The sequence below is a fragment of the Dyadobacter sp. CY327 genome (assembly GCF_021390415.1).
Classification (GTDB): domain Bacteria; phylum Bacteroidota; class Bacteroidia; order Cytophagales; family Spirosomataceae; genus Dyadobacter; species Dyadobacter chenhuakuii.
Genome location: NZ_JAJUXJ010000006.1, coordinates 115,344 through 173,014 on the forward strand (window position 1 = coordinate 115,344; position 57,671 = coordinate 173,014).

The following is a 57,671-nucleotide window of genomic DNA, read 5'->3' on the forward strand; positions in this document are numbered from 1 at the left end:
AGGGAATAAAGCAAAATGACGACAGGGCTGCTCAGAAACTGAATTCTTGCAAAATCTGTCCCGAGTTCGATCACCTTTGCATCTGCACCCATGATCCGCAGAATATCGCCCGCAAACCATGTCCCGACCGTTGCAGTAACTGCCGAAATAGCCAAAGAGATCACAATAACCTGCCCCACCGCATGCCTGGCGCCATTCGTATTGCCTTCGCCAACGCGACGTGCAATGGTGGCCGTTGCAGCCGTACTCAAACCAATGGCCACAGAATAAACCAGCGTAATCACAGATTCAGTAAGCCCGACAACCGCCACAGCTTCTGTACTCACTTTTGAAACGAAAAAAATGTCAACAACGGCGAAAAGCGACTCCATGACCATTTCAAGGATCATTGGGACGGATAGTAGAAATATAGCACGGTTGATGCTTCCTTCGGTAAAACTTTCTTCGGAGCCACGAATAGCCTGACGAAGCAGTTGAAACCACTTTTTCATGGATGAAATAAGATTGAAATAAAATAAGAATTGAAAGTGACTAGCAAAAGTCACAGAGAACAGTCCGGTGGCCGGCAGTCCGGTGGGAGAATCTCCGCAGACGGACCAGGAAAAGGCTTGTGGTTATTGTAAACCGGGGATGATCACCAACATATTTCGCAGAATTTGGGCAAATATACAAAAGTGCTTTTCTATTATTCAAACAAAATAATGGATTAATTCAGATGTAAGTGTAATTTCACGGCTTGGGCGGGGTGAACTTTTGCTTTCGCCAAACCGTTGCCATTCTACTCTTTCCTGCAAATTTTGGTATAAAAATTGAAGCATCGGGCAGGAAAGGAAATACCATTAAACAACTCTTCATGATTGATAAAAAGAAATTATACTCAACAGCCGAAAAACCGGAAACTGCTGTGCTTGTGGCTGTTAGTACACAAAAACAACCGGCTGAAAAGACAAAGGAATACCTGGATGAGCTTGCTTTTCTGGCGACAACATTGGGCGTGGAAACGGTTAAGACATTTACACAAAATCTGGAACGAGCTGATATCCGCACCTACACCGGAAAAGGAAAATTGGAAGAAATTCTGATTTATGTGACTGCGAACCCTGTGGACATGATCCTTTATGATGATGACCTTACGCCGTCACAGGTGCGAAATCTGGAAGCTGTTTTCAAAGACATTAAAGTGATTGACAGGAGTTTACTGATCCTGGATATTTTTGCGATGCGGGCACAAACTGCGCAATCAAAGTTACAGGTTGAGCTGGCCCAGTATCAATATATGTATCCGCGATTGACACGCCTGTGGACTCACTTAAGCCGCCAGTCTGGGGTTGGTGTGGGTATGCGCGGGCCTGGTGAAACGGAATTGGAAACGGATAGACGTCTGGTAAAAGACCGGATCGCGTTCCTGAAAGAAAAACTAGAAAAGGTTGATCGTCAAAGCACTACGCGCCGCAAGGAACGAGACCGGCTGGTGCGTGTTGCCATTGTGGGTTATACCAATGTCGGAAAATCAACATTGATGCGCGGACTTTCGAAAGCAGATGTCTTTGCAGAAAATAAGCTGTTTGCAACCGTTGATTCCACAGTGAGAAAGGTGAATATGGAAAACATTCCATTTTTGCTGACTGACACCGTTGGTTTCATACGCAAATTACCTACTCTGCTCATTGAATCTTTTAAATCGACTTTGGACGAGGTTAGGGAAGCGGATATTTTGCTGCACGTGGTAGATATTTCGCACGCTTCATTTGAGGAACATTTGGATGTGGTAAACAAGACATTGGAAGATATTGGCGCTGCCAACAAGCCCACTATTCTTGTTTTCAATAAAATTGACCTTTATAACCCGACATTCAACGCGGATAATGATGAGGGCCAGGAAATTGAGCAGACAGAAAGTGTTCTGGACCAATTGAAAAAGAGCTATATAGCCGATAAGGCGGATCATGTTGTGTTTATTTCGGCTGAAAAAAAGGAAAATATTGACGAGTTGAGAAACACATTATTTTCCATGGTGAAGGAAAAACACTTCTCAATTTATCCGAACTGGCTCGATTTGGGATACACAGCAGTAGAAGCGGAGGAATAATCATTTGTAATTCAAATGATTTTTTGCCAGTTTTGCACCCCAATTCGACTGCGTAGTTCAACGGATAGAATAGGAGTTTCCTAAACTCTAGATATGGGTTCGATTCCCGTCGCGGTCACGAAAGCCAGGCTTATGTCTGGCTTTTTTGTTGAATAGGAGTTGTCGATTGCGACCCCAGCCTAAACTCTAGATATGGCCGGGCGGCCGGTGCCGTTCGATTCCCGTCGCGGTCACGAAAGCCAGGCATAAGCCTGGCTTTTTTGTTGTCACACCTTGGCTGATCTTACGCCCGATAAGTCACCGCTTGTTGTTACTAAAATTCCCCAGGGTTCGAGTCCGCAATGTTGTCCTGCGTAGAAAAACATAACTTAAATCTTCAAATCGTAGGACTTTTTAAAGTTCATGGCGATGTGAATTCTTAGCATGGCAATTGCATAGAAGCCTTTAACTAAATTACAACACAATGCAAATGCTCTCTGGCTTGGGCCGCACCCGTTATATCCCTCTATTGATTTTATTTACGCTTGCCATCCTGCAATCTTGCAAGAAGAACCCCAAGGAAATGTCCCGGGAGCAGCTGGAAAAGGAATTGAGCGACAAAAAACATTACGAAAAACTGCTGGAATTCGGCAAAAGTGCCGGGATCAATGTTGAAAAATTCGCTGCAACCGGTGAACAAGCGCCCGTTTTTGCCTTGCTGGAAGAAGCCGGATTTGGGCATAAACCCAACCTGCGCTATACAGAAAAGAAAGTTAAGGCAGACACATTACTCCTTCGCGAAGCTGCGGAAGCGCTTGTGAAGGGCGAGTCGGTGGACAAAGTGATGAAAGGATTGGAACCGGTGTATCCTGTTTATAACAATCTTAAAATACACTATGCCAGGCTATTAAAAGAAAACAAGCAAGACAGCGCGGCCATCGTTGCTGAGACGTTGAATGCTTATCGCTGGATAAAGCGGCAGTCCCAAGGCGCTCCACGGTTCGTTATGGTGAATATTCGCGGTGCATATCTTGCCGCCATGGATTCAGCCGGACAGAATGTGCTGCGTATGCGTACGGTGGTAGGTAAAAGCGACACGCCGACACCTACGATGGACACATATGCAACGAGCATCGTGACACACCCATACTGGAATGTGCCGAAAAGCATTGCTATCAAGGAAATGTTCCCGAAAGCGGCAAGTGATCCGGAATACTTGTCCCGAAATCGAATTGAAATAATTGACAATAAAGGCCAGGCGGTAAATCCGGAAGAGATTGATTGGGAAGAACTAACAGCCGAAAAATTCCCCTATCGCTTTCGTCAGGAGACCGGTGAAGACAATTCACTTGGTTTGCTGAAAGTGGAGATTAAAAATCCACTGGCGATTTATCTGCACGACACCAATGCAAGATATCTGTTTAAAAGTAATTCGAGATGGAGAAGCCATGGCTGTGTACGCGTGCAGCAACCCACCGATCTGGCCAACTATATGGCTGGCACCAAGCTGCTTGACAACGATTTCATGACCGAGCCTGACACGGTGTCGACCCCGCCGAAATGGCACAAATTAAAAGCAAGAATTCCAGTATTCCTGCTTTATCTGGGTGCGGATTGCAATGAAAAAGGGGATTTGCTTTACTTTGAGGATGTATATAAAAGAGGATTGCCAAAGGTGTGATCCAGCTTATCCAATTTCAGGCCTGATAATAGAGGTGAAGCCTTAACATATTGCTGATCAGCAGAATAGATAAACAATCCTGCGCCATTGCAAAGCATGCTGATTAGTTTTTTAGAATCCAGAATAGATACAGCAGGACATCCAAGGCTTCGGCCCAGGCGACCTGTGTTTTTGATAAAAGACTCACTTACATAATCCGCCCCATGCATAACGATCGCCCTTTCCAGTGCGCGGTCGTTAATGCCTTTTTCAACCCCTTCCAGCCTAAGCGAAAGCCCATGCTTACCCGTGTAAGTCCCTAATGTTTTATAAAAACCCAGGCTGGATTGATATGATGAATTATCATTCGAAAAACGCTTTGCAAACTCATCACCGGAATTTCTGCCGTGCGCAACGTATGTGTTAAGCAACACCTTTCTCTTTATCAAATCAATTACGTAAAGCCTCTTGTTACGCGAAGACTGGCTAAAATCGGCAATCGCAAGGATCGGATTAGCCAGATTCATTTTCTGAAAACCATACCATGCGTAGTAAAATGCAGCCTCTGAAAGGCCCTGTTTTTTCAAGCCCAACGAATCGTAAAGACTTGCCCATTGCGGCTTGGCAAGGGAATCTGGCTTAATTTTTATGGAATCGGAAGTTGTGGAATCGTTAAGTGTATCAAATTTTTGGAACCCGAAGGAAACACCAAGCGCAATCATTACTGCTACTAATACTGCCTGAGCTTTTGTCATTTCTAATCGTTTTATTGAAAAATCTAATTATTATCGATTGAGAGAGGAGGTAAAGATACCCTTTGAAAGGTGCATGTTTAACAGCCCGGCGCGTATTAATGGTTCCTAAAATACAAAAAACAGCTCATAAGAAGCTGTTTTTCAATAAGTTAAAAATATGATATTTTTATTTTTTCTCAATTCCGGCTAAAACGCGTCTGATGTCATTTGCCTTACTCATGAAGTCCAGACTTGTTTCCAGATCGTGCTGATCAATAGCATCCTTGAATTTTTTCAGCAGCTCAATGTAGTCTCCCAATGCTTTTGACACATTGGTTTTGTTCTGATCAAAAATAGGCGCCCACATTTGCGGTGAGCTCTTAGCAAGCCTGACCGTGGATGAAAAACCGGTGCTTGCCATGGCAAAAATCGCTTTTTCGTCCTTTTCTTTATCCAACACCGTCAATCCGAGCGCAAAAGAACTGATATGGCTCAGATGTGACACGTAAGCCAAGTGCAAATCATGTTCAGTCGGCTGCATATAATAGATCTTCATGCCGACGTCGCGCAGGAAAGTTTCAACCAGGCCAAGTGATTCAGCATTGCTTTTTTCCTTATCACAAATAATGACGTATTTATCTGTGAGCAACTCTTTAAATGCAGCACCAGGTCCGGAATTCTCTGTTCCTGCCATTGGATGTACGGCAACGAATTGCGCACGTTTCGCATGCGCGTCTGCAATTTGACAGATCGCCTCTTTTGTCGAGCCAAGATCCATGATAGTCCGTCCTTCCGGCAGATGATCCAGCATATAAGGCAAAAGCTTATTAATGGCGTCAACAGGGGTTGCCAGCACGTTCAGCTCAGAAATTTGCAGCGCAACATCGAGTGTAACGATTTCATCTACAATGCCTTTGGCCAAAGCAATTTTTTGATTTACCAAAGAATTATCAACGCCTACAAACTTAACATTCGGATATTTTTCGCGCAGGCTCAAAGCGAAAGAACCGCCCAGTAAGCCCACTCCTATTATACTAAGTATCATTTCGATTCAAAATAAATAAACACCAATAAATTGAGGATTAAGCCTTTATGCGATCCACTGCTTGCCAGATACGCTCTTTCGGCATGCAAAGCGATAAGCGGATGTAACGCTGTCCTTTCGGCCCGAAGATAAAGCCAGGCGCAATGAACACATGTTTTTCAACCAAAAGAGCATTCACCAGCGACTCCGCCGATTCAACAGAATCCGGCAATTTGCCCCATAGGAACATGCCTTCCTGCTTACGATCCCAGGTGCAGCCAATCGTTTCCAAAATGGCCTCAGCGGCTTCTAACCGGCCCTGATATACCGCATTGCGTTCCTGATGCCACTCGTCCGAATTATGCAAGGCCGCAACAGCCGCTTCCTGCATCGCCCAAAACATACCTGAATCCACATTACTTTTAATGGTAAGCACAGCATTAATGTAAGGCTTAGCCGCTGATAACCAGCCCATTCGCCATCCCGCCATATTGTGCGACTTGCTCATGGAGTTAAGCTCAATCGCAACCTCTTTCGCTCCTGCAACGGATAACAAGCTGATCGGTGTCTTTTTATTTAAAACCAAACTGTAAGGATTATCATGGCAAAGCAGAATCTTATGCTTTGTCGCAAATGCCACAGCCTCTTCGAACAACGCTTGCGTTGCAGGCGCTCCAGTAGGCATATGCGGATAGTTTAGCCACATGATCTTGGTTTTCGTCGTTACTAATGCTTCCATCGCGGTCCAATCTGGCTGCCAGCCAAAATCTTCGCGCAACGGGTATTCCTTCACAACCGCACCCACCATTTGACTAACGGCCCGGTAAGCCGGGTAACCCAGCTCAGGAACGAGTACTTCATCGCCTGGATCAAGGAATGTCAGAGAAATGTGCGTAATGCCTTCTTTTGAACCTATTAAAGGCAATATTTCTGTTGCAGGATCGAGTTTAACGCCGTAAGTGTGATAATAGAAATCTGCGATTGCGTTCCGATATGCAGGCGTGCCCACATAAGGCTGATAACCATGCGCTTGTGGCTTCTGAGCCGCCTCAGACAAGGCTGTTATTGTTTCAGACGAAGGCATCATGTCCGGGTTTCCAATCCCCAGATTAATGACATCATGACCTTCTGCAATCAGTTTGCGAACTTCCGCGAGCTTCACCGAAAAGTAGTATTCGGAAGTCTGCTTGGTACGCTGGGCAGTATCTATAATCATTACATTGTTATTAATTACACTTTTAAGAACCCGGTTTCCCAGCTGTGATTTCAGAGCCTGCGCTTGAAATGGCGCGCAATTTACGATTTTTAACGCAATGGGAAGCAATGATCATTTGGGGTTTATCCATTAAATTGCAACATGAATATTCAGCGTTTTTTACTGCTTTTTTCGGTTTTCCTGGCGGGTTGTTCCAAACCTTCGGAGAAAATTATTGTGGCTACCGCCGCCAACGTGCAATATGTAATGAAGGAAATTAAGGCGGAATTTGAAAAAGAAGCCGGGAAGGAAATTGACATTGTGGTTGGTTCTTCCGGCAAGCTCACCACCCAGATCCGCGAAGGCGCACCGTTTGATGTTTTCGTTTCGGCCGATACAAAATATCCGGAGGAGATTTTCAAAAATGGCGGTTCGGCAGAAAAACCCAGAGTCTATGCATTAGGATCATTGGTCTTATGGTCAAAAAACATTCCAAAATCTGATCTAAACATTGATTCACTAGCAAACGATAAAATCAAGAAAATTGCTGTCCCTAACCCGGAAACGGCACCTTATGGGAAGGCCGCTATTCAGATTTTGAAGTCAAAAAATTTGTTTGATAAAATAGAAAAAAGGCTCGTTTTCGGCGAAAGTATCGCCCAAACTGCCCAATACATTACGTCCGGCAATGTTGAAGCAGGTTTCAACGCATTATCGATCGTCCTATCACCCGAAATGAAAGATAAGGGCAACTACATTATCCTGGATTCGGCCGATTATAAACCCATAGAACAAGCAGCCATCCTCCTCAATCACAGCGAGGATTCTCCCAAAAAAGCAACCAGCGAACAATTCTATAAATTTCTATATTCCAAAAAAGCGAAAGCAATCTTCCAAAAATACGGCTACAAATAGAGGACACCCATTCGCTCATTCACTCATTCACTCATTCACTCATTCAAAATTGAACCCCGAACCCCTCTGGCTCACCTTCAAACTCGCAACGATCACTTCGCTGATCCTGCTGGTGCTTGCATTGCCATTGGCGTACTGGCTGGCGTTTGGGAAGTTCAAAGGGCGTGGGATCATTGAATCGCTGATTGGCATGCCACTTGTGCTGCCGCCGTCTGTGATTGGATTTTACTTGCTTTTAGCATTCAGTCCCTCTTACTGGTTCGGTGCCTGGATTGAAAGTATTTTTGGGTTGCGGCTCGTTTTCAGCTTTCCGGGCCTTGTTATTGCCTCCGTGCTTTATAGTTTACCATTTATGGTTTATCCCATACGCGCAGGCTTGCAGTCGCTTCCGGCATCATTGCGCGAAGCATCTTATACATTAGGTAAAAATGAATGGGAAACATTTTTCAAAGTGCTTTTGCCAAATTGCAAGCCGGCCATATTAACTGCATTTGTTATCACATTTGCACACACCGTCGGCGAATTCGGGGTTGTGCTCATGATCGGCGGTAACATCCCCGGCGTTACCAAAGTCGCTTCTGTGGCCATTTACAACGAAGTGGAAGCGCTGAATTATGGCGCCGCGAACGATTATGCGATCGTGCTTTTTGCAATTACATTCGTTATTTTGCTGTTGGTCTATTCCATTAACAACCGCCTGCTCCGTGTCCGACAGCCTTCTTGACCTCCACATCAAGCACACTTTGCAAACTGTGCATGGCAAAATGCCGATGGAAATTGCATTATCGCTTCCGAAGGGACGGATTTTATCCATTACAGGACCATCTGGTGCAGGTAAAACAACATTATTAAGGCAAATCGCCGGATTACTAACCCCTGAAACAGGCAAAATCACATTTGGCAACCAAGTATGGCTTGATAGCGCAGCGCAAAGATCTGTTGCTCCACAACTCAGGAATATTGGTTTTGTTTTTCAGGACTATGCCTTATTCCCGCACCTTACGGTTGAGGAAAACCTCCTTTTTGGTTTACCGAAAGGCAGCGATCGCAGCATTGTCGATGACCTGCTGAATGCCACAGAACTCTCCAATCTGGCAATACGGAAACCCAACCAACTTTCTGGCGGTCAGCAGCAACGCGTAGCATTGGCCCGAGCACTGGTGCGGAAGCCGGATTTATTGTTGCTGGACGAACCGTTTGCAGCTCTGGATTATGATATGCGCTATCATTTGCAGGATATGCTGTCGAAATTCCATCGCCAGCACAATCTCACCATGATCATCGTCACACACGACATTGGTGAAATATTCCGTCTGGCAGATCAGGTGGCCATTATTGAGAACGGTAAAATTTTCCGCCAAGGAACTCCCGCCGAGGTTTACGCAAACGAGCAGTCAAAAACGGAGGATTTTGTGATCTTTGGAGAAGTGCTTAGTTGTATAAAACAAGCGGATCAGCTGCTGGTAAGTGCGCTGGTTGAAAACAAAGTCCGTCAACTGACATTGCCGCTGGATCTGGCGCCGGAAATGATTCCCGGCAATACATTTACATTGCATTACCCGATGGATGCGGCCCGCGTGACGTTGATCAGGCATTAAGAATCCAAATGTCGCTAAGGGTAATTTTAAAAGCTGGCAGTCTTTTTTCCAAAAACCATTTTTATCCATTCTATATGCGGGTCATTTTTAAATTTTTGCAGGTTGCCATTTTCATTCTGCCCCTGATTGCAATGCGTCAGGACAAGCCACTTCGCGTGATATTTTTTGGAGATTCTATCACACAGGCCGGCGTAGGGCCGACGGGTTACATCACCAAAATGAGTGAGATGCTCAAATCGAAGGGTCAGGACAGCCAATATGAACTCATGGGCGCCGGAATCGGCGGGAACAAAGTATATGACCTGTATCTGAGACTGGAAGACGATGTTCTTTCGAAAAAACCCGACGTTGTCTTTATTTACGTAGGAATCAACGACGTATGGCACAAGACATCATCAGGAACCGGAACTGATCCCGACAAATACGTGAAGTTTTATGAAGCATTGATCAAAAAAATGAAGGCGCAAAACATTCGCGTGATCGTATGCACGCCAACCGTGATAGGCGAAAGAAATGACGCTTCCAACCCCCAGGACGGCGACCTGAACCAATATTCCAAACTAATCCGCGAAATCGCCACCCGCAACAGCCTACAACTATGCGACCTAAGAAAATCCTTCCAGGATTACCTGGTTCAAAACAACCCTGAGAATAAGGAAAAAGGCATTTTAACTTCGGATAGAGTGCATTTAACGGATGATGGGAATAAGTTTCTGGCGGAGCGGATGATGGAAGCGTTGGTGCAGAAGTGATTTTTAGAATCTGTGAATGTAAATATCTGTGAAAGCAAAAAAGACCTCTTAGGAGGTCTTTTTTACGAGTGAACAAAAACATCAAATCATATATATATACAATCGTTACTGTCTCATTACAAGACGGCCGCTAAAATGACTTTTTTCATTTTCATTCATTATTACTAAGTTGTCATCTTTGAAGCTTTCAACTTCAATATGGATCATATCGCCCTGGAGAAGTTGGAGATCCACAGACGAAGTTGTTGTCCCATATATAGTACTTGTAAAATCTACACTTGAAACCGACGTTTTTGTTCCTCCTCTCGTTCTAATAAATCGCGTAGTTGTGGCATAGACATCATTATACGATGTGAACCATAATAGCGCTAAATCAAAATGATAGATTCCGCTTACCGGAGCAATAAATGTGCTGTGAGGTGAACCTTGGATATTATTATAATTCAATCCTAAATCATATTCTTCGGTTGCAAATGCAACTTTTACAACAGCTCCTGGTGGAACATTTTGACTACCATTCATAGGAATTCCACTCGCTCTAAAAGCCACATTACCATTAACATTATCCCAAGTAGCATTCCCATTCGCATCAGAAGTAAGCACTTTCCCGGCTCCGGGAGATTGTCCCGGACCATGGATTTTTATTGGTCCGCTAACTTCCAGTGCAGTCCCGTTAGTATTAGCTGCCGCAGCGAGAACCCCTCTACCACTTGAACTTGTGTTCCCAACAACACCAGTGCCATTTACAGTAGCACCTCTCATGGCAATAGCATTAACAGCAATCCCACTTATCGCAATAGAAGAAGAGTTTCCATCATTGTTATTAATAAGAAATAATGGGCCGTTGTGGGTGACTAACTGGGAAAATGGCAACGCTAAATTTGCAACTCCTCCGCCTACTAAACTCCACGCCGGATTAGCAGCTGTTCCGGCATTGTAATAGAAGCCCGTTTTTCCTAATCCCGCATTTATATTGTAGACTAGTAGTGCCGTTGCCGGATTCGGAACAGTCGCATTATCAGAGAGAGATTGTAATGAAACACGAGGAATTAATAAACCCTTATCCGTCCCCACAATCTCGAGAGCAGCACTTGGATCCGGTGTAATCGTATTAATACCGACATTTTGAGCCAAAGCGATTTGACTGATGAATATTGATAGTGTTATAAGTGTCAACAGATTGCAGTAATGATCCTGCATATGCTTTTTTAGTAAGGCTAACATCATTTCTTGTCAATTTTGGGTGAATCATTTAATAGTTTGAAGACCCAATGTTGTTACGAGAAATGAATGTTCACCAAAGCGATGAGCCTCCGGTGGGAAAGCGTTAGTTTACGGTAAAACAAAAAAGGAGCCGTTTTTGAGACGACTCCTTTTCATTAATCAATGATCTACTTTTACTCCCAAAGCTTCTCCGGATAAACCCCAGCCTCATGCAATGCATTCAGCGAGGCCTGAACCGTTGGCTTATCTTCCGGGTAAGTCACCCCAAACCAGTCGGAGGCGATGCGGAAAACGCGGCAGTCGCCCAGGCCGTTTTTGATGATATGGGTCATGACGGTTGGGATGTAGAATTCAGCTTTTGGCGTGTTAATATTCTCCCTTGCATATGTTTCAAACAAGTCTTTCGTGATTGGAAACATGCCCGGTTTGAAACCCCAGAAATTCATGGAAACAGGGGTTTCCGGTGCCACTTCTGTTTTGATGTCATTTTCTTCGAAATAGATTTTTCCACCTTCTTCGAAAATTTTGGTGCGTTCCACAACCGATTCGAGGTTATGATCGGCTCTTTCCACGCAAATGCCGCGGGAAACGGTGCCGTTTTCGGATAATGTGCGTTTCAGCTCGTAACCGATCATGGCGTGCTGCTTATCATTGGTGTCGTTGGTCAGGAAATCGGCCATGGTGGCGAAAGCGTCGCGACCATAAAAATCATCTGCATTGATTACTGCAAAAGGTGTTTCAGTCTGCGGCCAGGCGCACAATGTGGCATGCCCGGTTCCCCATGGTTTTACGCGTTCCACCGTTCCCAAATCCTCAGGAACATATGACTGAATGCCTTGGATGGCGAAATCGTAGTCAATTTTACCTTTCAGTTTCGGCGCAAAAATCGCTTCGGCACTGTCTTTAATTTCCTGGCGAACGATAAAAACTACTTTACCAAAACCGCTGCGAATTGCGTCGTATAGTGAATAATCGATGATTGTCTCCCCATTTGGGCCAAACTGGTCTAGCTGCTTGATGCCTCCGTAACGGCTACCGATGCCGGCAGCTAAAATCAAAAGAGTTGGTTTCATTCAAATTGTTTTAATGTGTATGTCTGCTACTTGAAGCGGCAAATTAAGGCCATTCAGGACTATAAAAAAAACGCGTCCGAGGATTTCAGAACGCGTTTGAAAAATAAAATATTTTAAGAATATCGTTAAACCGCAAAGCTTTCACCGCAGCCACAGGTGCGGGTTGCATTGGGGTTTACAAATTGAAAGCCTTTACCATTTAAGCCATCTGAAAAATCTAGTATCGTTCCGGCCAGGTAAAGAATGCTCTTTTTATCAACAATAATTTTGACACCTTTATCCTCAAAAACCATGTCCGTAGGCTTCGTTTCAGAGTTAAACTCCAAATTATAAGTCAAGCCTGAACAGCCGCCTCCCAGCACACCAACGCGGATCTGGTAATCCTCAATATGTCCGTCCGCATTGCGGAGTTCAACAATTTTATCTTTGGCGCTATCACTTACAGTAACCATGCTATTTCTAAGTTTTGTATTCGTAAATATTTAACGTCTGAAACAAATAAGAAAGTTCACCAGTCCGTCAGAGTTCTTTTCAATTTTCGCAATGTGCCTCTGATCCGATTTTCAGAAAGCATTATAATATGGATGCACCGTTTTTATTGATGGCAGAAACATGCATACTGGCTTCAATTCCGGCGTCCGCAAATTTCTGTTGCATAGCCCGACCTGCACTTTCCGCGTTAGCCTTTCCCATGCTCAATGCAAACATAGAGGGCCCTGAGCCCGAAATGCTGCATCCCAATGCTCCGTTTGCAATGGCTGATTTCTTAACTTCGTTAAATTCAGGGATTAAAATGGACCTTACGGGCTCAATGATGACGTCGACCATAGACCTGCCGATCAACTCATAATCAGATTTCATCAAACCCGCCACCAACCCGGCAACATTGCCCATTTGAGCGATCGTGTTTTTGAGCGACACTTCGCTGCGCAGGATAAAGCGCGCATCTTTTGTATTAATCTCAATATCAGGGTGAACCAATGTACAATACAAATCATCCGGCACAGGAATCGTAAAGATATCCAACGGATTGTAGCTCCTGATCACCACAAAACCACCCAAAAGCGACGGTCCGACATTATCGGCATGCGCCGATCCCGAAGCGATTTTCTCACCTTCCATTGCAAAAGGCAGCAATTCCTGACGCGTCAGCGGGTTACCCAGCAGCTCGTTCATCGCAACAACTCCTGCAACTGCACTCGCCGCGCTGGAACCCATTCCACTTCCCAGTGGCATGTTTTTATTTAATACAACCTCAACGCCGAAGTCTTTGATGCCTAAATGCTTCAATAAATGCAACATAACAACGGTCACTGCATTTTTCTCAGCATTACGCGGCAAACGGCCTTCATCTCCTGTAATTTCAGTAATGACAACGCCCGGCTCGTCCCGTTTTTTAATCTCCACCACATCTCCCGGCGCCTCAATAGCAAACCCGAAAATATCAAAACCACACGCAACATTAGCCACCGTAGCCGGCGCAAAAGCTTTTATTGAATTCACTTTAAATGGTTGTTTTGCTTTAAGTATTGTAGGACCGCATTCCTAAATTTCTCTGCATCTGCTAAGGATTCCTCTGCTTGCTCTTTAGAAACGTCATCATAGTCATAGTCGCCAAACTGCCTCTTATCGAAAGACCTTCGCAAATATTGACTGAACGAGATATCAAACCGACCTGTCTTTATGAAGATTTCGCGGAATTTATTATGGGCTCCTACATGCGTTTTCGTTCCTACACTTTCAATCAATAACAGCGCTTGGATTGAATGATAAATAGTATAATAGGATCGATTTATTACTGCTTCAAAATGATCCTCCGTCATAGAGTGCTTGGCGGTGTCCAGGAATTCATCAACCTTTTTCCAAATTTTAATAAGTTGCACATTACTCATAGTTCAATTCCCTCTCTTAATACGTTCCTCCCAAGCGGAGTTCCTTGGGAAAAAAGTTTGCGATTAGTATAAGGGATTGCTGAAACGGACATCAAATATTTTAGTGATAAATCAGAAGTAATCGGTGACACAAGGCTGATTTCTTCATACGAGTTGACATTCTCATCATTTAGTACAATCATATAGTCAATGTCAGATTCTTCGTGAAAATCGCCTCGTGCATAAGATCCAAAAAGAATAACCTTATCTAAACGATCACCATAAAATTCCGCAATCCGGCTCACAAACTCTTCTGTCAGCTCCTTAATTGGTTCCGGGACTTTCCTGTTACTCATAGCTTTGGCTGATTAAACATCACAATTTAAATCCTTTACCCCAAATAACTACTAATACTCATGATATCCGCGAAGACGCCGGAGGCGGTAACTTCGGCGCCGGCCCCTGGGCCTTTGATGACGAGTGGGCGGTCTTTGTAACGTTCCGTCGTGAAGGAAACGATGTTGTCGCTTCCGGATAAGGTATAAAACGGATGCTGGGCGTCGACGGTTTTAAGCTCAATGCTGGCTTTTCCGTTTTCAAGCGTGGCAATGTAACGCAGCTTTTCATGCTTAGCTTCCGCTTCTGCCTGCATGCTTGCGAAGAAACCGTCAGAAATTTCAAGCTCCTGGAAAAAAGCATCGACTGTTGGCGCATTCAGGCAGTTTCCTGGCAAAATGGCTTTGATCGTAATTTCCTCGGCTTCCAAAGGCACACCTACTTCACGTGCAAGAATCAATATTTTCCGGCCTACATCGGCTCCGCTCAAATCCTCCCGCGGATCGGGTTCTGTAAAACCTTTCACCTTGGCTTCACGCACCACATCTGCAAAACGAAACCCGGGACCGAAATTGTTGAAAATGTAAGATAGTGTTCCCGAAAGGATTGCTTCAATTTTAAGAAATTTATCACCGCTGGCCATCAAGCCCTGAATGGTGTTAATGATCGGCAGACCTGCGCCTACATTGGTCTCATACAAGAACTTAACCCCGCGCTGCAATGCGGTCCGCTGCAACGATACATACTCAGAGTAAGTGCCGGAATTGGCAACCTTATTAGGCGTTACCACGGAAATACTCGCATCCAGCAACATATGATAATACTGCACGATGTCCTTATCCGAGGTGCAATCCACAAAAACGCTGTTGGGCAAGTTGAGCTCGATCATGCGCTGCACGAATGCGGGCAGGCTCGTTTTCACACCCTCATCCATCACACGGTCGCGCCAGTTTTCCGGGCTGATGCCGTCCGGATCGAGGAGCATTTTTTTGGTGTTGGTCAAACCTGCGATGTTCAGGTTCAGCAGCTTTTCTTCTCTTAAATAGGTTGTCTGGTTCTTGATCTGGTTCAGCAACGTGCCGCCGATCAGGCCCATTCCAACAATAAACAAGTTGAGCGAACGCGTTTCTGACTGGAAAAACACGCCGTGGATGGCATTAAGCGCCTTGGAAAGGTCACTTTTGGCAATTACCACAGATATATTAAGCTCAGAAGAACCCTGCGCCGTGGCCACAACATTAATCCCGTTTTTGCCCAAAACAGAAAACAGCTTACCGGAAACACCCGTGCTTTTTTTCATTCCTTCACCCACGATCGCGATGATAGAAAGGCTTTTTTCTATGGCAATGCTGTCAATATGGCCCAAGGCAATCTCAGTAGCAAATTCTTTTTCAAGAACTTCCGTCGCTCGCTGGGCATTTTTTGGATCAATAGAGAAACAGATCGAATGTTCAGACGAAGCTTGTGAAATCAGGATAACGCTGATCGCATTGTTAGAAAGTGCGGTGAATAGTCGGCCGGAAATCCCTGCCACACCAATCATCCCGCTTCCCTGAATGTTCACCAAAGCAATCTCGTCAATTGAAGAAATCCCGGTTATTGCATAGTCTTTTCCATTCGCGGCTTTTTGCACATAAGTCCCTTCAAAATCAACATTAAACGTGTTGAGCACTTTCAATGTGATATTCTTGGCAAATGCAGGCTGCAAACTCGGCGGATAGATCACTTTCGCGCCAAAGTGGGAAAGCTCCATCGCCTCGGAATAGGATATGGACGGGATTGTAAATGCATTGGCAACCTTACGCGGATCGGCGGTCATCATGCCGTCTACGTCTGTCCATATTTCAATGGAATCGGCATCCAGCGCTGCCGCGATAATAGAAGCTGTATAGTCCGAGCCGCCGCGGCCTAATGTGGTTGTTACGCCTTCTGCTGTGGAAGCAATGAAGCCTGTAACACATTGTAAAGCAGCCGTTTTGGCGAAATATTCGAGGATCTGGCGGTTTGTGATCTCAAAGTTCACATCGCCCATCCCGTAAGTTGCATTGGTATGAATGATCTGCCTGGCGTCGCAGAATTCGGCGGTTACGCCTTTGCTTTTCAGGATTTCGGTAATGACCAGTGTGGATAGACGTTCGCCGAAGCTCATGATCAGGTCCAGCGTTCGCTCTGAAAGCTCTTTGATCCAGGAAACGCCCCTTAATATGTCTTCCAGTTCGTTAAAAAGCCCTCTTACCGCGGCAAATGTGCTGCTTTGGTTCTTTACCGGAATCAGGCCGCGCACAACTGCAAAGTGCCTTTCCTCAACCACTTTCAGGAATTCCATATACTCAGGATTTCCCGCAGCAGCCATTTTACCGATCTCGATCAACCGGTTGGTAACACCGCCCATGGCAGAAAAAACGACCGCAATACGCTCCCCTTCCGCCAGGTTTTTTTCAAGGATACTGATTACTGTTTTAATGCTGTCTACCGAACCGACAGAGGTGCCGCCAAATTTAAGAACCTTCATTTAAAGCTATATTCGAATACGCAGATGATCAATAGTTCGCTGCCACCGGGTTTGAACCGATGCAAATATAACAATTCAGATATACGTTAGCGATTTAAAACGCTATCCCAAATCCAGCTCCTACATTCACGACGCCTATAAAGCGTTTTTCGCTGACCTTTTCAGAAAAATCAAATGAACCGCGAACAGCGCGAATGGTAACATCATTGATCTCTGCCTCTGCGCCGATCACATCCGCATTGAGCTGAAAAAACAACGCTCCCGACAACGGCAATCGTAAACTTGCACCGCCGGCAAGCCCGAAAGCAGTAGTCGATGCTTTTTTGAGATTAACCGTAATGGGCTCGCCACCGGTTTCCGATGTTCCGATCAAATCGACGGTTGGAGAATTTGCCCAGATTTTACCCGCTTGTGCATGCAGTTCAAGCTGTACCCTATTCATGTTAATGTACAATGCCGGACCGATCATTAATGCATTCAGCTTCCAGTTTGACACATTACTTTGCCAGGTATATCGCTCATTCAGGAATTGTGCATAGCTATTGGCTTTGTCCAAAATCGGCTGAGAATTTGTCTTATTAATGTTCATGCTTCCCGAAGCACGCAACCCGATCCATCGTGCGACCCTGAAATCATAATTAGCCTGTCCAAAAATGCCGGAACCTGTCAATCCCGCAAACGGATCGTCCAGTTTTTCGCGGGCCAATTCCCCTACCGGTAAGCTATATCCCCCCGAAACTGAGAAAAAACTGCGGGTGTCCTGCGCCCGGCTTTCGATGTTACATAATAGGAAAAGTACAATCAGGGCAGGAAGGTAACTGAGGGATATTTTCATAAATCAGGCTGAGTATTGTAATAAGTTCTTTGTCGAAGTTTCTATTTTTCATCTAAACTAACATCAAACATACCAGTTTTATTACATTTTTAACGAATGACTTTGTTTGGGGAAATTTTATCAACACAATGTTATATAAATGGCTGTAAAATCCATTTTACGCGGGTTGGTACAACTTTGGTACTAACATTTTCAAACTAAATCATTGAACCATGGACAGGCGAGAAACTGATGACCAAGCCAGAGCTACGAAGAATACCAAGAATGTTTGGAAGTGGATATTGGGTGTGGGTATTGTATTAATGGCAATTGCATTTTGGGGTGGATTTTTTAACCACAACGAAAATTTTACCGAAGCTGAAACACCATCGGAGCAAGGCTCTGGCGCCACAGGAGCAGCGGGAGCAGCTGCGGCTGATAGCGTAGCATCGGATACAATCATGGAAAATGTTCGTAAGACCGAGTAAGTCACTTATCGATAAGTGCATCCCATAAAATTTCGGCAGGATGTTGTGAACGACGTCCTGTTCCGTCTTTTATCTGATGCCTGCAGCTGGTTCCGGCAGCGGCCACCAACACATCTTCGGGCTGCTGGCGTACTGTCGGAAACAACACCAGCTCTCCTATCTGCATGGAAACGGCATAATGTTCCTCTTCATAACCGAAGGATCCGGCCATGCCGCAACACCCCGAGGGAATGAGCTGAACATGGTAATTTTCTGGAAGTGACAGTGCTTTTTTAGACGCAGATAACGTGGATAAAGCTTTTTGATGACAATGCCCGTGCAACTTAATCAGTTGCTTTTTTTGTGTAAATACACTTCTATTGAGTCTTTTCGCGTCTATTTCACGGGCAATGAATTCTTCAAAAAGCAATGCATGCTCGGAAATTCTGACAGCATCCGCTCGCTGTTCCGCAGGAACAAGATCGATGTATTCATCCCGGAATGAAAGAATTGCGGACGGCTCGATGCCGATCAGCGGTGTATCGTAAGTGATGAGGTCGTTAAGGTGAGCCACATTTTTAATGGCCAGTTGCTGGGCTTCTTTTACAAATCCTTTTGACAAATAGGAACGGCCGGATTCCTCATGCTTTGGAATAATGACTTCATAACCAATTCTTTCCAGCAACTCAACGGCTTTCTTGCCAACCTCAACATCATTATAATTCGTAAATTCATCACAAAACAAATAGACCTTCCGGGCATTTGAATGTTCTGGTTTTTGTCTTTTTTTCCACCACTTTTCCAATGTCTCCGAATGCAGATGCGGCATGGAACGATCCGGGTGAAAACCGACCATTTTATTAGCTATTTTCCGAAGTGAAGTTGTGCCAAAAACACCATTAAAAGCCCAGGGAGCGATAGAAGCCAGCTTCATCTGTTTAGAGAAATTTGCGATCAGCTTGCTCCGCATAGGAACCCCATGCGTTTCATAATATTGCTGCGTAAATTCCGCCTTCATCTTGCCCACATCCACACTGGAAGGACATTCCGACTTACAGCCTTTGCACGAAAGACAAAGATCCAGCACTTCTTTCACCATTTCCTGGGTAGCGGCGATTGGTGCGCTGCCTGTTTGCTTTTGGCTAACCGGCGTTAAATATTGTCTGAGAATGTTCGCGCGTGCCCGTGTGGTGTCCCGCTCCCGGCGCGTGGCCATGTAACTCGGGCACATGGTTCCGCCCGTAAGCTCTGTTTTTCTGCAATCCCCTGATCCACTGCACTTTTCAGCCAGACGGAGCATTCCTTCCTGTTTGGAAAAATCAAAAATTGTTTTGATTTCGGGCTGCGGTTTGTCCTGCTCATAGCGCAGGAATTCATTCATAGGCGGCGTATCGACGATTTTATTTGCATTAAAAATCCCATCAGGATCCCAGATGCGTTTTACCTGCCGGAACATTTCATAAACTTCACTGCCCATCATATAAGGAATAAATTCACCCCTTAACCGGCCATCGCCATGCTCGCCCGACAGCGAACCATTGTATTTTTTCACCAATGCAGCCGTATCCGCCAGCACTTGCCTGAAAAGCTGCTTACCCGCTTCGGTTTTGAGGTTGATCATCGGCTCCACGTGCAATTCGCCAGCACCGGCATGTGCATAATACGAAGCGTGCAGACCGTGATTTTGTAAAAGGATTTCCAATTCGGCAATGTATTCAGGCAGATCTTCCACCGCCACGGCACAATCTTCGATGAGGTTAACGGGCTGTGTATCACCTGGCAAATTCCGGATTAACCCCAAACCTGCCTTTCTGATGTCCCAGGCCTTGTTTGCCTCTTCTCCAAACAAAAGCGGATAGGCATAACCCAGGTTTTCTGCCTTCAACGCAGTAATCAGATTTGCCGCTTGCAGCTCAACCTCCTGAATATTATTTCCCCAGAACTCAACCAGCAACAATGCGGCCGGATCACCCTGCATGAAGAACCTGTTTTGGGAATAAACCGTGTGATCTTTGGTAAAGTCCATGATGTAGCGGTCCACAAGCTCGGAAGCTTTTGGATCAAATTGCATAGCAACGCGGTTTGCATGCAGTGATTCAGCGAGCGAGTTCGCATGCACGCAAACCACACCGACAGACGCGGGCGGCGCATCTACCAAAGCTAGTTTCGCCTCAGTCACAAAGCACAATGTCCCTTCCGAGCCTGCAATCAGATTGCAGAGATTTATTTCATTTTTTTCAAACCCCCTTACCAATGCATCCAGTGCATAGCCTGAATTTCTGCGTGTTACGGTTGGTTTGGCAAATTGTTTTTTGATCAACTCCTGATCCACCGGATTCGAAACCAATCCCATCATGCCAGCCAGAATGGACTGCTCTCTTTTGCTATTGGCCTTTTTACCTATAACCGTGTTTGTAAATTCCGAAACAGACTGATTATTAAATGTCGTTTCCGAACCATCCGACAGCAATGCTTTTACTTCCAGCAAATGATCCCGCGTAGCGCCCCAGGTGATCGAATGCAAGCCGCAGGAATTATTCCCGATCATTCCCCCGATCATAGCGCGGCTCGCCGTAGAAGTTTCCGGCCCGAAAAGCAGGCCGTATTGGGCTAAATGCTTGTTCAGATCATCCCGGATCACGCCTGGCTGCACGCGAACCCACTTTTCGGCCACATTAACCTCGATGATTTTTCCAAAATGCTTTGAAATGTCAACCACAATCCCGCTTCCCACTACCTGCCCCGCCAGCGATGTGCCGGCAGCACGCGGAATGAGCGTCACTTTATTTTTGGCAGCGAATTCAATCAGTCTGCGAATATCTTCCACCGTTCGCGGGAGCGACACTGCCAGAGGCATTTCCTGATAAACGGAAGCGTCCGTTGCATAGATGGACTTTTGAGCCGCATGCAATGTTGAATTATCAAAATAAAGCTCCCCTTCAAAGCGGGAACGGAGGTCATTGAATTGTAGGATTGAAACGCGGCTCATTCGGAGAATCAGGAATTAAGAAGCTAAGTTAAAAGAAGTACGGGGCAAATGCCGCACGATCTTACGTATATTGGCACACTTTTTACACTTGAAAAGTGACCTCAAAATCTTATTATACACAAAATGAAAAAAGTAACGCTACTGATACTATTATTTACCAGCGTATTGGTAAAAGCCCAAAATACTGCAACTATAACGCTCACTAACCCAAAACAAGCTCCTGTAACCGTAACTTTGGTACAGGAAGATGTTCACTTCCACCCCAATCTGGGCATAGGCCTTGCCGATGTAAAACTGGAACCCGTCGCCTCCACTGATTTCAAAGACAAAACAACCGAAAAAGCCGTCATTCAATTGCCGGAGCCACGCATGATGCGCCTGCAATATGGCGGTGGAAGCATTAACAAAACCTGGATGCTGTTCATCCAGCCAGGCGATGACCTTACCATTGCATTCGCCGATAACGGAGATGTGACTTTCTCCGGAAAGAACGCTAATTATCAGACTTTTCTGAAAAATTATTTCCTTGAAAACCAATTCCAGTATTTGCCGGTATTTGGCTACAAACCGTCGCAGATTGAGAATAAAAGTGTAGTACAACAAAGCGACAGCCTGGAAAAAGCACGCCTGGATGGTTTTGCAAAATTTAAAGCTGCAAATCCCGTTGTGCCTGGTTTTGAGGCTTATGTGTTGGCCACAACGGCTACGGAGCCATCGTTAATGAGACGCCTGATCCAGGAAAAGATCATGCGCGGCAACCGGGTCATGAAGTTGGACGATGCGCAACGCAAAGAGCTTGAAGAAGTTACGTTGGCCGATTTCAAAATCATGTCAGACGAAGCATTGCTAAGCCAGTCGTATCGCGATGAACTTCGCAACTGGGCTTTGATCCCGTCTACAAGGAAATTCCCGTTGGCGTCTGAATCCAGATATGAAATCAGCCCGGAAGCATTGAAAGATGTTTACGCTTTTAGTAAGGAAAAACTGGCTGCCTATCCTAAACAGAAAGAATATCTGCTCACATACTGGCTTAATTACGCTGCCACGGCTATTCCGGGCATTGAAACCAGCAAAGCACTTTTGGAAGATTACAAAACAACATTCCCGCAATCCCCGAATGCCGAATATATAGCGAAGCTGATTGCAACAAAAGAAACATTGCAACCCGGCGCAGCATTGGCAGATATTACATTGCTGAATGTGGATAGCACGGCTGTAACGGTTTCGTCACTTACCGGAAAGCCCGTATGCATGGTATTTTCGTTCAGTATCGGCCAGCACGAGCCAGGTATGAAGGCGTTGGAAGATAAGTTGGGCGATAAAGCAACATTCGTTTATGTATCAGTCGCTCCCGGCATTCCGTTCGGCACCTGGAAGCAATATGCAAAGGACAGGCCGAATGCAAAGCATCTTTGGGCTTCGGATGAGAACATTGAAATTTTGAAGGAGAAATATGCGATCGATATCCGCTATCCCTTTCTGGTAACAGATGCATCCGGAAAAATCGTTAACCGCTGGATCCCGCAGGAATTTCCTGACAATAAAATGTTAACAGCCGAACTGGAAAAAGCATCCAGGTAACTGGAACAGAAGCAAAAAATAGAACGTATCAGCAAATCCCGGAGGGATGAAATATTGGTAGCATAAAAAATAGGCCATATCAGCGAATCCCAGAGGGATGAAATATCGGTAGCAAAGAAAAATGGCCACATCAGCGAATCCCAGAGGGATAAAATATCGGTAGCATAAAAAATATGCCGTATCAACAAATCCCAGAGGGATGAAATATTGGTAGCAACATAAGGTCAATCCAAGATAAAAATCCCGGAGGGATGAAACGCTGTGTAGGCTGTTTCATCCCTCCGGGATTTTCCGTCATTAATGATCATTGTTTTGCTACCGATATGTCATCCCTCCGGGATTTTTTGTCATTAATGATCATTGTTTTGCTACCAAGATTCTATGCGGATTTTGTGGATTGATTCTTGATTTTGATAGGTGATTTTTAAATTATAATTATCACAAATCTGCTTCACTATTGCCAAGCCTAATCCCACCGATTCGCTACCAGAGGATTCCTTTTTGAAGCGGTCAAACAGGCTTTCAGGGTCTGTTTTTAATGCGTTACCGGTGTTGCTTACCTGCAAATGATGGTTTCCTGACGTGATCTCTAATGTTCCGTTCACGTAATTATGCCTGATGGCATTGTTGATCAGGTTAACGATCATGATTTCTGCCAATGCGGGAGACATTAATGTGATAAATTCTCCCTCAGCATCAATATCCACGCGGAGTTGTTTATGTGAAATGATGTCTTCAAAATCGCCGAGTTTCGCTTTTAGCAAATCGGTCAGATTAGTGTTTTCCTGCTCTGTAAACTGCTGATTTTCAATCTTTGCCAATAAAAGCAAGCCTTGGTTAATCCGGGATATTCTGCGGGAAGCGTGGTAAATCTCTTCAATCCAGTAAGTATGATCTTTGTCCAGATCACCCGTTTGGATAAACTGCTCCACGCGTGCATTAATAAGCGCGAGCGGCGTTTGCATCTCGTGGGACGCATTCTCGGTAAATTCTTTGAGGCTCTTGTAATCGTGCTGCATTTTGGAAGCCATTTTTACCATCACATCTTCCAGCTCATTGAACTCCGTAATTTCACTTTTCGGAAGCTCTAACTTTTTACTTTTGGTCCAATCAAAATCCTTAATGTTGGCCAGCGATTCGTAAAACGGTTGCCATATTTTGCCCGAAAGCCGTCGCTGGAAAAAGAACATTCCCACCATCAGCACACCCAGAAAAGCAATCATAATCGCCGAAATAGCCTCAATAAGCTTGTAAGACTGGATCATCGACTTCCTGATCACAACCCGGTGCGGCTCACCGTCTATGGAGGCGTAGAAAGTCAGCTGCCTAAACGGATCAAGGGTTCCTTCATATCGGTTCAGAATCAATGTGTCTTTAAAGATCACCTCGTCAGAAATGCTGCCGCGCGTGGGGCTGACTTCGATTTTATTCTCTACAAAATACGCATCCTCCAACCACTCGTCGTGCTCCTCCACATAAGCCTCAAAATCGCGTTTCTCAACTTTGAGCCGATTTTCCACCTCGTCGTAAATCATATATTTGATACTCCAGAAAAACGCGATGCCCACCGCAATGTAGATGGCCAGCGATGCGAAAAGGTAAATTCTGCTTGTTTTCTGAAGTAATTTCAAGGCGCTGTGAATTTATAACCGATGCCGTAAATGGACTGAATGTAGTCCTTCCCTCCCCTTTCCAAAATCTTTTTCCGGAGGTTTTTGATGTGCGAATAAACCATATCCAGCGAATCATAGGAATCCATATGATCACCCCAGAGATGTTCTGCGATGGATTCCTTGGTCAGGGCCACGTCCGTATTAGCTAAAAAATACAGCAAAAGGTCGTATTCCTTTTTAGACAAAATTGCCTCCTTTTCTCCAATAAAGACCTTTCTGGATTGTAGCTGCACGCGGATTTCTTTCCAGATCATATCATTGTTCCCGCCAAAACTCCGCCTCCTGATCAGCGATTTAACCCTAGCATTTAATTCAGAAAGGTGGAATGGCTTGGTCATGTAATCGTCCGAGCCGATTTCTAGCCCTTTGATCTTGTCTTCCAGCGTGTTACGAGCCGATATGATGATGATGCCGGTTGCTGCTGCTATTTTTTTTAGTGTTTGCACAATGTCAAAGCCGTCGCCGTCGGGCAATGTCAGGTCTACAATCGTGCAATCATATTGGTACAAACTGATTTTCTCATCGGCTTGCCAGAACGTATTGGCTACTTCACAAATAAATCCTTCCCGCGTCAAGTATTCAACAATGCTTTCCGCCAGGCCCTTTTCATCTTCTACTACTAATACTTTCATGGATCGGCTGTAAGATAACGGACAAAGGTAAAATGCGATTCTGGAAAAATTTAGGAGATAATATTTTGTCCTCAAACGGCTTAAAACAGCCATTTCTCCCAAATGTTTCCAGAATTGGCTCCTAGTTTCGCCCCAAAATATTGTTGGATTAACCCGTTATATCATGTTCATTCCTGGTTCAAAAAGGCTTTTTCAAGAAAAGCGCAAAACACCCGGCCTGGTTTTCCTGCTCGCCTTACTGATGTCAAGCGCCATATGCCATGCACAGCAAGTGAATTTACAGGAAATATTGCAGGAAGGCACTCAAAACTATCCTTTCCTGAAATCCAAACAGGCCGAAGTGCGTGGTGCAGAAATGCGTATTAAATCTGTCAAAACGGATTATCTGCCCGCTTTTGTCGTTCAGGACCAGTATACATTTTCGACCAATAACAGTGTTGCAGGCTCATTCTGGGGCAATGAAGGGAGCGTCATTTCTCCTTCGGGCGGCATTCGTCCGGATAACATTTATACGGGCACATTCGGCAGTTTCACCAGCGCACTTGTCGACTGGCGTGTTTTTAATTTTGGAAAGGTTAAGGCCAATGTAAAAACCGCCAAAGCGGAGTTATCACGCAGCCAGGCCGATTATGAAAATGAGATTTTTCAGCATCAGGTCCGGATCGTGGACGCTTATCTGGTGCTGCTCATTAACCAAAAACTGGTGGAAGCGCAGCAGCAAAATCTCGAAAGAGCATTGGTTTTCAAGCAGGTTACGGATGCTGCGGTCGGCTCGGGCATGCGTCCCGGCGTAGACAGTTCACTGGCCAGCGCCGAATTTGCCAAAGCGCAATTATTGTTACTAGAAAGTCAGCGTTCTAAAAAGGCGCAAGCCCTTCGACTGGCGGAACTCACAGGCCAGCTGCGCGACAGCATTCAGGTCGATAGCATGGCCTTTTACTCCCAATTACCCGCCGCCAATTCCGAAACAGACTTTCTCAAAAATCCTGCTCTGCGTTTTTCTCAAAGCCAGATCGACGCTTCCCTTGCCAGGAGCAATGCCGTCCGCAAATCATTTCTTCCATCAATCTCGATTTTAGGATCGGGTTGGGCTCGTGGTTCGGGTGTTTCCAACAAGGATGATTCTTACAAAACGGATTTTGGAAGCGGGGTAAATTACCAGGTTTACAATTATCTGTTTGGCGTTTCCACGCGCTGGAACCTCACCAACATTTTGCGGGTGCGTAATGATTACAAAAACGAACAGTTTCAGGTTGAGCGTTTTAAAGAACTTTATCAAACCCAAAAACTGCAACTCGACCGGCAATCGCGCGATGCGGAAATGCAGTTCCAGCTCGCTTTGGATCAGGCGCGTCTCACACCCGTCCAGCTCAATGCAGCGCAAGGCGCTTTTAATCAGGCACAAGCACGCTACGAAAGCGGCCTAACCGACTTATTTACATTGGCGCAAAGTGTAAATGCGCTTAATCGCGCCGAAGTGGACAAATTCGTCACCAATGGAAACGCCTGGCGCGCACTGCTGATGCAGGCCGCCGCCGCCGGAGACCTGTCCATTTTCCTTAATCAGATCGCCCAATAAATCAATAATTCACTATGTATCAACTCATTCGAACCGCATTGCGGCAGCCTATATCCATTGTGGTGGTGGTGATCGGAATTTTGTTTTTCTCCATTCTCTCCATCCGCAGCATTCCCGTCGATATTTTCCCAAACCTGGATTTGCCAACCATCTACGTAGTGCAGCCTTACGGCGGCATGGCTCCCGACCAGATGGACGGCTTTATCGCCACGCGTTACCAGGATCACTTTCTGTACGTTTCCGGCATCCGGGATGTGGATGTAAAAACGATTCAGGGGCTTTCTCTGATCAAATTATCATTCTATCCGGGCACGGATATGGCGCAGGCGGCGGCGGAAGTTGCCAACAATGTTTCGCGGGCAAAAGCATACATGCCCGAAGGAACCGTTCCTCCGCAAGTCGTGCGTTTTGACGCCAGTTCTGTCCCCATCGGACAAATGGTTTTCGAAAGCTCATCCCGCTCATTGAACGAAATACAGGATTTTGCCTCGTCCCGGGTGCGGCCCATGTTCAGCCGCATTGAAGGCGTTTCCAGCCCGCCGCCATTTGGCGGAAACCAGCGCACGATCGTAATCCGCGTTGATCCTGAACGCATTCGAAGTTATCATTTGACGCCGGAAGAGATCATTAAATCCATTGTCACTAATAACCAACCTTCTCCTGCGGGTAACATCCGCATGGGCGACAAAACATTGATGACGCCGGTCAACTCGCTCATTAAGCAACCCGAGGACTTCCTGAATATTCCCATCCGCATCGGCGCCGGACCGACCGTTTTCGTGCGCGACGTAGGAACCGTAGAAGATGGCGCCGATGTGACGGTAAGTTATGCCTTGATCAATGGCCGCCGCGCGGTCTATATCCCGGTTGTAAAAAAATCGGATGCTTCAACATTGGATGTGGTGAACAACATTCGCGCCGCTTTGCCGCAATTACGCAATGCGGTTCCCGAGGACGTGAAGATTTCCTATGAATTTGACCAATCCGTTTATGTGACCAATTCTCTGAAAAGCTTGATTACCGAAGGGATTTTAGGTGCCTTACTGACGGGTCTGATGGTGCTTTTATTCCTGAGGGACTGGCGGAGTGTGATCATCGTAATTGTCACGATCCCCATCTCGATTTTGTCCGCTGTGATTTTGATGAATCTGTTTAGTCAAACAATCAACATTATGACATTGAGCGGGTTAGCGTTGGCGATCGGTGTATTGGTGGATCAGGCAACGGTGACCATTGAGAACATTCACCAGCACCAGGAAATGGGTAAGCCCAAAGAACAGGCCATTTGGGATGCTTGTAAGGAGATTGCTTTTCCTGAATTCCTCATTCTGTTAGCTATTCTGGCCGTTTTTGCTCCGTCGTTTGTCATGAGCGGCATTCCGAGATCCATGTTTTTGCCGCTTTCGCTCGCAGTTGGTTTTGCGATGATCGCTTCATTTTTGTTATCCCAAACATTGGTTCCGGTCTTGGCCAACTGGCTTTTGAAAGAACACCCGCATCATGAAGCTCCTACATTGGCTCTTGATCAAAAAGAAATTGACGATGTGATCGAAGAAGGTGCGCATCCATCGTTGCCGCCAAAAGGTTTTGAAAAATTCAAATTGAAATACATTGATTTCCTCAGCGGCATCATGCGCAAAGGAAAGCTGGTGGTTCCCGTTTATCTGGTCGGAGCAGTGGCACTGATCGTCGGCGGATTTTTCCTGATCGGGACGGATATCTTACCAAAAGCAAACAGCCATCAATTCCAGATGCGCCTGCGCATTGCAGACGGAACGCGTGTGGAGCGCACCGAGCAGGCGACATTGAAGGTTTTGAATTTAATCAAAACGGAAGTGGGCAAAGAGCATGTGGAGATTTCTTCGGCGTATGTCGGCACTGTTCCTTCCAGCTATGGAACTTCCAACATTTTTGTGTTCAACAGTGGGCCGCACGAGGCCGTTTTGCAGGTTTCGCTGCGGGAAGATTTCCCTGTTAAAATGGATGCATTGAAGGAAAAACTGCGTGAACGCATTGGAAAAGAAATCCCTGCATTGAAAATTTCATTCGAACCCATTGAGCTCGTCGACAAGATCATGAGCCAGGGAGCCTCCACGCCGATCGAGGTCAGCGTTGCAGCGAAAGACGTTGAAGAAGCAGGAAGATTTGCCAAGAAAATTCAAAAGGAAATACAGCATATTGCATTCCTGAGGGACGTTCAAATTGCTCAGCCACTCGAATATCCGGTACTGAATGTGGAAATCAACCGTGAAAGAGCGGGTCAGCTGGGTATAACCTCCACCCAGGTCGCCAGATCCATGGTTGCAGCCACCTCATCCAGCCGTTTTACAGACAAAAATCTGTGGCTGGACGATGCAAAGGGATTGGCTTATCAAGTTCAGGTTCAAATCCCCGAATATCAGATGACCTCTGTTGAAGACATTGGAACAATTCCTTTGAAAACCGGCGTCAGCAACCCCCTATTAGCAGACGTAGCCACTTTTTCAGAAAAAACAGCCCCCGGCGAATACGACCGCGCCGGCCCGAACCGTCTGGTAACGGTTACAGCGAACATTCACAAAAAAGATTTGGGCGCGGCCACAAAAGCAGTGCAAACAGCCATTAAGAATGCGGGAGAGCCTCCGCGTGGTGTTTTGGTTGAACTAAAAGGACAATCTAACCTGCTCACCGAGACATTAGGCAGCTTGCAAGTGGGCCTTGTCATCGCGATTGTGATCATGTTCCTGTTGCTTTCGGCAACTTACCAATCCTTCAAATTATCATTAGTCGTGCTTTCAACGATTCCTGCGGTTGTTGTAGGGTCCATTGGGCTGTTGCTCATCACCGGCGCCACATTGAATCTCCAATCTTATATGGGCTTGATTATGTCTGTCGGCGTCTCCGTGGCGAATGCAATTTTAATGGTGACCAATGCCGAAAACCTGCGTTTGCAGCTCAATGACTCGCATAAGGCAGTGATTTTAGCTGCCGGAAGCAGGATACGGCCCATTCTAATGACCAGTATCGCGATGATCGCCGGAATGATCCCCATGGCCTCCGGCATGGGCGAAGGCGGCGACCAGATTGCACCGCTCGGACAAGCAGTAATCGGCGGACTTATCGCATCTACATTGGCATCGCTGCTCATTCTTCCGGCCGTTTTCACAATGGTCCAGAAAAAAGCATCCATTCAATCATTATCACTCGATCCGGAAGATCCGGAAAGCAATTTTTTCCGCAAAAAACTTCAAACTTCCCTTTCTATGAACACCCTGAAATCGTTTTTAATCATTGGAATGCTGTCTTTTAGCATTATGTCGTGCAGTTCTGAGGCCGAAACGACGGAGCATAAGGAGCAAAAAGCAGAAAAGGAACCAGCGGTGGAAATGGCCGCCGTGCAAAGCTTGAAACCCGCTAAACAACTGACATTACCCGGCGAATTGAAGCCCTGGAACAAGGTTAGCATTCATCCGAAAGTAAAGGGTTTTGTAAAAACGGTTCATGTGGATCGCGGAACAATGGTGCGGAAAGGGCAGATCCTGGCAACGCTCGAAGCGCCGGAAGTGTTGTCGGAACTAAGCCAGGCCAAAGCGCAGCTGCTCGCTTCCGAAGCGGCGTTACACGAAAGTCAGACCAAATTCCAGACCAGTTCCATGACCTATGACCGCCTTTTGCGCACCAACAAAACACAGGGCGCCGTGTCACTCAACGAACTGGATGTTGCCAAAGCACGCTCCATCACCGACAGCTCGGCAGTGGCCATGGCCCTGGGAAATGTGCAGGCCGCCCGCTCCTTCATGGAAACAAAATCGCAACTAGCTAAATATCTGACCGTTGCAGCGCCCTTCGACGGCATCATTACGGAGCGGAACATCAGCCCGGGTGCATTGGTAGGACCAGGCGAAAGCGGCGCAAAACCGTTATTCATCCTGGAAGACAACACAAAATTGCGCTTAACACTGGCGATCCCTGAAAACCTGTCGAACGCAATCCCGTCCAAAGGCGAGATCAACTTCACCGTTTCAGCAAGCCCTGAAAAGCAATACAAAGGCATTTACGCCAGAAGTTCGCGAACATTATCCGAAGAAAACCGCTCGATGATGACCGAATTCGACGTCGATAACCGTTCCAACGAACTGAAAGCCGGCATGTACGCGCAAGTCTCTCTCAACTCCGCCCGCACCACCAACACCCTATTCGTCCCCACCTCCGCCGTAGTCTATTCCAGCGAACAAGTCTTCGTCATCCGCGAAAAAGACAAAAAAGCAGAATGGGTTCCTGTGAAAAGAGGGACCGTGGTGGATTCTCTGGTAGAAGTGTTTGGTGATTTGCATGCAGGGGATGCTATTGTAAAAAAGGCTTCCGAAGAGTTTCGGAATGGGGAGGCTTTATAGAAAAAAAAGCGCAGAGGATGTTCTGCGCTTTTTTTAATCATTTTCTAAAACTTAATTCCTGCTATACGTATCTGACGTAGCCTGCGGGAAGGTCTTCAGAATGTCCGTCATGGTGTTTTTTACCATTGTTTCGCGGTCTTCTTTTTTGGTAGGGGCTTTCACTTTTCCGGATGCCCAGCCTTGCCAAACCATGCGGTCGCTGTTTTTCTGATAAATGTTCAGGATAAAACGGCTTTCCTGATAGTTGTAGGTCGAAATGTTGTTTCCGCCTCCGTACCACCACATATAAGGTGAATACATGTTATTGGAACGCACTTGCTGACGGTCTTTTACGTCCGTCATAAACCTTACAATGATGTCGGGATTTTTGGTGTCCATTTTATATCCTTTGGCCTCCATCACTTCCACAACCGCATCTCCAAGCCTTCTTCTGTTCAATTCACTTCCCAAAAGCGGGTCCGTTTCCATGTTGTGTTCGGCCTCCACTTTAAAGGTTTTAAATTGTTTTAAATTAACAGACGAATCGTAATCGTAACTTGTCTGCAGCGCCTGGCTGCATCCCATCATTAAGAGCCCCGCAACGACCACCGCAGCGGTGGACTTCATCAACTTCACTATGGTTTTCATGTTTGTTTGAACGTTTAGTTATTGTATTAATCTGACAGTCTCCGAGGGCAAAAGTTTAATTGTTCGGATAACAATATCATATAAACTATAAACAAATTCTTTTGGTATATAAGTTTAAAAAAATCATTTTTTCATACTAAAAAAAGTGCCTTAGGAGTGCACAGAAAGCGATGCAAACGTTTGCACAACCTCCCTACTAAACGTAAGACTCGCACGCATTAAAAATGGTTGTAAAACAAAAAAGCGCCCGGGTTGAGCCGGACGCGATGCACTGGGAATTTATAGGGACCACAAACTTTTATTGCAGGGCTAAACTTTCTTATAATCCGGATGCTTGTACGGATCCCGATACGGGCGGGCCAAAAGCGCATTCGCTTCCCTATCCCCTACAATTTCGCGTTTTACCGGATCATAAACAATGGGTCGCCCGGTTTTCATGGAAAGATTTGCGAGAATGCAGCTGGCAGTTGAAATATGTCCCTCTTCAATGTCGGCAACGGGCTTACTGCTGTTGTCGATCGCACTCAAAAAGTCGAGCATATGGAGCCTTGTAGCGGGTGCTGCATTAAGCTCAATGGCCTTTTCCGTCACATCTTCCGGGTATTTCTCTTTTTCAAAAACCACATCTTTATGAATTTTCTCACCTTTGCCGTTGGGAATGAAATCATAGGCCATTGTACTTGCCCATAATGTTCCTTTTTCGCCATATAAAGTGAATGACCACGGATAATCGGGATTATTAGGCGTTCCCCAGGTGCGGTGCTGCCATACGCAATTCAGCTCATCATATTCAAAAATCGCCGATTGCGTATCTGAAATATTGGATTTCCCTTCTTTTTGGACATAAATGCCGCCCGTCGAGCTGATTTTTTTAGGCCAACCTAGTTTGAGCATCCAGCGCACCGTGTCAAACATATGCACGCACATATCTCCCGTAATGCCATTTCCATATTCCATAAATGTCCTCCACCAGCGCACGTGCGGCAGGCCATCATAAGGCCTCAGCGGAGCCGGGCCCGTCCATTTCTCATAATCCAGAAAATCAGGCACAGCCTCCACCGGCGGATTGCCATTATTCCGCATATGGAAATAACAGCACATCTCAACGTGTGAGATTTTACCCAGCAGCCCAGCGTCAACAATGTTCTTTTTCGCGTCGATCAAATGCGGCGTGCTTTTCCGCTGTGTCCCCACCTGAACCACTTTTTTATACTTTCTTGCCGCAGCCACCATCGCCTCCCCCTCCATCACATCTACACTAATCGGCTTCTGCACATACACGTGCGCGCCTGCTTTCACAGCATCGATCATCTGCAACGCATGCCAATGATCCGGCGTGCCGATGAGGACAATGTCCATTTCATTCTCAGCCAGCATTTTCTGGTAATCGGCATAAAGCTTCGGCGTCTTCCCCGATTTCTGCCGCTGACTCACGAGTTTCCCCGCTTCATTCAACTGATTTTTATCCACATCACAAAGCGCCAGCACCTCCACCGGAGCCACCTGAATCAACCGGAATAAATCACTTTTTCCATACCATCCTGTCCCAATAAGCCCCACCCGAAGCGTTTTGGCAGGATTAATAAGATCCATTCCCCTCGCCCCAAATGTAGAAAGCGCCAGCGCCGCTGTAGCACCATGCAAAAAATGTCGGCGATTGATATTGAAGTTATTCATTGATTGAATGGTTGGTTACGGTCTGGTTTAGTTGGGAGTAAAAGGGATTTGGGCAGCCGGTTTACTTTCAGCAAAATTTTTTATTTGAAATGCGTGACCTCCGAAATGCTTCGCCGTATCAAGGGGAAAGTAAATCAGAGAACATGAATTTAGAATATACGAGACTATACCGAGCAAGGACTGTTTAGCGTTCAGATTTGACAGTGTCAGTGAAACGAAGACCGTTGAAAAAATTATTACATTCACTAAAATTTCCCACAGTCTGAATCTTTACAATTTGGCATTTGGCGATTTGAAAAAGGATGCCACTATGGATGATTTAAGTGTTAGCAACAACGCTGATTTACATAAAGTGCTTGCAACTGTCCTTCATAGCATCGTTTTATTTTTCAGAGCATACCCACATTCGTTGCTCTACATAGAAGGGAGTACAGCAGTAAGGACCCGTCTTTACAGAATTGTTATTAATAAAGATTTAAATGAATATCAAAAAGGCTTTGATATATTAGGCATGATGGATACAGACGTTGAGTATTTTACCAAGAACCGTCCCTATACTGCATTTGTTGTAAAACTTAATAATAAACCAATACTTGAGTATGAAAGATGAAGTCAAAGTTGCCCGCCCTTTTTATAAGTCGGAAGAAGAACGCGCCGCTGTTGAAGCCTTTTCACAGAAAAAAGCGGAGCAAGCAAAAAAGAGCTTGGAAAAAGTTGATCTAAGTAAAATTTTGGCGCTGCGATCGTAGTGCTTTGTTACTTTAAATACTGCTCAACGTTCTTTTTATTCACCAACTGAAAAGGAATCAGAACCTCCCTTTCAAACTGTTCCTTCTTAGCAGCCTTCACAGCTATTTCAATGGCTTTACTGCCTTGTTGCTGAGCATTTTGGAAGATTGTAGCGTTCAACGCTCCTTTTTTAACCGATTGCAAAGCGTCAGGAATAGCATCTACGCTAACAACGATTACTTTGTCTTTTAAACCAGCAGCTTCAAGGGCTTTAACAGCTCCCATGCCCATTTCGTCGTTGTGAGCGAAGACGGCGTTTATTTTTGAGCCGTAGGATTGGATCCAGTTTTCCATTAATGACATCGCTTTTGCACGGTCCCATTCGCCGGTCTGTTCGGCGAGAAGCTTCATGCCTGGATTGGCTTTTAGGATTTCTTTTGCGCCATTGTCGCGTTTGAGCTGGGCCGCCTGACCCATGAATCCGTGCATAATCAGCACATTGCCTTTTCCACCCAGTTTTTCTGCCAGATATTTCATGGCTATCCGTGCAGATTCCGTGTCGTCGGAACCGACAAACGCAGTTGGTTTTGCAGATGTTTCCGAGTTGACATTAATAATGGGAATGTTTGCATCCATAGCAAGCTTTACAGCCGGTGAACTGGCTTCCACTTCGCAAGGGTTCATAATGATCGCGTCCACGCCTTGGGCTATAAAACTTTCGACTTGTTCTACTTGCTTCAATGCGGAGCGTTCCGCGTCGACAGTGATGAGTTCAACGCCCAGCGCTTTCGCCCTGGCTTCCATTTCGTCGCTTACATTGACGATGAATTCGTTTTGCATGCTTAGCATGGTTGCGCCGACAACGAGCTTTTTGTCGGAACCACTTTCGCCGCCTTCGATTTTTCCGGATTGGTTGCAGCTCGCAATGGTAAGTGCTAATGCTGCCAGGAGGACGTATTTGGTAGTTTTGATCATTGTATTTTAATTCAAACTAAACCTTCGATTAACTGTAAATACTCGGATTTGACTAAACAGTGCGCTTCATGCTAGCGATCCTTCTTACCCATGCTATCCAGCACCACAGCGCCTATGATGATAATTCCCATCACAACCTGCTGATAATAAGACGTCACATTCAGCAAATCCAGACTATTACTAATCACACCTATCAGCAATGCGCCGATTAATGTGCCCGTCATGGTGCCGGTGCCGCCGGATGTGCTCGTGCCGCCAATGATGGCTGCGGCGATAGCGTCAAGTTCAAAACCTGCTCCGGCATTTGGCTGGCCGGTTGTGATCCGGGAAGTGAGTAAGATGCCGCCCACAGCAGAAAGCAGGCCGCAAAGCGTATATACCCACATTTTGACATTGGTAACGTCGATGCCGGATGCTCGCGCTGCTGGCTCATTCCCGCCTACTGCGTACATGTAGCGACCGAGGACGGTTTTATTTAAAATAACGGAGCAGATGATGAAGGCGATGATCAGGATAATGATCGGGAACGGAATGCCGAAAAGATTACCGCCGCCTATGAAGTTGAAGGAATCGGATAAATTAGATATCGGCCGGCCTTTGCTTAAAATCAATGCTAAACCACGACCAATGGTCATGGTGCCGAGGGTTACGATGAAGGGCGGCACTTTGCTTTTTGTAATGACAAAACCATTGAATGCCCCGAAAAAGAGACCTGCGCCTAAGCCCGCCAGCAAAGGCACAAGCAAAGGATAAGTGTCCGGATGCGCGAACATGGCTGCGGAAACGCCCGCAACGGCGACCATAGAGCCGAGCGAAAGGTCGATGCCGCCGGTAATGATGACGAATGTGACGCCAAAAGCAAGCAATGCGTTGATCGAAACTTGCGTTCCGATGATCATGAGATTGGAAACCGTAAAAAATCTTGGTGTGCTGAATGCCAGTGCGAGGCATATTAATGTAAAGGCCAGGAAAATGCCGTATTGACTGAATTTATTAAGGCGGGTTGGGAGGATGTTCATGTTTACTTCGGGAATCGGCTTTCGGCCATCGCTGTTTTTAATGTTTGTCGGTAATCAAAAGCCTATGCAACCGCGTATTTCATAATTAATTCCTGTGTCGCTTCTTCCCTTGAAAGAATCGCAGTTTGCTTGCCTTTTGATAAAATCAGAATCCGGTCGCTCATTCCCAGTATCTCAGGCAGTTCGGAGGAGATCATGATGATGGCAATTCCTTTGTCGGCGAGATTTCGGATGAGTTTGTATATTTCGAATTTCGCTCCCACGTCCACGCCACGAGTCGGTTCGTCTAGAATGATGATCTCGGGAGAAGCCAGTAACACTTTTCCGATGACGACTTTTTGCTGATTGCCGCCGCTCAGATAAGTGACTTTCTGGTTCATATCAGTGGTTTTAATGCGCAGATCAGCGATTATTTGCTCGGTGGATGCCTTTTCGCTGTTTGTATTGATGAAAATCCCCTTCCGATGCCGGTTCATGCTGGCTAATGTGGTGTTGTCTTTGACCGACATGCCCGGAATAAAACCCAGGCCCTTGCGATCTTCGCTTACATAGCCAATGCCGTTTTCAATGGCCTGCCGCGGGGTTTTGTTGACGACTAATTTGTTCTTAATGATAATTTCGCCGCCATCCTGTTTATCCAAACCAAAAATCACCCTTGCAATTTCGGTTCGCCCGGCGCCCATTAGTCCTGCAAATCCCAATATTTCTCCTGCACGGACTTCAAAATTGATATCTGTAAACTGATCCTTTTTGCTCAAACCCTTCACTGAAATCACCAGATCACCTTTTGCATGATTGGACTCCGGAAACATGTCCTCGATTTTCCGCCCGACCATCATCGAAATAAGCGACTGTTTATCCAACTCGGAAGCGTTTTTAGTAGCAATGTATTTCCCATCGCGCAGCACGGTTATGGTGTCCGAGATCTCGAAGATCTCGTCCATCTTGTGTGAGATGTAAATAATGGCGACTCCCTTTGCTTTCAGGTCTTTAATGATCTTGAAAAGTGTATCCACTTCCTTATCGGAAATGGCCGATGTCGGTTCGTCCATAATGATCACTTTTGCATTATTTGAAATCGCTTTTGCAATCTCGACCATCTGCATTTGCGCTACGCTCAGATGCTTCATTTTGGCTTTGGGATCAATGTTGACGCCCATTTCGGTCAGCAATGCTTCTGCTTTTTGGTTTACGGCAGCATCATTCTGCCAGCCGGAAGCCAAGCCTGTTTTTCCGGAAACTTCTCTCTCTCGGCCTAAAAAAATATTTTGTGCAACAGTAAGCTCCGGAATGATGAGGATTTCCTGGTGGATCATGGAAATGCCTCGCTTCAATGTGGCGCTCACATTGCTGTTCCTTAAATCAGCCCCCTCAAAAATGATTTCACCCGAATCCGGCGCAAGCAGACCAATCAGGATTTTCATGAAAGTCGACTTACCGGCTCCATTTTCGCCCATTAAGGCATGTACTTCTCCTCTTTTCAGTTCAAATTGAATATTTTCCAATGCTTTCACACCGGAAAATGATTTTGTCAGATTTGAGACTTGGAGGATTGGTTCGGCCATCGTTTTTAGTAAAAAAGGCTCCACACATTCTGATGTTCTGGATGTGCAGAGCCTTTGTGTTTTCCTGGTTTCTGACTCTGGCGGGATCGTTCTCGATGCAGCTCGATCCCGAGGTCTTCGCCCGGAACCCAGGGTTGAAACCCTGGGTTTGGAAATGGGTTGAGCCTGACGGCTCTTTGTTTTGCGGACCCTTTGGTATTTAGCCTTCCCAGGTTACGTTTGTGTCTTTCCAGCTCTTTGATGCGGCAGAATCCAGCACTGCTTCGCAGACTTTCTGGGTTTCGTAAGCATCTTTGAATGTTGGTCGGCACGGCTCATCGGTTTGCAGGCTTTCGAAAAAGTCCGCGGCTTGGTGGATGAATGAATGTTCGTAACCAATGCTGGTGCCGGGGATCCACCAACGCTTCATGTAAGGCTGGTCGCTATCTGTTACCAAAATTGATCTCCAACCGCGGACGATCGATTCGTCGCTGTGATCGAAGAATTCCAGACGGTTTAAATCGTGAAGATCCCAGCGGATGGATGCGTGTTCACCGTTGATTTCAAATGTATAAAGTGCCTTATGGCCGCGTGCGTAACGCGTTGATTCAAAAAGGCCTAGCGAACCATTATCAAAGTGACAGTGGAAAATACAAGCATCATCTATGCCTACTTTTTTCACTTCGCCGCTGGCTGAATGCACGCGTTCTTTGATAAATGTCTCGGTAACAGCCGAAACGTCCTTAATGCCACCGTTGATCCACATCGCTGTGTCAATGCAATGTGCCAGCAAGTCGCCGGTAACGCCGGAACCGGCTGCGTCCACATCCAGTCGCCACGTTGCGGCGCCTCCTTGGGGAACATCCGGATTGATAGTCCAGTCTTGCAGGAAATTGGCACGGTAATGGAAAATACGGCCTAGTTTGCCTGAATCGACGATTTGCTTGGCTAATGTTACGGCAGGAACGCGGCGATAATTATACCAAACTGTGTTTTTAACACCAGCTTTTTCAATGGCATCCACCATGGTTTTGGCTTCCTCCAATGTTCTTGCCAATGGTTTTTCGCAAAGGATCATTTTGCCCGCCGCAGCAGCCGCAATCGCGATTTCGGCATGCGTGTCATTGGGTGTGCAAATGTCGATTGCGTCAATGTCATCGCGCTCGATGATTTTTCTCCAATCCGTTTCGATGGATTCGTAACCCCACTGCTCAGCAAATGCACGCACTTTTTCTTCGTTACGCGAGCAAACTGCCTTTAAAACAGGGCGATATTCCAGCTCTGGGAAAAAGTCGCCGATTCTTTTATATCCATTGGAATGCGTGCGGCCCATTAGTCCGGTTCCGATCAGCGCGATCCTGATTTCTTTTTTATTTGACATATTCCTGAATTCAAATCGGGTTAAACGATGGGAGAAATAACTTTATCTTCCTGATACCAGCCATGCGCCTGACGCACTTTTATCAGCGCAGCAAGAATGTCATTCCAGGTTTGCTGGTTGGTCATCACCTCGTTCGGGAACATGCAGCCATCCCAGCAAATGTGACGAAATGCCTTGGTAATGTTGCCGTTTTCATCCCGCATCCAATATCCGGCGTCTTTTGTAATGTCCAATCTGCCGTTTGGATCGGTGGCCAGGCAGTGACGGCCCGTTTTATCGTGCGAACCTGTTCCGTGAACCGTTCCGTCGTTTTGTGCAACGTGGAAATCGAATGTATAAGGACGCAATTCAGCAGTCATCTTTTTCAAACCTTCTTCCAATGCAAAGCGGTCGCCCCACTGGAAATCAACTGGTAAAATGCGATGTTCAGGTGCATTGTAACCTAGCAGATAAAGGAATGTATGCGACATATCAGCCTGGAAACCCATATTCGGACGATCCACAGCATGCAATGTGTCAAGCATGGCACGCCAGCTATGCATTCCACCCCAGCAGATTTCCCCTTCGGCAGCGATTTTTTCACCAAAATCAGCAGCAACATCACAAGCGCGTCTGAATGTTTCAGCGATTTGCTTTGTGTTCGCAGCTGGATCCACAGCCCAAACTTCGGGTGAAGCAGCTGAGTCGACCCGGATTACACCGCCTTCACGAAGCCCCAGGTCACGCAGTTTTTTACCAAAAATACAAGCCTGGCGCACCTGCTCCACGAATGTGTCTTTCGCCTCCTTAGTCCCCATCGCAGAACCTGCCCAGACATTCGCCACAAGGCTTCCCACTTCGAGGTTAAGGCTGTTTAGCTTTTCAGCCAGACGTTCCGCGCCGCCTTCCTGGTTCATATAAATACCAACATGCGGGTCGAAAAGGCCTAAGTCAACGCCGTCAAAACGAACGCCATCCACTTCCGCAGAGGCCGTTTTTTCAAGCATTGTATCAAAAGAAATAATCGGCTCTTCATCAGAACCTTTCCCCACAATCCCAGGCCATGTGGCATTGTGAAGCTTAGGATAATTATTTTCTGGCATGGTTTAAGAATTTATTGGTTAAAGAACTAAGTCAGGATTTCCCGGACCGAAGTGTTTCAAGATTACAATTGGATCTGTTTTGGAAGGATTGCTGATCACAACGCCTTCTGTTGCAGCTTTTTCAGTTACAAAAAACTCATCATTTGTCAATTGTCCATAGCGGATCAATGCGGGTGTTTCAATGTCCCATTCACCAAACTTACCGTGGCCCTGCATCACGATCATTCCGTATGCGCCACCGTCTTTAATTGTTACGGTTTGCCCAGGGAATACGGTCAATTCTTTGGCACTGTAAGCTTCGTTTTTGTAGCAAATCCAGTTTTCGCTATATCCTTCTGCTTCCATTTCGGCAACATCTTTCACCGGTTTCGGACGCATGAAATGTTTCTCCATCAAATTAGGATTAACATTCAAATCCCAGTCGATTACTTCCATCAACAAGTCGTAATCGCCAATTCTGTCTTGCGGGGTGCCTTTCCAAAGCAACTCCTCGGGAATAACGGCCTCGTTCACAAGCGACTGATACATGGCGAAAATGTCCGATGCTTTCTGTGGCTCATACGTGCACAAGCTACCCGGCGCATGCAGCATGCCCGGAGGCACATCCCAGCCCGTACCCGGTTCCAGACGAAATGCCTGAGAGTAGTTTGTGATTTTATTGTCACCCTTTGTGAAGTTCATCAGACACTCCTTGATCTGCTCTTTGGTAGTTCCGGGAGCAATTCCAATGAATGTATAAGGAAAATCGCCGCCGTGGTTGTTGAGTTGTGGCGGGAAATAGTAGGCTTCCGGCTTTCCATTCTGGCCCACCATTGCGGCGTGCTCGTCTCTGTGGTGGATATGGTGCGGAAGCGGGCCCATGTTGTCAAAAAACTTGGAATACATCGGCCAGCTTTTGTATTGATCCCAAAGCCTGTCACCAATAATTTCACCTTTCAGCTCTTCCACCGCATCCCGCAATGTGACTTTTTGAACGCCTGATTCATCTTCCAAAACAATTTGGCTCAAACCTTCATTTTCGCCTGTCAGCGGCCCGTTCTCCGCGGGAGTAGTAGAAGATAACCAGCGCTCATCGATACCGCCACGCTCTCCACCCAGTACATAATAATCGTCCGGATGTAATTTGATCCTGCGGCCGGGCACACAGAATGAACGCGGCACCCAGGTTGGCGCCAAACGCAAAATCCCTTTTCCCTGCTCTAACGCCTTTTCAGCTATACTCGAAAGTCCCATTGTGGTTAATATATTGGTTTAGTAATTAATAATAATATCAGTCTTTGTCAGCCTGTGACTCGCCTCTGTCAGCCTGTGACTTGCCCCGGTCAGCCTATAACTTGCCTTCCTTCTGTCAGCCCCAGCGGAGTCGAAGGCACTAGCGAGACGCCTTCGTTAGTAGCGCGCCTTCGACTCCGCTCAGGCTGACAGAGCTTCGCTAAGAAACATTTACATTTAAGACAAACTCATCAATCGCCTCTTTCTCATTCATAATGGTCAATTCCAGATCATAAACCTTCGTCTCCTCAGGCCCGATGAAAATCAACGTCTTATCCTCCCTGGCCTTCGCCTGACCGGACAACGGATGCGTGCTAGGTTCCAGTCCGGTTACGTATTCACCTTTGCCCCAATGTTGCCAGTTGGCCATCCAGGGCAGTTGTTCTTTTTTGAATTTTAGTCCAACAGCCAGACCGATTTTTTCATTGTAAAGCCCGCAAATGCTGTCGCCGAAAATATCTGCTTCAATGTCAACCAAAGCCACTTCTTCGCCACTTCCCAAGTGATCGTCCAATGGTGCGGGGCACTTTTTGAAATCTTTTCCTTCTTTAAAAATTCTGGCACTTTCTTCGCCATGCCTTGGATGCCATTTGCCTCTCCAAAGAATGTCCGTTCCTTCGTCAGCGAGCGGCCAGCCGAAATTGAAATGATATAAAAGCATATGCGGAGACGGCGTGTTGCCTTTATTGGTAACCTCGTCATGAATGCGGATTCCGGTTTGTCCTAATGTTGCCGAAATTGTTCTGCGCAGTTCCAGACTTGGCCCAAATGGTTTGGTTTCCCTTATAATGCCGGTAATGCTCATTTCCAGCTTCCCAGCTCGTGGCTCGGGCTGAATGATCGACACGATTTCTGCGGGTGAATTGCTGATCAGTCCGTGCAAACCTCTGTCTCCAAACTTGTCCGATTCCGGCCCGCCGACGTGTGTAAGGCCGCAAGTTGTAAGCAAGCCTCCGCCGAATGTTCTTAGCCAGTCAATGCCTTTATCAGAAAAAGGCTGCGGATAAGTGATGCCGCCATGGCTCAGCCAGGCCAGACTATGTTGATTGTAAAATGCCTCGGCAATGTCCATTGCCCTGTCAATCACCACTTTGAAACGCAAACCTGCGCCGGTGTTAATCCAGGCAATGCGTGTTCCTCTTCCTGCGCCATTGTCGAGAACAGAAGTTTCTATTCCGCCTATCTGCGCGTGATTGGATACTTTGTCTGTCCAGTCCTGATTTATATGTTCCGCACTTTCCATTTTGTATTAGGTCAATTCAAAAATAAAAAAGGCGCTCATCACCTCGTTTTAATGTGTTATTGAGAGAAAATCCCGCACTCTTAGGTTGAAATCATCCGTGTTTTCGAAGTGAAAAGCATGTCCGAGCTTGTTGTAAAGGAAAAGCTCAGCGTTCGGAATGCCGTTTGCGACTTCCTCTGCCATCCAAACGGGCGTGAAAATGTCTTCCCGGCCTCCTATTACCAATGTTGGTTGATATATTTTTGCCAAATCGTTCAGCGCGTTGTGGTTAATGCAAGCGGCGGCCTGACCTTCCAGGCCGTGTAAAGGCTGTGGATAAGGATTTACGGCATCTTGTTTTCTACCCAATTCAAGCTCTTCATGCTTTCTGGGATCATCCCAGGAAGATTTTGAAAAAATTAATAATTGAATGTAAAGGCTAAATTCCTCGGGTATGAACCGCGCTTTGCTGTTCATAATGTGTTGGAATAAACCTTTCGCATATGCATCGCAGCGCGCCCAGGGACACATTAACACCAATGATTTTACTTTCTTGGGATGCCTGATTGCAAGTTGCTGTGCAATGGTGCTGCCCATGGAACAGCCCACAACATTTACATTCTCCAATTCCAGTGAATCCAGCAGACCGGCGTAGTCATCGGCCATTTGTTCGCTGGTGTATGCGCCTGCGGGTTTGTCGGTTTGCCCTACGCCCCTGTTATCGCCGATGATGCAGCGAAAATGGTGTTTCCAATCGGCCACATGCACATTCCAGACTGACCCGGGCGCGGTAATGCCCATAATCAGCAAAAGCGGCTCGCCGGAGCCCCTTTCCTCGTAATACATGTTTATTCCGTTGGTTTTTATCGTTGGCATAATGCTATCTTAATGCTGGGATCAGGTCGTTTTGGATCCAGTTACCGTCGTGGGTGGTTACGAAATCGGGATCTTCCAGTGCTTCCTTTCCTTCGTCTTCACAAATGATCCAGCCGCTGTAATTAATGTCTTTCAGCCATTGCGTTACGCCTAGCAAATCGACTTTTCCCTTACCCATTAATGTAAATTCAGGATTTCCGTCCCAATCTTTATAATGAACGTGGTTAATGAGCGACTGATATTCTTTCATTTTGGAAAGCGGGTCCATATCACCGTTGATAATGTGGCCCACATCCGGCGTCCAGCCCGTAACCGATGCGTCCAGTCCTTCCAGCACGATTTTGTAATCTTCGGCTGTGCGGATAATGGATGTATGCGGGGAATTGGGATGGTAACTGCATGGAACACCTTTGTCTGCGGCACGTCTTGAAACCGTGTTAACAATGTTGACAAGGCGCTTCTGGCGTTCAGCAAGATCGTGGCGGCCCGTTGGAATTTGAACCGTATTTAAAACCGCACCCGGAAAACGTTGCAGAACTTTGATCGCATGATCCGCCACTTCGCGTTCGCGTTCGGTTTCTTCTGCCTCATTCCAATCCAATGCCAATGCCAATGCAGCCAGTTCAATGCCTTGTTCGTCCAACTTTGCTTCCAGCTTATCCGGATCGATCAAATCGCCCATCCAGGTGAAAATCGGTTGAATTCCGGTAAATCCGGCTTTCGAGATGACTTCAATCATATGGCCGAGCCGACCTTGATGCGTTTGACCGTTGTTGCTCATAAACCAGGTGTAAACCTCTGATCCAAAGCGAAATGGAAGTGTTTGAGACATTAAATGCTTTTTATTTTTATGTAAATCAAAAAATTATTTTGTCTTCTTTTTGACGATCTCGCCCGGCATAATGAGCGAGTCCCAACCTGCGAGGTCCGCAGGCTTAACATTGGCCTTATAACCGCTAAAATTGAATGTTGTAGGTTTGTAAGGTCCAACGAAAGCAATGTCATTGGAAGGCTTGATGTCCTTTTCCATGCCCATCGCCCAGAATGTTGCATTGAGCACCATGCGGCGGAAGCCTTCATTCAGCAAATCTTCGGAAGCGCCGTGCGTGGTTGTGAACGAGCGACCTTTTTTGCCGCCTTCAACCTGATATTCCTTGATCCAGGCAACTGGAAGCAGTTCTTTGGTTTTGTCGGGCTCGGAAGTGGGCGTCATGCCGTTGAGCACCTGTCCTCTGGCGAGCACTGTTCCTTTCGGCTCGGCCGTGTAGCCGCCGGATTGCACCCATATATCCCGCACAGCAGTCATGATCGGGTTTGCTTCCTGCCCTTTTTCAATAATGATTTTTGAAGATTGCTTGTGGTTGGTGCCATAGTGGGAAACCCAGGTTTCACCAAGCACATATTCGCCAAAACCATCTTTCCAATTGGCCTTATCGCCTTTATAATCCCAGCTATAATGTGCCCATTTCGGATTATTTTTAATTTCAAAAGCGTGGGTGGAAGTGCGGAATGCTACGATCGGGCCGCCGCGTTTGACGTAATCGTCAATGTGTTGCATCTCCTCATCCGGAAAGCTGGCGAAGCGCATGAACATGACGAGCAGATCGGCTTTTTCCAGAACATTAAGGCCCTTAATGTTGGAGCCGCCTGGAAAAATGTTGCCTGCGGAATCGAGCGCGTAGACAACCGTGCAGGTGAAGCCGTAATTTTTAGCGAGTATTTTTGCTAATGCAGGCAGTGATTCTTCGCCACGATATTCATGATCCGTCGCTATAAAAACAATGTTCTTTCCAGCGCCAGGACCCTTATCGCCTTTGTAAACGACCCGATACATTTCCGCATCAAAATCTTGTGCACGCACATTGGCTGTTTTCAAACAGAAAATAAAAGCGACAATGCTGGTCAGCAGCAAGGATTGAAGGACTTTATGCATGGTTCAGGAATATTTTTGTTTGGATCAAAGACCGTGTTTCAGGCTCATTTCGCGGATAAATTTGTAGCCATTCTCGGCAATGTCCCAAGGATCTGAAAACTCGCGCCATACGCCGATGGCATTGGCGAAATCCGGGTCGTTCCTTGAAAAAGCCTCAATCGTGAGCCAGCCTTGATATTTGATTGCTGCCAGGGAAGAAAATGCATCGTCCCAAAGCACTTGTCCGTCGCCAGGCGTTCCGCGGTCATTTTCGCTGATGTGCACGTGCGCCAGAACGGGCGCGATGGTTTGAAGCGCAGTTGCGTATTTTTTCTCCTCAATATTGGAATGGTGCGTATCGAACATGGCGCGCACATTCGGGTGATCGGCTGCTTTAACCAGTTTAAGCAGCTGCTCCATGGTGTTGCACAAATAGCATTCAAAACGGTTCAGCGCTTCCAGTGCGAATGTAATGTTGGCCTGAGCCGCATAATCAGCAGCGGCATGCAAAACTTCGCCAGCCAATGCATATTCCTGATCCTGAGCAGGTCGGTTCACAAAAACAGTATGCGCCGAGTGAAAGGGACCACAAATGATCCTGGCATTCAGGTCATGTGCCCGGTCTACCGCCCATTTGATTTTATCCAAAGCCCTTTGTCGAACCTCCACCGACTCGCTTACCGGATTTTCATCCGCGCCAAGCGTCATTACCGCACTGGTTTCCAGGCCGATATCCTTAGTGTAATTTCCAACACGCTGATAACCAGCTGATTCCTGCGGGCCCAAGTAAAATTCTGCTCCGTCGTAACCAATGCCTTTCAACCGGTCGAGTATGGGAAAAAGATCATCAGAAACCGCCGCCGTCCAGGCTAGCACATTAAATCCTATTTTATTCATTTTACTATCATTCCGGCCACTGCTGGCCATGTACGCTATTGTTTGATTCGCAAATCTTTATATTCCACTTTCATTGGCGGACCCACGTGAACCTGCACGCCAAGCAAGCCTTTCATTTTGCCATTAACCGTGTCATTATCAGTCACGTCGCTCATTAGCACGCCATTGATATAATGTTGCAGGCGGTTTCCTTTTGCAATAATGTGAAACTCATTCCAGTCTTCACTTTTGATCAATGTCTTCAACGAATCTGACTTTCCTAATGAGCCCGTTACTTCCAATCCTGTCCAGGCATTTCCTTTTACGCCTGCACGAACGGCTTCTGGCGTGTTCTCGCCTGTATAAGGCTTGATTGTCGTTTTCTGGCCGCGATAAGCGAGCGTTGTTCTTTTGCGCTCTTCGTAATTCTGGCCTGTATAATTGTTTTTTCCGTCAATATCGGCCTGGTAACCTTTCAGTGCAAAAGGAACATCTGTTAACTGTTCACTTCTGTAATTAATGCCTGAATTACCGGCTGTTGCGATCTTCACCGAACCTTTTAATTCAAAATCTGCGGGCTCGCCGCCTTTCCAGATAATGAATGAATTTGTTTTTAAAAGGGTCTCCGGCGTGATTTCTCCTACAAGATTCCCGTTTTCCACTCTCCAGTATTTCGGATCACCGTCCCAGCCTTTTAATGATTTGCCATCAAAAATGGATACGAAGCCTTTTTCTTTCTTCTGGGCCACGCATGAAATCTGGCTTCCGATGCTCAATAAAACGGCCAGCATAAGCGCGGCGCTGATAAATCTGGAATTCATTGGGTTTGTATTTATAGGTTTAGTGACTTCTGAAAAATAGGCTTCCCTTACAACAACGGGATTTTTTTGTTAACTACTCTTAAAAAAGCAGAAAATAATATCCAAAAATTCCTAAAATTATCCGTCGCACTATCCTGTACTAACCTGCATGGGGCACAAAAAAGGCGGGAAAGCCTAAGCTCTCCCGCCACATCACAACCACTCTACACAACCAAACTCACAAACTCAATTCATTAAGGCATCAAAACTGTGTCAATCACGTGGATCACGCCATTAGATTGATACACGTCTGCGATGGTTACTTTTCCTTTGTTTCCTTTTGCGTCAGTAACGATCAGGTCTTTTCCGTCCATAGAGAACGTAAGTTCAGCACCTTGCGCTGTTTTTGCCATTGCTTTTCCTTTTCCGTCCTTGATCATTTTTGCAACTGATTTAGAATCAACTTTTCCAGGAATAACGTGGTAAGTCAAAACCGAGGTCAACGTTGCTTTGTTTTCTGGTTTCAGAAGATTATCAACCGTTCCTGCTGGCAATGCATCGAATGCTGCATTAACCGGTGCAAAAACCGTGAATGGGCCTGTTCCTGACAATGTTTCAACCAATCCTGCTGCTTTTACAGCTGCAACCAATGTTGTATGGTCTTTTGAATTGACTGCGTTTTCGATAATGTTTTTGTTTGGATACATTTCTGCACCACCCACCATTTTAGATTTTTCCTGCGCAAATGCACCAAAAGCAGTCATTAAAGCCACTGCAAGAAAGCTTGTAAATTTCATCGACGTTTTCATAGGTAATAAGTTTGTTTTGTTTTATTACTCATATACGTCTTTACTCTTACAATCGATCGAACAGCAGAAATTAAACATTTGCGAGTAATACTTGCAGCTTTGCAAGCCAGAATAGCAACGCAAATGCCAGCGGCATAAAATATCGGTAGCAACCATGTATTACCGGGTTAAGACAATCCCGGCAGGGATGTAACGGCGTGAACAATGCCTGTCGTTACATCCCTGCCGGGATTTGCCAATTATCCGAAAAATTGTTTTTCCTACCAATATTTCGTCGCGCTGCGACTTGTCTTTACGGAAGCGGGTCGCCGGGGGTTTTGGTTTTGGGGTCGTAGACAGCAACTCCTACGCGGGAGTCGGCGCAGCCGTAGTATAGGAGCCATTTGTTTTTGAAATAGACCATTCCTTCAATGAAAACGGTTCCCGCAACATACTGGCCGCTTTTTTCAAATGATTCCATTGGCCGGAAGAAAGGCACGTCCAACCTGTCGAGCACTTTGGAAGGGTCATTTTTATCAAATAAAACCTGACCTGCGCAGTAACTATTCGGCGTGAAACGCTTGTCGCCGTCTTCGCCTTTGTCGTTTTTACCATTATATAACAGGACAATCCCTTTTTCGGTAACGATGGCTGGCGGGCCGCATTCTGTTAAGTTGCTGTCAAAGAAGCCTTTGCGCGGTGAAATGAGGTTGACCAGGTTTTCGTTTTTGTCCACCAATGGCGTCCAGTTGATCAAGTCTGTGGAGGAAGCCAGGTTCACATTAGCCTCGCCGAAATAAAGCCAGTATTTGCCATTGATCTTCGCAATCACCTGCTTATCACCGACCAGCTTGGTTACGATGGAGCCTGATTTTGACCAGATTTCATTGAATTTCCCATTGAATGCTTTTGTGAATGCAGGCCCGTGTTTTTCCCATTTCAACAAATCCCGCGAAGTCGCGATGCCGAGCCGCGCTTTGTCCTGGTTCCATTGTGTGTAAATGATCACATATAAACCGTCTTCGGTAACGGCCACGCGCGGATCTTCGCAGCCGCCCGGCCATTCGTTCTTTTTCTGGTTGTCCTCGGCGGGATATAAAACGGGTTCTTTGCGTCTTTTGAATGTAATTCCATCCTCGCTTTCAGCGTAACCCAGGCGCGAGGTGCGCTTTCCGATGGCTCTTCCGGCTTTATCTTCCGCACGATACAGGACAACGATTTTGCCGTTCTTAATTATCGCGGCGGGGTTGAATGTATCATTGGATTCCCAGTCAACCTGCTTTTTGTTCATGGGGCAGAAGAATGTGGACGTGGAATCGGGGGAAATGACAGGGTTTACGCCGGCCGGGCGCTGGAAACCGCCGAAGGTCCAGTCGGGAAGCTTGTTTTCTTTTTGGGCAAAAGCGTTTCCTGAGAGCAATAGCAAGCTGATGGAAAGCCCGGTAAAAAATCTTTTCATGGATATAGGTTGGTTAAAAAAAATCCGGCTCGAATGAATCGAGCCGGATTATACAAACTTTTCTTAAAATTACCTTATCTTATTTATTCGCCACCAGGTTCACATCCAATGTAAAATCATTGTCGATCGCCTTATCTCCCAGGTTTTCGAAGAAGTTGGAAGAGCGGAATTTGATGTCGTATTTCGTACGGTCCACAGTTACTTTTGCAACAGCCGTCACTTTTTTGGCATCCGCCTTCACAGTTGCAGGAAATTTCACATCCTGAGTAATGCCTTTGATGGTCAATTTACCCGTTACATCATAAGCATCACCACCTTTTGGTGTAACAGAAGATATAACCAACTTAGCCTGAGGATGTTTCTCTACTGAGAAGAAATCATCACTTTTCAAGTGGCCGGTTAGTTTCCCGTTCATTTCTTTGTCGGTAACATCTGTAACAACCAATGATTTCACGTCGGCTACAAATGTTCCGCCTTTCAGCTTGTTACCATCAACGATCAGCGTTCCGCTTTCTACTGGCACACTGCCTGCGTGCGTTCCTGTCACCTTTTTTGCTCCCCAGGTTATTGTGCTGCTTTTTGTGTCAACGGTAAGTGTTTTGTCAGCAGCTTTTTTATCAGGGCCAGCCATTGCAGCGGCATTGAGCAGCAAACCGGCAAAAACGAAAACAAACATTTTTTTCATAGTCATTCGATTGTTAAGTGGTAAAATTGATTTGTAAGATAAGAAGATAAAATAAAAATTTATTCAGCAAGTTTAACACCGCTCAGGCTTTCCAGAATTGCCTTACCCTCTTTCCAATCTTCCAGACCTGAAACCGCATTGATATGTCCTTTTTTTCCAATATTGATAAATTCGCTGCCCCAGTTATCCGCAAATTGCTTTGATCTGCCTATGGTTGCGTATATATCATTAGTGCTCGCTACTACGACCGTTTTAAATGCAAAAGGTTTAACGGGGATCGGTGTAAATCCCACAACAAAGTTCAAACGCTTGGACATTTCAGCGTCGGCAGGTGCAACGAGCAGCGCTCCTTCGATGTGAGCCGAACTGTACTGCTGCGCCCAGTGTGCAATGGTAATGCATCCCAAACTATGGCCTACGAGGACGGTAGGGCCTGTTAGTTCACTGATTTGTTTATCCAATTGTTTCACCCAATCCTCTTTTACCGGCCAGTCCCAGTTTTCCTGCTGCACTCGGCTGAACTGTTGCGGATATTGCTGTTCCCAGATAGTTTGCCAATGCTGCGGACCCGAGCTGGCCAAACCAGGAACGGTTAGAAAATGCATACTCATGCTGCTGAATCTTGACTGAAAAACTTAAATTTTATCCTTCACACAGCGAAACCCCAGGTTGTTGCTGCCACTGGTGACCTCGCCTTTTCCACGGCTGCCGGCTTTGTAACGAATGCAATAATCATCGCTGCAAAGAAAAGAACCGCCGCGCTGCACGCGCTTCACTGCACCCGGCTCCTCGGGATCGTAACTATCCGAAGGGCCTTTGGGGTTATCCTTGGGGCTTTTCTGATAGTAATCGGGTCGGTAAAGATCTTCGCACCATTCCCACACATTGCCATCCATGTCGTACAAACCGTAAGGATTGGCGGGGAATGTCTGCACAGGCGCGGCTGCTATGAAACCATCTTCTTTGGTGTTTTTGTCCGGAAAACTTCCCTGGTAAATGTTCGCCACCCATTTGTTTCCGGGTTTCAGTTCGTCGCCCCAGTAATAGGTGTGGTTCCCTTTGCCGCCTTGTGCTGCAAACTCCCATTCTGCCTCGGTAGGAAGCCGTTTGCCGGCCCATTTGGCATAGGCGGCGGCGTCTTCGTAGGAGACGTGCGTTACGGGATAATTCTCGCGGCCTTTGATCGAGGATGATGGGCCTTCGGGATGCGCCCAGTTGGCTCCGGGCACGTAATTCCACCATTGCAGGGGGTTATCCAGGGAAACTGCTGTTTTTGTTGGTGTAAAAACGGCGGAGCCCGGAACAAGTTTATCCACCGGGACGCCTGGATAATCGGCTGGATTTAAAGGCCTTTCCGCCACCGTTTTATAATTGGTTGCCTTTACAAAAGCTGCATATTCTGCATTGGTAACCTCATGTTTGTCTATATAAAAACCATTAACAGTAACTTCGTGCAAAGGTCTGGAATCGGGAAACTCGTCGGCCCCCATCAGGAATTTACCGCCTTTTATCCACACCATTCCAGTTGTATCTCCCTTTCCCTCAGCAATGTAGCTTGCATTCCTGATCGCCGATGCCCTGGATGGGATCCCATCAGCGATGCAATGCGCGAGGCTGTCTGCTTTCCTTTCTTCCGCAGTCTGCTTTTTATCGCAGCCGGTTATGGAAAGGATTATTATTCCAATAAAAAAACCAATGTGAATGGTCTGCAAAAACTTCATATTCCGATTTATTTTACGCGCTCTGTTGTAATGTCATCGATCTTGAAAACATCTTTCAATGCTTGTATGGCTGCATGATGCCCGCACATGCCATGCACGCCACCGCCGGGCGGTGTGGATGATGAACATAAGTAAACGCCCTCAGCGGAAGTGCGATATGGAGAAACTTGCAAAGTAGGCCGTGAATATAACTGCAAAATATCCTGGACGCCTCCGTTAATGTCCCCACCAATGTAGTTGGGATTATAGGCCTCCATTTGTGCGGTGTTCATCGTATGCTTTTCTATGATCGTATCCCGAAACCCAGGTGCAAAACGCTCTACCTGATCTTCTATAATGGTTGTCATATCCTTATCCGAGCCGTTGGGAACGTGGCAATAAGCCCAGGCCGCCTGCTTACCTCCCGGAACGCGTCCCGGATCAAAAAGACTTTGCTGCGCCAGCAAGACGAACGGCTTATCAACATGCTTCCCCCGGTCCATGCTTTTCTCACCATGCGCAATTTCTTCAAATGTATTGCCCAAATGCACCGTGCCGGCTTTTCTGCAAGCGTCGGCTGTAAAAGGGATAGGCTCATGCAATGCCCAGTCTATTTTAAATACACCCATCCCATGACGATACTTTTCCAACCGTTTGCGATAGGAAGGGCTTAGTCTGTTTCCAGCAATTTTTAAAAGCTGCCTGGGCGTAATGTCCAGCAAAATTGCTTTGGCGTCTGGCAGCTCGTCCAGTGATTTTACTTCAAAACCGGTTTGAATCTGCCCGCCTATGGACAAAAAGTAACCGGCCAGCGCATCCGCGATTGACTGGCTTCCGCCCTTGGGAATTGGCCAGCCTGCCAGGTGCGCACCAGCCATCAACATAATCCCGAATGCAGATGTGGCTATGTTCTGCAAAGGTTGTATGGCGTGAGCCGCCATGCCTGCCCACAATCCTCTCGCCTCTTTTGTCTTGAAAAGTTTACGTGTCCAGGTTGCGGGCGGAAGCGCCTTAAACCCGAACATGGCCAGGTCGATCGGATGCTTTGGCCATTTCAGCGGTCCGAGCAGATCGGGAAGTAAACCCGGTAACTCGGCCACTAAGGGCTGCATGAAGTCGAGATATGCTTTTTTGTCAATCCCTAACCCTTCCGCAGTTTCCATAACCGACTGGTGCAAAACGGCTGATTTTCCGTCATCAAACGGATGTGCCGCCGCGAACTCCGGCTGGATCATTTCCACACCAAAATCTTTCAGGGGCAGTTTCTTGAAAAAAGGCGACAGGACCGCCGTAGGGTGCACCGCGGAACAAATGTCATGTACAAAACCGGGAAGTGTCAGCTCAGCCGACCGCATGCCGCCGCCAATGGTTGGCTTGGCTTCAACGAGCAAAACAGACAGCCCTGCTTCCTGTAATGTGATAGCCGCCGCCAGCCCATTCGGACCGGCCCCTACCACTATCGCATCGTATCCTTGCTTGTACACAATCTTTTAATTAAATGTTTTTGCTTCCGGCTAATATTTTCAGCGCTTCTTCGTCCTTGTATTCTTTCATGAGCGCTTTCAGCTTTTCTTTCAGATCGGCGGTGATCTTTTCAGTGCCTGGCTTTCCGTAAATATTGGAACCTTCTGTGGGATCTTTTTCCAGATCAAACAATTCCCATGAATCCGCTCCGCCGTAGAAATAGGCCATTTTGTACCGGCTTGTACGCAGCCCGAAATGCGGGAAAACATGGTGCGGCTCGGGGAATTCGTAATAATGGTAATATGCTTCTTTCCGCCAGGGCGCTTTTGCATTGGGTTCGTCTTTTAATAATGGTAAAAACGATTTCCCCTGAATGTCGGACGGGATTTTTGAACCGGCAATGTTCAGCACTGTCGGGGCCCAGTCTACATTTACGATCAGATCTTCTACTTTCTTGCCCGGCTTGATCACACCCGGATAACGAATCACAAAAGGCGTTTTAAGCGATTCCTCATAAATGAAACGCTTGTCAAACCAGCCGTGCTCACCCAGATAAAAACCCTGATCGGAAGCATAAATGACAACCGTGTTTTTTGCCAGGCCTAATTTATCCAGGTAATCCAGCAGCTTTCCAATGTTCCTGTCCAGCGAATTGGCCACTGAGAAATAGTCCCTCAGGTAACGCTGATATTTCCACTCGGTTAATGCTTTACCCGTCAGCTTTTTGTCGGTTACTTCCTTTCCGACTTTATCATAATATGCTTTGAAAACCTTTTTTTGTTCGGGCGTGAAGCGATTGTATGCATAATCATTCTCATAATCCACATCTACTTTCAGGTCCTGCTTCAACCGCATCGTCTTTTCAATGCTCATATCTTGCTGCATCGCTGCCGTCCGGCCTTTGTAATCGTCATAAAAATTAGCTGGAAGAGGGAATGTGACATTGTCGTACGCGCCCAGGTCCTGCAAGTCCGGAAGCCATTCCCGGTGTGTAGCTTTGTGCCCCACGATCAGGAAAAATGGTTTGGCATTTTCCCGTTTTTCGAGCCAGTCAACGGAAAATTTCGTGATCAGGTCCGACACATAGCCGTTATAACGCGTCGTATCATTAGGCTGTCCGATAAAATCGGGGTTATAGTAATTCCCCTGATCCGGCAGCACATTCCAATAATCAAATCCGGCGGGAAGACTGTTTAAATGCATTTTTCCGATCCAGGCCGTCTGGTAACCGCTTTGTTGGAGGGTTTTTGATAGTAAAGTCTGATTTGTATCGAACCTGGTCCGGTCATTCCTTTTGTAGCCGTTCGTATGGCTATATTTTCCGGTTAGTAATGTGGCACGACTCGGCCCGCAGATCGAATTTGTTACAATGTTGTTGGTTAGCAATGCTCCTTCTCGTGCTATGCGGTCAATGTTAGGCGTTTTGACCAGCTTATTCCCGTAGGCGCCAATGCCCTGGTAAGCGTGATCATCGGAAAAGATAAATATAATGTTGGGACGGCCCGCTGTTTGAGCATTAGCCATTTCGCCCGCGCAGAGGATGGCAAGCAGAGATAACAGGTTTAGGAAAAGGGAAAAAGTCTTACGCATTTTTCTAATACTCTATTAATTTGGTAGACAAAATAAGCTGATGCAAAAGGAATTAACAAATGTTTCTTTCCAATGCCGTAAATGAAACCTGTAAAAACGCCATCCTTGGTCACAAATTCAGTATTTCTTTTGATTATTCAATGGTTTGGAAACAAAAAAGCCGGAAACCCAATACAGGTTCCCGGCTCCTCAAACTATACTCAAACGGATATTATTTCATCTTACCCTTGATGCCTTGTGCCATTTCCAAATGGTGTTTCAATGTTGGCACTTTGCCAGCTGCCCAGGCTTTCACCTCCGCATCTTTGGCATCGCTTGCTGCTTCTTCAAACTCGCTGATATCCTCCTTGTGGTCATCCACCATGAAGGAAATGTAGTCTTTATCGAATTCAGCGCCTTTTTTCTTAGACAACTCATCTATTTTTTTCTGCTTGTCGTCGCTTACCGACATTGGCAAGGTAATGTTTTTTTGCTGGGCAAGGGCTTTCAGCTCTTCGTTGGCTTTTCCATGCTCGGTAGCCATATCCTTACCAAATTTTTTCACGTCTGCGCTAGCTGCATTGGTTTGGGCCAATTCGCCCAGCTGTACTTCCAGCATACCGCCGTCAGCAGCAGCAACTGCGAATTCTGAATCATCTTCCAGCTTAGTATCGTCAAGTTTCGCGTCATTTTGCTCTTCAGCAACCTCTTTACTATCCTCAGCCTTATTTGAGTTACATGCAGAAAATGTTGCCAATGCTGCAAACATCATCCCGCTTAATATTATCTTTTTCATAATTCGTTTCATTTTTTTGTGACAATGTATATAAATGTTAAAATACTGTGCCAACCGCAACCGGATAGGGAGATTTTATTCGTTTGCAAAAGTTTATATATTTTTGTAACCCGGAAAGACTTTTGCCTGGATGGAACAATTTTTGACTATTATTAAGCTTTATAAGAATTTCTATTTCCGTTTATGAATGAAGTGCCTAGTTTTCATTCCGATCAGGAGTCTTTTATTCAAAGTCTGAGAAAACAAACTGCGGTCAGCCACCAAAAATTAGAAGAGAATCATTTATCCAAAATGATTCTTGCTGAGAAGGTCAGCCTTACGGATTATCAAAATTATTTGTCTGCCATGTATGGGGTTACCGTGGGCTGCGAAGACTTTGTATTTACGCAGATCAAAGACGTTTTCCCCGATCTGGATGCGCGCAGACGGTCACACCTCATTATAAAGGACTTGCAGGCTACGGGTTTTTCCCAATCACAAATAGATGCATTGCCCGTTTACAGGTTCTCTTTTTCTTCTCTTGCTGAAAACGCAGGCGCTATGTATGTGCTTGAAGGCTCGACATTAGGAGGCCGAATGTTATACAAACACATCCACAAAACGCTTGGCCTGACCCCTGAAAACGGATGCTCCTACTTCTGGGGATACGGAGACCAAACCGGCACAATGTGGAAATCTTTCATCTCAACATTTACCCGATTCGCACAAGAGACGGGGCAAAGTGCGGAAATTATACAAGGAGCTGAAAACACATTTACAATCATAGACAATTGGCTTGACGAAGCAGTAATTGAAAAGTAAGAATGAACATCAAAGACATCGTGAACCGCGATCTTGTCAATTTGACAAACTGCGAAAGTGAACCCATCCATATACCAGGAAGCATTCAACCGCACGGCTTTATGCTGGGCGTCAATAGCCAAACTTATCTGATTGATTTTTGCAGCGAAAACAGTGGATCTTATATCGAGCTGGCCCCGCAGGCGATTTTGGGCAAGACATTGTCAGACATTTTCCCTGAACAGGAAGCGGAGGATTTCAAGAACTATGCTTCCAAAGCCATAGATTCGGCAAAACCATTCGTTTTTTCCTTTAACGAGGTGCCGTATAACACCACTGTTCACAAGAGCAATGAAACGCTTGTCCTTGAATTAGAGCCATTTCCGGACGGGACTATTAATTTACCAAACCTTTACAATCAAACACGGACTTTCGTGTCGATTATGGAAAAGACGAGCTATCTGCACGATCTTTGCCAGGAAATAGCCGCCGAAACACGTGCTATCACGGGATACGATCGCGTGATGATTTATAAGTTCGATTCTGAATATAACGGTGATGTGATCGCGGAAAGCAAACGGGAGGATCTCGTTTCTTTTGCAGGACAAAAATATCCGCATACCGACATTCCCGCACAGGCAAGGGAGCTTTATATCCGAAATCCATTGCGGATGATCGCCGATATCAATTACAGACCCGTCCCCATCCTGACCCTGGACGATGCAAGCGAGAAGACCAATAAATCGTTGGATCTGAGCCTATCTATCCTGAGAAGCGTTTCCCCTATACACATTGAATATCTGAAAAACATGGGCGTCGGCGCGACGTTGACCATTTCCCTATTACAAAACCAGAAACTTTGGGGGTTAGTAGCTTGCCATCATTATTCAGCTAAGACATTACCACATTATACAAGGCTTTCTGCATTGCTGCAGGGGCATTTTCTTACTTCACAAATTTCGGTGAGAGAAGTCGCCGAAGAATTTGAGGTTACACAGAATGTGGACAGATCGCTGACAGAAATGCTCGCGAACCTGCACGAGAACAACCAGTTTTTTGAAGAATATCATAGTTCGGATGCGCTGCTAAAACTCGCTAATGCATCCGGTGCTGCTATTTTTTATAATAATAAATTGTATAAAAACGGCATTACGCCCGTAGATGAGCAGCTGGTTAAACTGTTTCATTTTCTTGCCGACAACTACAAATCCCAGGGCCTGGCAACCCACAGCCTGAGCGATCAATATCCGGATGCCCATGCCATTTCGCAACAAGCGGCCGGGGTCGTATATCATGCATTGCCAGGAAACGCCGATGGCATTATCTGGATGCGGCAGGAGAAAGTTGAAACCATCAACTGGGCTGGAA

The 57,671-nt window shown here is 46.1% G+C and carries 51 protein-coding genes and 1 tRNA gene (2 of these 52 cut by a window edge); 15 read left to right on the forward strand and 37 right to left on the reverse strand.

What is annotated here, in order from left to right; all coding sequences use genetic code 11:
- A protein-coding gene (locus LZG74_RS15610; protein WP_233797473.1) for an MATE family efflux transporter crosses the window boundary here: on the reverse strand, positions 1 to 491 show its beginning. 895 nt of this gene lie to the left of the window's left edge; 491 of the gene's 1,386 nt are visible here — the first part of the coding sequence; the start codon lies at positions 489 to 491; its stop codon lies off the left edge, out of view.
- A 362-nt stretch (positions 492 to 853) separates the two neighbouring features.
- On the opposite strand from LZG74_RS15610, the gene hflX reads away from it, so the two are divergent.
- The 3 genes from hflX to LZG74_RS15625 all read left to right on the forward strand — a co-directional run bounded on the left by hflX (position 854) and on the right by LZG74_RS15625 (position 3,749).
- Positions 854 to 2,089: a GTPase HflX gene (gene hflX / locus LZG74_RS15615; protein WP_233797474.1), complete on the forward strand. Its 1,236-nt coding sequence runs from the start codon at positions 854 to 856 to the stop codon at positions 2,087 to 2,089.
- Between the two features lie 46 nt (positions 2,090 to 2,135).
- Positions 2,136 to 2,207, forward strand: a tRNA-Arg gene (locus LZG74_RS15620).
- Between the two features lie 345 nt (positions 2,208 to 2,552).
- Positions 2,553 to 3,749, forward strand: a complete 1,197-nt coding sequence (locus LZG74_RS15625) for a L,D-transpeptidase family protein (RefSeq protein ID WP_233797475.1) — start codon at positions 2,553 to 2,555, stop codon at positions 3,747 to 3,749.
- On the opposite strand, the gene LZG74_RS15630 is transcribed toward LZG74_RS15625, so the two are convergent.
- The 3 genes from LZG74_RS15630 to LZG74_RS15640 all read right to left on the reverse strand — a co-directional run bounded on the left by LZG74_RS15630 (position 3,707) and on the right by LZG74_RS15640 (position 6,702).
- Positions 3,707 to 4,483, reverse strand: a complete 777-nt coding sequence (locus LZG74_RS15630; protein ID WP_233797476.1) for a murein L,D-transpeptidase catalytic domain family protein — start codon at positions 4,481 to 4,483, stop codon at positions 3,707 to 3,709. The genes LZG74_RS15625 and LZG74_RS15630 overlap by 43 nt on opposite strands.
- Positions 4,484 to 4,649: 166 nt before the next feature.
- On the reverse strand, positions 4,650 to 5,507 hold the full coding sequence (locus LZG74_RS15635) for a prephenate dehydrogenase (RefSeq protein ID WP_233797477.1): 858 nt from the start codon (positions 5,505 to 5,507) through the stop codon (positions 4,650 to 4,652).
- Positions 5,508 to 5,544: 37 nt separating this feature from the next.
- On the reverse strand, positions 5,545 to 6,702 hold the full coding sequence (locus LZG74_RS15640) for a pyridoxal phosphate-dependent aminotransferase (RefSeq protein WP_233797478.1): 1,158 nt from the start codon (positions 6,700 to 6,702) through the stop codon (positions 5,545 to 5,547).
- A gap of 141 nt (positions 6,703 to 6,843) precedes the next feature.
- Between LZG74_RS15640 and modA the strand changes: the two genes are divergently transcribed.
- The 4 genes from modA (at position 6,844) to LZG74_RS15660 (ending at position 9,946) form a co-directional block, all read left to right on the forward strand.
- A complete protein-coding gene (gene modA / locus LZG74_RS15645; RefSeq protein WP_233797479.1) occupies positions 6,844 to 7,596 on the forward strand; it encodes a molybdate ABC transporter substrate-binding protein in 753 nt (250 codons plus the stop codon).
- A 49-nt stretch (positions 7,597 to 7,645) separates the two neighbouring features.
- Positions 7,646 to 8,320, forward strand: coding sequence for a molybdate ABC transporter permease subunit (gene modB / locus LZG74_RS15650; RefSeq protein WP_233797480.1), 675 nt, complete (start codon positions 7,646 to 7,648; stop codon positions 8,318 to 8,320).
- Positions 8,301 to 9,194, forward strand: coding sequence for an ABC transporter ATP-binding protein (locus LZG74_RS15655; protein WP_233797481.1), 894 nt, complete (start codon positions 8,301 to 8,303; stop codon positions 9,192 to 9,194). The genes modB and LZG74_RS15655 overlap by 20 nt, the downstream gene beginning before the upstream one ends.
- A 74-nt stretch (positions 9,195 to 9,268) precedes the next feature.
- Positions 9,269 to 9,946 (forward strand): SGNH/GDSL hydrolase family protein, encoded by a 678-nt coding sequence (locus tag LZG74_RS15660; RefSeq protein ID WP_233797482.1) that lies wholly within the window; start codon positions 9,269 to 9,271, stop codon positions 9,944 to 9,946.
- Between the two features lie 105 nt (positions 9,947 to 10,051).
- On the opposite strand, the gene LZG74_RS15665 is transcribed toward LZG74_RS15660, so the two are convergent.
- The 8 genes from LZG74_RS15665 to LZG74_RS15700 all read right to left on the reverse strand — a co-directional run bounded on the left by LZG74_RS15665 (position 10,052) and on the right by LZG74_RS15700 (position 17,797).
- Entirely contained in the window at positions 10,052 to 11,173 is a 1,122-nt protein-coding gene (locus LZG74_RS15665) for a C1q-like domain-containing protein (protein WP_233797483.1), read from the reverse strand.
- A 170-nt stretch (positions 11,174 to 11,343) separates the two neighbouring features.
- Positions 11,344 to 12,243 (reverse strand): sugar phosphate nucleotidyltransferase, encoded by a 900-nt coding sequence (locus tag LZG74_RS15670; RefSeq protein ID WP_233797484.1) that lies wholly within the window; start codon positions 12,241 to 12,243, stop codon positions 11,344 to 11,346.
- 125 nt (positions 12,244 to 12,368) lie between these two features.
- Positions 12,369 to 12,695, reverse strand: coding sequence for an iron-sulfur cluster assembly accessory protein (locus tag LZG74_RS15675; RefSeq protein WP_233797485.1), 327 nt, complete (start codon positions 12,693 to 12,695; stop codon positions 12,369 to 12,371).
- 121 nt (positions 12,696 to 12,816) lie between these two features.
- Positions 12,817 to 13,746, reverse strand: a complete 930-nt coding sequence (locus LZG74_RS15680) for a homoserine kinase (RefSeq protein WP_233797486.1) — start codon at positions 13,744 to 13,746, stop codon at positions 12,817 to 12,819.
- Positions 13,743 to 14,135 (reverse strand): HEPN domain-containing protein, encoded by a 393-nt coding sequence (locus tag LZG74_RS15685; protein WP_233797487.1) that lies wholly within the window; start codon positions 14,133 to 14,135, stop codon positions 13,743 to 13,745. Before LZG74_RS15685 ends, LZG74_RS15680 begins: the two co-directional genes overlap by 4 nt.
- Positions 14,132 to 14,470 (reverse strand): nucleotidyltransferase domain-containing protein, encoded by a 339-nt coding sequence (locus LZG74_RS15690; protein ID WP_233797488.1) that lies wholly within the window; start codon positions 14,468 to 14,470, stop codon positions 14,132 to 14,134. Before LZG74_RS15690 ends, LZG74_RS15685 begins: the two co-directional genes overlap by 4 nt.
- A 35-nt stretch (positions 14,471 to 14,505) precedes the next feature.
- On the reverse strand, positions 14,506 to 16,962 hold the full coding sequence (thrA, locus tag LZG74_RS15695) for a bifunctional aspartate kinase/homoserine dehydrogenase I (protein ID WP_233797489.1): 2,457 nt from the start codon (positions 16,960 to 16,962) through the stop codon (positions 14,506 to 14,508).
- A 94-nt stretch (positions 16,963 to 17,056) separates the two neighbouring features.
- Positions 17,057 to 17,797 (reverse strand): hypothetical protein, encoded by a 741-nt coding sequence (locus LZG74_RS15700; RefSeq protein WP_233797490.1) that lies wholly within the window; start codon positions 17,795 to 17,797, stop codon positions 17,057 to 17,059.
- A gap of 212 nt (positions 17,798 to 18,009) precedes the next feature.
- Here LZG74_RS15700 and LZG74_RS15705 point away from each other — a divergent pair, with 212 nt between their 5' ends.
- Positions 18,010 to 18,264, forward strand: coding sequence for a YrdB family protein (locus LZG74_RS15705; RefSeq protein ID WP_233797491.1), 255 nt, complete (start codon positions 18,010 to 18,012; stop codon positions 18,262 to 18,264).
- A 1-nt stretch (position 18,265) separates the two neighbouring features.
- On the opposite strand, the gene LZG74_RS15710 is transcribed toward LZG74_RS15705, so the two are convergent.
- On the reverse strand, positions 18,266 to 21,232 hold the full coding sequence (locus tag LZG74_RS15710) for an FAD-binding and (Fe-S)-binding domain-containing protein (RefSeq protein ID WP_233797492.1): 2,967 nt from the start codon (positions 21,230 to 21,232) through the stop codon (positions 18,266 to 18,268).
- A 123-nt stretch (positions 21,233 to 21,355) separates the two neighbouring features.
- Here LZG74_RS15710 and LZG74_RS15715 point away from each other — a divergent pair, with 123 nt between their 5' ends.
- Entirely contained in the window at positions 21,356 to 22,813 is a 1,458-nt protein-coding gene (locus LZG74_RS15715) for a hypothetical protein (RefSeq protein WP_233797493.1), read from the forward strand.
- A 368-nt stretch (positions 22,814 to 23,181) separates the two neighbouring features.
- On the opposite strand, the gene LZG74_RS15720 is transcribed toward LZG74_RS15715, so the two are convergent.
- Both LZG74_RS15720 and LZG74_RS15725 read right to left on the reverse strand, forming a co-directional pair.
- Positions 23,182 to 24,444 (reverse strand): HAMP domain-containing sensor histidine kinase, encoded by a 1,263-nt coding sequence (locus LZG74_RS15720; protein ID WP_233797494.1) that lies wholly within the window; start codon positions 24,442 to 24,444, stop codon positions 23,182 to 23,184.
- Positions 24,441 to 25,118: a response regulator transcription factor gene (locus tag LZG74_RS15725; protein ID WP_233797495.1), complete on the reverse strand. Its 678-nt coding sequence runs from the start codon at positions 25,116 to 25,118 to the stop codon at positions 24,441 to 24,443. Before LZG74_RS15725 ends, LZG74_RS15720 begins: the two co-directional genes overlap by 4 nt.
- Positions 25,119 to 25,281: 163 nt before the next feature.
- On the opposite strand from LZG74_RS15725, the gene LZG74_RS15730 reads away from it, so the two are divergent.
- Together LZG74_RS15730 and LZG74_RS15735 are read left to right on the forward strand one after the other, a co-directional pair.
- Positions 25,282 to 26,697 (forward strand): TolC family protein, encoded by a 1,416-nt coding sequence (locus LZG74_RS15730; RefSeq protein ID WP_233797496.1) that lies wholly within the window; start codon positions 25,282 to 25,284, stop codon positions 26,695 to 26,697.
- Positions 26,698 to 26,711: 14 nt separating this feature from the next.
- The gene (locus tag LZG74_RS15735; protein ID WP_233797497.1) at positions 26,712 to 31,070 is read left to right on the forward strand and encodes an efflux RND transporter permease subunit; all 4,359 of its coding nucleotides are present in this window, start codon (positions 26,712 to 26,714) and stop codon (positions 31,068 to 31,070) included.
- Positions 31,071 to 31,121: 51 nt separating this feature from the next.
- On the opposite strand, the gene LZG74_RS15740 is transcribed toward LZG74_RS15735, so the two are convergent.
- Positions 31,122 to 31,697, reverse strand: a complete 576-nt coding sequence (locus tag LZG74_RS15740; RefSeq protein ID WP_233797498.1) for a DUF4136 domain-containing protein — start codon at positions 31,695 to 31,697, stop codon at positions 31,122 to 31,124.
- 309 nt (positions 31,698 to 32,006) lie between these two features.
- The gene (locus LZG74_RS15745) at positions 32,007 to 33,374 is read right to left on the reverse strand and encodes a Gfo/Idh/MocA family protein (protein ID WP_233797499.1); all 1,368 of its coding nucleotides are present in this window, start codon (positions 33,372 to 33,374) and stop codon (positions 32,007 to 32,009) included.
- 166 nt (positions 33,375 to 33,540) lie between these two features.
- Here LZG74_RS15745 and LZG74_RS15750 point away from each other — a divergent pair, with 166 nt between their 5' ends.
- Both LZG74_RS15750 and LZG74_RS15755 read left to right on the forward strand, forming a co-directional pair.
- On the forward strand, positions 33,541 to 33,984 hold the full coding sequence (locus tag LZG74_RS15750; RefSeq protein WP_409014494.1) for a DUF6934 family protein: 444 nt from the start codon (positions 33,541 to 33,543) through the stop codon (positions 33,982 to 33,984).
- Positions 33,974 to 34,123 carry a hypothetical protein gene (locus tag LZG74_RS15755; RefSeq protein ID WP_233797501.1) on the forward strand — a complete coding sequence of 50 codons (150 nt, stop codon included), beginning with the start codon at positions 33,974 to 33,976 and terminating at the stop codon, positions 34,121 to 34,123. Before LZG74_RS15750 ends, LZG74_RS15755 begins: the two co-directional genes overlap by 11 nt.
- Positions 34,124 to 34,130: 7 nt before the next feature.
- Here the strand turns inward: LZG74_RS15755 and LZG74_RS15760 are convergent, their stop codons facing one another.
- The 20 genes from LZG74_RS15760 to LZG74_RS15855 all read right to left on the reverse strand — a co-directional run bounded on the left by LZG74_RS15760 (position 34,131) and on the right by LZG74_RS15855 (position 55,523).
- Positions 34,131 to 35,078 carry a sugar ABC transporter substrate-binding protein gene (locus LZG74_RS15760; RefSeq protein ID WP_233797502.1) on the reverse strand — a complete coding sequence of 316 codons (948 nt, stop codon included), beginning with the start codon at positions 35,076 to 35,078 and terminating at the stop codon, positions 34,131 to 34,133.
- A gap of 71 nt (positions 35,079 to 35,149) precedes the next feature.
- Positions 35,150 to 36,097, reverse strand: a complete 948-nt coding sequence (locus tag LZG74_RS15765; RefSeq protein WP_233797503.1) for an ABC transporter permease — start codon at positions 36,095 to 36,097, stop codon at positions 35,150 to 35,152.
- Positions 36,098 to 36,159: 62 nt separating this feature from the next.
- The gene (locus LZG74_RS15770) at positions 36,160 to 37,662 is read right to left on the reverse strand and encodes a sugar ABC transporter ATP-binding protein (protein WP_233797504.1); all 1,503 of its coding nucleotides are present in this window, start codon (positions 37,660 to 37,662) and stop codon (positions 36,160 to 36,162) included.
- 199 nt (positions 37,663 to 37,861) lie between these two features.
- Positions 37,862 to 39,022, reverse strand: coding sequence for a Gfo/Idh/MocA family protein (locus tag LZG74_RS15775; protein WP_233797505.1), 1,161 nt, complete (start codon positions 39,020 to 39,022; stop codon positions 37,862 to 37,864).
- Between the two features lie 20 nt (positions 39,023 to 39,042).
- A complete protein-coding gene (locus tag LZG74_RS15780; RefSeq protein ID WP_233797506.1) occupies positions 39,043 to 40,104 on the reverse strand; it encodes a sugar phosphate isomerase/epimerase in 1,062 nt (353 codons plus the stop codon).
- Positions 40,105 to 40,122: 18 nt separating this feature from the next.
- A complete protein-coding gene (locus LZG74_RS15785) occupies positions 40,123 to 41,337 on the reverse strand; it encodes a class I mannose-6-phosphate isomerase (protein WP_233797507.1) in 1,215 nt (404 codons plus the stop codon).
- Between the two features lie 199 nt (positions 41,338 to 41,536).
- Entirely contained in the window at positions 41,537 to 42,619 is a 1,083-nt protein-coding gene (locus LZG74_RS15790; protein WP_233797508.1) for an aldose 1-epimerase family protein, read from the reverse strand.
- Between the two features lie 48 nt (positions 42,620 to 42,667).
- Positions 42,668 to 43,474 (reverse strand): alpha/beta fold hydrolase, encoded by an 807-nt coding sequence (locus tag LZG74_RS15795; protein ID WP_233797509.1) that lies wholly within the window; start codon positions 43,472 to 43,474, stop codon positions 42,668 to 42,670.
- Between the two features lie 4 nt (positions 43,475 to 43,478).
- The gene (locus LZG74_RS15800; RefSeq protein WP_233797510.1) at positions 43,479 to 44,306 is read right to left on the reverse strand and encodes a sugar phosphate isomerase/epimerase; all 828 of its coding nucleotides are present in this window, start codon (positions 44,304 to 44,306) and stop codon (positions 43,479 to 43,481) included.
- A 33-nt stretch (positions 44,307 to 44,339) separates the two neighbouring features.
- Entirely contained in the window at positions 44,340 to 45,407 is a 1,068-nt protein-coding gene (locus LZG74_RS15805; RefSeq protein WP_233797511.1) for a ThuA domain-containing protein, read from the reverse strand.
- A gap of 24 nt (positions 45,408 to 45,431) precedes the next feature.
- Positions 45,432 to 46,283 carry a sugar phosphate isomerase/epimerase gene (locus LZG74_RS15810; RefSeq protein ID WP_233797583.1) on the reverse strand — a complete coding sequence of 284 codons (852 nt, stop codon included), beginning with the start codon at positions 46,281 to 46,283 and terminating at the stop codon, positions 45,432 to 45,434.
- Positions 46,284 to 46,318: 35 nt separating this feature from the next.
- Entirely contained in the window at positions 46,319 to 47,083 is a 765-nt protein-coding gene (locus tag LZG74_RS15815) for a DUF1080 domain-containing protein (protein ID WP_233797512.1), read from the reverse strand.
- A gap of 233 nt (positions 47,084 to 47,316) precedes the next feature.
- On the reverse strand, positions 47,317 to 47,871 hold the full coding sequence (locus tag LZG74_RS15820) for a fasciclin domain-containing protein (RefSeq protein ID WP_233797513.1): 555 nt from the start codon (positions 47,869 to 47,871) through the stop codon (positions 47,317 to 47,319).
- Positions 47,872 to 48,163: 292 nt separating this feature from the next.
- Positions 48,164 to 49,309 (reverse strand): glycoside hydrolase family 130 protein, encoded by a 1,146-nt coding sequence (locus LZG74_RS15825; RefSeq protein ID WP_233797514.1) that lies wholly within the window; start codon positions 49,307 to 49,309, stop codon positions 48,164 to 48,166.
- A gap of 79 nt (positions 49,310 to 49,388) precedes the next feature.
- The gene (locus tag LZG74_RS15830; RefSeq protein ID WP_374759238.1) at positions 49,389 to 49,985 is read right to left on the reverse strand and encodes a YceI family protein; all 597 of its coding nucleotides are present in this window, start codon (positions 49,983 to 49,985) and stop codon (positions 49,389 to 49,391) included.
- A 68-nt stretch (positions 49,986 to 50,053) separates the two neighbouring features.
- Positions 50,054 to 50,605: an alpha/beta hydrolase gene (locus LZG74_RS15835; RefSeq protein WP_233797516.1), complete on the reverse strand. Its 552-nt coding sequence runs from the start codon at positions 50,603 to 50,605 to the stop codon at positions 50,054 to 50,056.
- Between the two features lie 24 nt (positions 50,606 to 50,629).
- Positions 50,630 to 51,715 carry a formylglycine-generating enzyme family protein gene (locus tag LZG74_RS15840; RefSeq protein WP_233797517.1) on the reverse strand — a complete coding sequence of 362 codons (1,086 nt, stop codon included), beginning with the start codon at positions 51,713 to 51,715 and terminating at the stop codon, positions 50,630 to 50,632.
- Between the two features lie 8 nt (positions 51,716 to 51,723).
- Entirely contained in the window at positions 51,724 to 53,178 is a 1,455-nt protein-coding gene (locus tag LZG74_RS15845; protein WP_233797518.1) for an NAD(P)/FAD-dependent oxidoreductase, read from the reverse strand.
- Positions 53,179 to 53,188: 10 nt separating this feature from the next.
- On the reverse strand, positions 53,189 to 54,682 hold the full coding sequence (locus LZG74_RS15850) for a sulfatase (RefSeq protein ID WP_409014495.1): 1,494 nt from the start codon (positions 54,680 to 54,682) through the stop codon (positions 53,189 to 53,191).
- Positions 54,683 to 54,959: 277 nt separating this feature from the next.
- Positions 54,960 to 55,523: a DUF4142 domain-containing protein gene (locus LZG74_RS15855; RefSeq protein WP_233797520.1), complete on the reverse strand. Its 564-nt coding sequence runs from the start codon at positions 55,521 to 55,523 to the stop codon at positions 54,960 to 54,962.
- Between the two features lie 183 nt (positions 55,524 to 55,706).
- Here LZG74_RS15855 and LZG74_RS15860 point away from each other — a divergent pair, with 183 nt between their 5' ends.
- Together LZG74_RS15860 and LZG74_RS15865 are read left to right on the forward strand one after the other, a co-directional pair.
- Positions 55,707 to 56,324: a biliverdin-producing heme oxygenase gene (locus LZG74_RS15860; RefSeq protein WP_233797521.1), complete on the forward strand. Its 618-nt coding sequence runs from the start codon at positions 55,707 to 55,709 to the stop codon at positions 56,322 to 56,324.
- A gap of 2 nt (positions 56,325 to 56,326) precedes the next feature.
- Positions 56,327 to 57,671 carry the 5' portion of an ATP-binding protein gene (locus LZG74_RS15865; protein ID WP_233797522.1) on the forward strand. Its footprint extends 938 nt past the window's final position, so the window shows 1,345 of its 2,283 coding nt (coding positions 1-1,345); it begins with the start codon at positions 56,327 to 56,329; the stop codon falls past the right edge of the window.

Coding starts and splice junctions, on each gene's coding strand:
- LZG74_RS15850 (WP_409014495.1), bottom strand. CDS start 54,682: ATGGCTAATGCTCAAACAGCGGGCCGTCCCAACATTATATTTATCTTT.
- LZG74_RS15710 (WP_233797492.1), bottom strand. CDS start 21,232: ATGAGCCGCGTTTCAATCCTACAATTCAATGACCTCCGTTCCCGCTTT.
- LZG74_RS15755 (WP_233797501.1), top strand. CDS start 33,974: ATGAAAGATGAAGTCAAAGTTGCCCGCCCTTTTTATAAGTCGGAAGAA.
- LZG74_RS15640 (WP_233797478.1), bottom strand. CDS start 6,702: ATGATTATAGATACTGCCCAGCGTACCAAGCAGACTTCCGAATACTAC.
- LZG74_RS15670 (WP_233797484.1), bottom strand. CDS start 12,243: ATGAAACCAACTCTTTTGATTTTAGCTGCCGGCATCGGTAGCCGTTAC.
- LZG74_RS15675 (WP_233797485.1), bottom strand. CDS start 12,695: ATGGTTACTGTAAGTGATAGCGCCAAAGATAAAATTGTTGAACTCCGC.
- LZG74_RS15780 (WP_233797506.1), bottom strand. CDS start 40,104: ATGCCAGAAAATAATTATCCTAAGCTTCACAATGCCACATGGCCTGGG.
- LZG74_RS15810 (WP_233797583.1), bottom strand. CDS start 46,283: ATGAATAAAATAGGATTTAATGTGCTAGCCTGGACGGCGGCGGTTTCT.
- LZG74_RS15760 (WP_233797502.1), bottom strand. CDS start 35,078: ATGATCAAAACTACCAAATACGTCCTCCTGGCAGCATTAGCACTTACC.
- LZG74_RS15690 (WP_233797488.1), bottom strand. CDS start 14,470: ATGAGTAACAGGAAAGTCCCGGAACCAATTAAGGAGCTGACAGAAGAG.
- LZG74_RS15625 (WP_233797475.1), top strand. CDS start 2,553: ATGCAAATGCTCTCTGGCTTGGGCCGCACCCGTTATATCCCTCTATTG.
- LZG74_RS15800 (WP_233797510.1), bottom strand. CDS start 44,306: ATGTCTCAAACACTTCCATTTCGCTTTGGATCAGAGGTTTACACCTGG.
- LZG74_RS15660 (WP_233797482.1), top strand. CDS start 9,269: ATGCGGGTCATTTTTAAATTTTTGCAGGTTGCCATTTTCATTCTGCCC.
- LZG74_RS15820 (WP_233797513.1), bottom strand. CDS start 47,871: ATGAAAACGTCGATGAAATTTACAAGCTTTCTTGCAGTGGCTTTAATG.
- hflX (WP_233797474.1), top strand. CDS start 854: ATGATTGATAAAAAGAAATTATACTCAACAGCCGAAAAACCGGAAACT.
- LZG74_RS15855 (WP_233797520.1), bottom strand. CDS start 55,523: ATGAAAAAGATAATATTAAGCGGGATGATGTTTGCAGCATTGGCAACA.
- LZG74_RS15635 (WP_233797477.1), bottom strand. CDS start 5,507: ATGATACTTAGTATAATAGGAGTGGGCTTACTGGGCGGTTCTTTCGCT.
- LZG74_RS15725 (WP_233797495.1), bottom strand. CDS start 25,118: ATGAAAGTATTAGTAGTAGAAGATGAAAAGGGCCTGGCGGAAAGCATT.
- LZG74_RS15795 (WP_233797509.1), bottom strand. CDS start 43,474: ATGCCAACGATAAAAACCAACGGAATAAACATGTATTACGAGGAAAGG.
- LZG74_RS15830 (WP_374759238.1), bottom strand. CDS start 49,985: ATGTTTGTTTTCGTTTTTGCCGGTTTGCTGCTCAATGCCGCTGCAATG.
- modA (WP_233797479.1), top strand. CDS start 6,844: ATGAATATTCAGCGTTTTTTACTGCTTTTTTCGGTTTTCCTGGCGGGT.
- LZG74_RS15630 (WP_233797476.1), bottom strand. CDS start 4,483: ATGACAAAAGCTCAGGCAGTATTAGTAGCAGTAATGATTGCGCTTGGT.
- LZG74_RS15735 (WP_233797497.1), top strand. CDS start 26,712: ATGTATCAACTCATTCGAACCGCATTGCGGCAGCCTATATCCATTGTG.
- LZG74_RS15715 (WP_233797493.1), top strand. CDS start 21,356: ATGAAAAAAGTAACGCTACTGATACTATTATTTACCAGCGTATTGGTA.
- thrA (WP_233797489.1), bottom strand. CDS start 16,962: ATGAAGGTTCTTAAATTTGGCGGCACCTCTGTCGGTTCGGTAGACAGC.
- LZG74_RS15860 (WP_233797521.1), top strand. CDS start 55,707: ATGAATGAAGTGCCTAGTTTTCATTCCGATCAGGAGTCTTTTATTCAA.
- LZG74_RS15825 (WP_233797514.1), bottom strand. CDS start 49,309: ATGAAAAGATTTTTTACCGGGCTTTCCATCAGCTTGCTATTGCTCTCA.
- LZG74_RS15785 (WP_233797507.1), bottom strand. CDS start 41,337: ATGGGACTTTCGAGTATAGCTGAAAAGGCGTTAGAGCAGGGAAAAGGG.
- LZG74_RS15665 (WP_233797483.1), bottom strand. CDS start 11,173: ATGATGTTAGCCTTACTAAAAAAGCATATGCAGGATCATTACTGCAAT.
- LZG74_RS15730 (WP_233797496.1), top strand. CDS start 25,282: ATGTTCATTCCTGGTTCAAAAAGGCTTTTTCAAGAAAAGCGCAAAACA.
- LZG74_RS15815 (WP_233797512.1), bottom strand. CDS start 47,083: ATGAATTCCAGATTTATCAGCGCCGCGCTTATGCTGGCCGTTTTATTG.
- LZG74_RS15790 (WP_233797508.1), bottom strand. CDS start 42,619: ATGGAAAGTGCGGAACATATAAATCAGGACTGGACAGACAAAGTATCC.
- LZG74_RS15840 (WP_233797517.1), bottom strand. CDS start 51,715: ATGAAGTTTTTGCAGACCATTCACATTGGTTTTTTTATTGGAATAATA.
- LZG74_RS15745 (WP_233797499.1), bottom strand. CDS start 33,374: ATGAATAACTTCAATATCAATCGCCGACATTTTTTGCATGGTGCTACA.
- LZG74_RS15685 (WP_233797487.1), bottom strand. CDS start 14,135: ATGAGTAATGTGCAACTTATTAAAATTTGGAAAAAGGTTGATGAATTC.
- LZG74_RS15770 (WP_233797504.1), bottom strand. CDS start 37,662: ATGGCCGAACCAATCCTCCAAGTCTCAAATCTGACAAAATCATTTTCC.
- LZG74_RS15835 (WP_233797516.1), bottom strand. CDS start 50,605: ATGAGTATGCATTTTCTAACCGTTCCTGGTTTGGCCAGCTCGGGTCCG.
- LZG74_RS15705 (WP_233797491.1), top strand. CDS start 18,010: ATGGACAGGCGAGAAACTGATGACCAAGCCAGAGCTACGAAGAATACC.
- LZG74_RS15775 (WP_233797505.1), bottom strand. CDS start 39,022: ATGTCAAATAAAAAAGAAATCAGGATCGCGCTGATCGGAACCGGACTA.
- LZG74_RS15805 (WP_233797511.1), bottom strand. CDS start 45,407: ATGCATAAAGTCCTTCAATCCTTGCTGCTGACCAGCATTGTCGCTTTT.
- LZG74_RS15765 (WP_233797503.1), bottom strand. CDS start 36,097: ATGAACATCCTCCCAACCCGCCTTAATAAATTCAGTCAATACGGCATT.
- LZG74_RS15700 (WP_233797490.1), bottom strand. CDS start 17,797: ATGAAAATATCCCTCAGTTACCTTCCTGCCCTGATTGTACTTTTCCTA.
- LZG74_RS15740 (WP_233797498.1), bottom strand. CDS start 31,697: ATGAAAACCATAGTGAAGTTGATGAAGTCCACCGCTGCGGTGGTCGTT.